The 54984-nt window shown below is 71.4% G+C and carries 41 protein-coding genes; 13 read left to right on the top strand and 28 right to left on the bottom strand.

The window, feature by feature from the left end:
- Window positions 1–158: 158 nt before the first annotated feature.
- On the top strand, window positions 159–533 hold the full coding sequence (locus tag ACZ5ON_RS29795) for a hypothetical protein (protein ID WP_465599205.1): 375 nt from the start codon (window positions 159–161) through the stop codon (window positions 531–533).
- Between the two features lie 109 nt (window positions 534–642).
- On the opposite strand, the gene ACZ5ON_RS29790 is transcribed toward ACZ5ON_RS29795, so the two are convergent.
- Both ACZ5ON_RS29790 and ACZ5ON_RS29785 read right to left on the bottom strand, forming a co-directional pair.
- Complete coding sequence (locus ACZ5ON_RS29790; RefSeq protein WP_465599203.1) at window positions 643–2205, bottom strand: MFS transporter; 1563 nt, start codon at window positions 2203–2205, stop codon at window positions 643–645.
- A gap of 453 nt (window positions 2206–2658) precedes the next feature.
- Entirely contained in the window at window positions 2659–2784 is a 126-nt protein-coding gene (locus ACZ5ON_RS29785) for a hypothetical protein (RefSeq protein ID WP_465599201.1), read from the bottom strand.
- A gap of 163 nt (window positions 2785–2947) precedes the next feature.
- On the opposite strand from ACZ5ON_RS29785, the gene ACZ5ON_RS29780 reads away from it, so the two are divergent.
- The 3 genes from ACZ5ON_RS29780 to ACZ5ON_RS29770 all read left to right on the top strand — a co-directional run bounded on the left by ACZ5ON_RS29780 (window position 2948) and on the right by ACZ5ON_RS29770 (window position 7085).
- Window positions 2948–3883, top strand: coding sequence for an oxidoreductase (locus ACZ5ON_RS29780; RefSeq protein ID WP_465599199.1), 936 nt, complete (start codon window positions 2948–2950; stop codon window positions 3881–3883).
- A gap of 138 nt (window positions 3884–4021) precedes the next feature.
- Window positions 4022–5392, top strand: coding sequence for an amidase (locus tag ACZ5ON_RS29775; RefSeq protein ID WP_465599197.1), 1371 nt, complete (start codon window positions 4022–4024; stop codon window positions 5390–5392).
- A gap of 220 nt (window positions 5393–5612) precedes the next feature.
- The gene (locus ACZ5ON_RS29770; protein ID WP_465599195.1) at window positions 5613–7085 is read left to right on the top strand and encodes a glutamate synthase subunit beta; all 1473 of its coding nucleotides are present in this window, start codon (window positions 5613–5615) and stop codon (window positions 7083–7085) included.
- A gap of 121 nt (window positions 7086–7206) precedes the next feature.
- Here the strand turns inward: ACZ5ON_RS29770 and ACZ5ON_RS29765 are convergent, their stop codons facing one another.
- Window positions 7207–8856, bottom strand: coding sequence for a phospholipase D-like domain-containing protein (locus tag ACZ5ON_RS29765; protein WP_465599193.1), 1650 nt, complete (start codon window positions 8854–8856; stop codon window positions 7207–7209).
- 942 nt (window positions 8857–9798) lie between these two features.
- Between ACZ5ON_RS29765 and ACZ5ON_RS29760 the strand changes: the two genes are divergently transcribed.
- Complete coding sequence (locus tag ACZ5ON_RS29760) at window positions 9799–10746, top strand: hypothetical protein (protein WP_465599191.1); 948 nt, start codon at window positions 9799–9801, stop codon at window positions 10744–10746.
- A gap of 122 nt (window positions 10747–10868) precedes the next feature.
- Window positions 10869–11420, top strand: a complete 552-nt coding sequence (locus tag ACZ5ON_RS29755) for a SigE family RNA polymerase sigma factor (protein ID WP_465599190.1) — start codon at window positions 10869–10871, stop codon at window positions 11418–11420.
- Window positions 11421–11763: 343 nt separating this feature from the next.
- Here ACZ5ON_RS29755 and ACZ5ON_RS29750 read toward each other — a convergent pair whose 3' ends face one another.
- Both ACZ5ON_RS29750 and ACZ5ON_RS29745 read right to left on the bottom strand, forming a co-directional pair.
- Complete coding sequence (locus tag ACZ5ON_RS29750; protein ID WP_465599187.1) at window positions 11764–12948, bottom strand: PP2C family protein-serine/threonine phosphatase; 1185 nt, start codon at window positions 12946–12948, stop codon at window positions 11764–11766.
- 69 nt (window positions 12949–13017) lie between these two features.
- Window positions 13018–13584 carry a GNAT family N-acetyltransferase gene (locus tag ACZ5ON_RS29745; RefSeq protein WP_465599255.1) on the bottom strand — a complete coding sequence of 189 codons (567 nt, stop codon included), beginning with the start codon at window positions 13582–13584 and terminating at the stop codon, window positions 13018–13020.
- Between the two features lie 526 nt (window positions 13585–14110).
- On the opposite strand from ACZ5ON_RS29745, the gene ACZ5ON_RS29740 reads away from it, so the two are divergent.
- Window positions 14111–14584: a GNAT family N-acetyltransferase gene (locus ACZ5ON_RS29740; RefSeq protein ID WP_465599186.1), complete on the top strand. Its 474-nt coding sequence runs from the start codon at window positions 14111–14113 to the stop codon at window positions 14582–14584.
- 13 nt (window positions 14585–14597) lie between these two features.
- Here the strand turns inward: ACZ5ON_RS29740 and lepB are convergent, their stop codons facing one another.
- The 5 genes from lepB to ACZ5ON_RS29715 all read right to left on the bottom strand — a co-directional run bounded on the left by lepB (window position 14598) and on the right by ACZ5ON_RS29715 (window position 19001).
- Window positions 14598–15476: a signal peptidase I gene (gene lepB / locus ACZ5ON_RS29735; RefSeq protein WP_465599185.1), complete on the bottom strand. Its 879-nt coding sequence runs from the start codon at window positions 15474–15476 to the stop codon at window positions 14598–14600.
- Between the two features lie 193 nt (window positions 15477–15669).
- Window positions 15670–16557 (bottom strand): ABC transporter permease, encoded by an 888-nt coding sequence (locus ACZ5ON_RS29730; protein ID WP_465599184.1) that lies wholly within the window; start codon window positions 16555–16557, stop codon window positions 15670–15672.
- Window positions 16517–17422: an ABC transporter ATP-binding protein gene (locus ACZ5ON_RS29725; RefSeq protein ID WP_465599183.1), complete on the bottom strand. Its 906-nt coding sequence runs from the start codon at window positions 17420–17422 to the stop codon at window positions 16517–16519. Before ACZ5ON_RS29725 ends, ACZ5ON_RS29730 begins: the two co-directional genes overlap by 41 nt.
- Window positions 17419–17997: a MarR family winged helix-turn-helix transcriptional regulator gene (locus tag ACZ5ON_RS29720; protein ID WP_465599181.1), complete on the bottom strand. Its 579-nt coding sequence runs from the start codon at window positions 17995–17997 to the stop codon at window positions 17419–17421. The genes ACZ5ON_RS29725 and ACZ5ON_RS29720 overlap by 4 nt, the downstream gene beginning before the upstream one ends.
- Before the next feature lie 182 nt (window positions 17998–18179).
- The gene (locus tag ACZ5ON_RS29715) at window positions 18180–19001 is read right to left on the bottom strand and encodes a TetR/AcrR family transcriptional regulator (protein ID WP_465599179.1); all 822 of its coding nucleotides are present in this window, start codon (window positions 18999–19001) and stop codon (window positions 18180–18182) included.
- 102 nt (window positions 19002–19103) lie between these two features.
- Here ACZ5ON_RS29715 and ACZ5ON_RS29710 point away from each other — a divergent pair, with 102 nt between their 5' ends.
- Window positions 19104–20024, top strand: a complete 921-nt coding sequence (locus ACZ5ON_RS29710; protein WP_465599177.1) for a siderophore-interacting protein — start codon at window positions 19104–19106, stop codon at window positions 20022–20024.
- 429 nt (window positions 20025–20453) lie between these two features.
- The gene (locus ACZ5ON_RS29705; protein ID WP_465599175.1) at window positions 20454–21935 is read left to right on the top strand and encodes a purine-cytosine permease family protein; all 1482 of its coding nucleotides are present in this window, start codon (window positions 20454–20456) and stop codon (window positions 21933–21935) included.
- Between the two features lie 426 nt (window positions 21936–22361).
- Here ACZ5ON_RS29705 and ACZ5ON_RS29700 read toward each other — a convergent pair whose 3' ends face one another.
- On the bottom strand, window positions 22362–23759 hold the full coding sequence (locus tag ACZ5ON_RS29700) for an amino acid permease (RefSeq protein WP_465599172.1): 1398 nt from the start codon (window positions 23757–23759) through the stop codon (window positions 22362–22364).
- 461 nt (window positions 23760–24220) lie between these two features.
- Here ACZ5ON_RS29700 and ACZ5ON_RS29695 point away from each other — a divergent pair, with 461 nt between their 5' ends.
- Window positions 24221–25627: a family 2B encapsulin nanocompartment shell protein gene (locus tag ACZ5ON_RS29695; RefSeq protein ID WP_465599170.1), complete on the top strand. Its 1407-nt coding sequence runs from the start codon at window positions 24221–24223 to the stop codon at window positions 25625–25627.
- Window positions 25614–27146 carry a SufS family cysteine desulfurase gene (locus ACZ5ON_RS29690; protein WP_465599168.1) on the top strand — a complete coding sequence of 511 codons (1533 nt, stop codon included), beginning with the start codon at window positions 25614–25616 and terminating at the stop codon, window positions 27144–27146. Before ACZ5ON_RS29695 ends, ACZ5ON_RS29690 begins: the two co-directional genes overlap by 14 nt.
- 42 nt (window positions 27147–27188) lie before the next feature.
- Here the strand turns inward: ACZ5ON_RS29690 and ACZ5ON_RS29685 are convergent, their stop codons facing one another.
- The 13 genes from ACZ5ON_RS29685 to ACZ5ON_RS29625 all read right to left on the bottom strand — a co-directional run bounded on the left by ACZ5ON_RS29685 (window position 27189) and on the right by ACZ5ON_RS29625 (window position 43794).
- Window positions 27189–28931: a hypothetical protein gene (locus ACZ5ON_RS29685; RefSeq protein ID WP_465599166.1), complete on the bottom strand. Its 1743-nt coding sequence runs from the start codon at window positions 28929–28931 to the stop codon at window positions 27189–27191.
- 176 nt (window positions 28932–29107) lie between these two features.
- Window positions 29108–30322: an FAD-dependent monooxygenase gene (locus ACZ5ON_RS29680; protein WP_465599164.1), complete on the bottom strand. Its 1215-nt coding sequence runs from the start codon at window positions 30320–30322 to the stop codon at window positions 29108–29110.
- Between the two features lie 47 nt (window positions 30323–30369).
- Complete coding sequence (locus ACZ5ON_RS29675) at window positions 30370–31716, bottom strand: M1 family metallopeptidase (protein WP_465599162.1); 1347 nt, start codon at window positions 31714–31716, stop codon at window positions 30370–30372.
- A gap of 81 nt (window positions 31717–31797) precedes the next feature.
- On the bottom strand, window positions 31798–32334 hold the full coding sequence (locus tag ACZ5ON_RS29670; RefSeq protein WP_465599160.1) for a nucleoside 2-deoxyribosyltransferase: 537 nt from the start codon (window positions 32332–32334) through the stop codon (window positions 31798–31800).
- Between the two features lie 88 nt (window positions 32335–32422).
- A complete protein-coding gene (locus ACZ5ON_RS29665; RefSeq protein WP_465599158.1) occupies window positions 32423–33040 on the bottom strand; it encodes a methyltransferase domain-containing protein in 618 nt (205 codons plus the stop codon).
- A gap of 52 nt (window positions 33041–33092) precedes the next feature.
- Entirely contained in the window at window positions 33093–35039 is a 1947-nt protein-coding gene (locus ACZ5ON_RS29660) for a hypothetical protein (protein ID WP_465599156.1), read from the bottom strand.
- A gap of 270 nt (window positions 35040–35309) precedes the next feature.
- Entirely contained in the window at window positions 35310–36542 is a 1233-nt protein-coding gene (locus ACZ5ON_RS29655; RefSeq protein ID WP_465599153.1) for an MFS transporter, read from the bottom strand.
- On the bottom strand, window positions 36539–37816 hold the full coding sequence (locus tag ACZ5ON_RS29650; protein WP_465599151.1) for an ATP-grasp domain-containing protein: 1278 nt from the start codon (window positions 37814–37816) through the stop codon (window positions 36539–36541). The genes ACZ5ON_RS29655 and ACZ5ON_RS29650 overlap by 4 nt, the downstream gene beginning before the upstream one ends.
- Window positions 37813–38991 carry a DegT/DnrJ/EryC1/StrS family aminotransferase gene (locus ACZ5ON_RS29645; RefSeq protein WP_465599149.1) on the bottom strand — a complete coding sequence of 393 codons (1179 nt, stop codon included), beginning with the start codon at window positions 38989–38991 and terminating at the stop codon, window positions 37813–37815. Before ACZ5ON_RS29645 ends, ACZ5ON_RS29650 begins: the two co-directional genes overlap by 4 nt.
- Window positions 38988–40154: an arginine 2,3-aminomutase gene (blsG, locus tag ACZ5ON_RS29640; RefSeq protein ID WP_465599147.1), complete on the bottom strand. Its 1167-nt coding sequence runs from the start codon at window positions 40152–40154 to the stop codon at window positions 38988–38990. The genes ACZ5ON_RS29645 and blsG overlap by 4 nt, the downstream gene beginning before the upstream one ends.
- 250 nt (window positions 40155–40404) lie before the next feature.
- Entirely contained in the window at window positions 40405–41499 is a 1095-nt protein-coding gene (gene blsF, locus ACZ5ON_RS29635) for a CGA synthase-related protein (protein ID WP_465599146.1), read from the bottom strand.
- Complete coding sequence (blsE, locus tag ACZ5ON_RS29630; protein WP_465599144.1) at window positions 41487–42476, bottom strand: cytosylglucuronate decarboxylase; 990 nt, start codon at window positions 42474–42476, stop codon at window positions 41487–41489. Before blsE ends, blsF begins: the two co-directional genes overlap by 13 nt.
- Before the next feature lie 52 nt (window positions 42477–42528).
- On the bottom strand, window positions 42529–43794 hold the full coding sequence (locus ACZ5ON_RS29625; RefSeq protein ID WP_465599142.1) for a hydroxymethylcytosylglucuronate/cytosylglucuronate synthase: 1266 nt from the start codon (window positions 43792–43794) through the stop codon (window positions 42529–42531).
- Window positions 43795–44013: 219 nt separating this feature from the next.
- Here ACZ5ON_RS29625 and ACZ5ON_RS29620 point away from each other — a divergent pair, with 219 nt between their 5' ends.
- The gene (locus ACZ5ON_RS29620; protein WP_465599140.1) at window positions 44014–45651 is read left to right on the top strand and encodes an ATP-binding cassette domain-containing protein; all 1638 of its coding nucleotides are present in this window, start codon (window positions 44014–44016) and stop codon (window positions 45649–45651) included.
- Between the two features lie 142 nt (window positions 45652–45793).
- Here ACZ5ON_RS29620 and ACZ5ON_RS29615 read toward each other — a convergent pair whose 3' ends face one another.
- The 4 genes from ACZ5ON_RS29615 to ACZ5ON_RS29600 all read right to left on the bottom strand — a co-directional run bounded on the left by ACZ5ON_RS29615 (window position 45794) and on the right by ACZ5ON_RS29600 (window position 52743).
- On the bottom strand, window positions 45794–46183 hold the full coding sequence (locus tag ACZ5ON_RS29615) for an aggregation-promoting factor C-terminal-like domain-containing protein (RefSeq protein ID WP_465599138.1): 390 nt from the start codon (window positions 46181–46183) through the stop codon (window positions 45794–45796).
- Window positions 46184–46872: 689 nt separating this feature from the next.
- Window positions 46873–48516, bottom strand: a complete 1644-nt coding sequence (locus ACZ5ON_RS29610; protein WP_465599136.1) for a CocE/NonD family hydrolase — start codon at window positions 48514–48516, stop codon at window positions 46873–46875.
- A gap of 144 nt (window positions 48517–48660) precedes the next feature.
- Window positions 48661–52212, bottom strand: coding sequence for a DNA polymerase III subunit alpha (dnaE, locus tag ACZ5ON_RS29605; protein WP_465599134.1), 3552 nt, complete (start codon window positions 52210–52212; stop codon window positions 48661–48663).
- Window positions 52213–52341: 129 nt separating this feature from the next.
- On the bottom strand, window positions 52342–52743 hold the full coding sequence (locus tag ACZ5ON_RS29600; protein WP_465599132.1) for a PPOX class F420-dependent oxidoreductase: 402 nt from the start codon (window positions 52741–52743) through the stop codon (window positions 52342–52344).
- 418 nt (window positions 52744–53161) lie between these two features.
- Here ACZ5ON_RS29600 and ACZ5ON_RS29595 point away from each other — a divergent pair.
- A partial coding sequence (locus ACZ5ON_RS29595; protein ID WP_465599130.1) for a type I polyketide synthase occupies window positions 53162–54984 on the top strand: 1823 nt, incomplete at its 3' end.

The following is a 54984-nucleotide window of genomic DNA, read 5'->3' as shown; positions in this document are numbered from 1 at the left end:
GGGGGAGTGGGCGTGCTACGAGGTTTGGCTCTCTCCTTCCCCCTCCCCCCCCCTCCCCCCCCCCCCCCCCCCCCCCCCCCCCCCCCCCCCCCCCCCCCCCCGCCACCTGCCCGGTCGGGCAGAGACCGTTCCATCACCCCCGAAGGGAAGACCAACCGATGGCCAACACCGAGAGCGCCCTCAAGGACGTCATGAGTTCCATCGAAGGCGCGATTGGCGTCGCGCTCGTGGACTACGGCAGTGGCATGGCGCTCGGCACGCTCGGCGGCGAGGGCACCCTCGATCTCAACGTCGCGGCGGCCGGCAATACCGACGTGGTCCGGGCCAAGGCCAGGACCATGGAGATGCTCAAGCTGAACGACACGATCGAGGACATCCTGATCACGCTCACCGGCCAGTACCACGTGATCCGGCCGCTCACCAGCCGGTCCGGCAAGGGTCTCTTCCTCTACCTCGCGCTGGACCGCCAGCGGGCCAACCTGGCGATGGCGCGGCACCAGCTCAAGCGCATCGAGGCCGAGCTGGAGGTCTGACCCGCCCCCGGGACCCCGTGTGGCCCGCGACCGGTGGGCGGCCTCACCGGTACGGGCCACACGGGCCGGCTCCCACACCCTCCGACGGGCGTCCGGGGCCGCCGTCGGGTCACCCACGCGGTCTCCCCGGGTCCCGGGGCGCGTCTCCCCGAGGGTGGGGGGCGCCCACCGCGCTCAGCGGCGTGGCCAGGGACTCCAGGCTGCGGCGCTCCGCGCGGACGCCGAGCGCGGCCTCCACCAGGCCCGCCAACACCATCAGGGCGGCACCGATGCAGAACGCCAGCGTGGTGTCCGCCGGAACGCCGCTGCTCACCAGGCCGTTGAAGAGCAGCGGCCCGCTGATCCCGCCGAGTGCCGTGCCGACCGCGTAGAAGAAGGCGATGCACAGCGCCCTGGTCTCCAGCGGGAAGATCTCGCTGACCGTCAGGTACGCGGCGCTCGCCCCGGCGGAGGCGAGGAAGAGCACGGCCGTCCAGCAGGCGGTCATGGTGACCGCGTCCAGCCAGCCGCGCTGGAACAGGTACGCGGTACCGAACAGCAGGACCCCGGACCCCAGGTACGTCCCGGCGATCATCGGCTTCCGGCCCACCGAGTCGAAGAGGTGGCCGAGCAGCACCGGGCCGAGGAAGTTGCCGATCGCGATGGCTGCGAAGTAGTAGCCGGTGTGGCCGGTGGCAACGGCGAAGAAGGTGGTCAGGATGACGGCGTAGCCGAAGGTGACCGAGTTGTAGAGGAAGGCCTGGCCGGCGAAGAGGGCGAGGCCGAGCACCGTCCGCCGCGGGTAGCGCCGCAGCACCGTCCGCGCCACCGTGAGGAAGCCGAGCGGTGGCCGCTGCCGGATCACGATGGTCTCCTCGGGCCCGCTCAGCGGCCTGCCGCTGTCGGCCCCGGACCTCCGCTCGGCCTCCGCGACGATCCGCTCCGCCTCCTCGGCCCGCCCGTGGATGAACAGCCAGCGCGGGCTCTCCGGGACGTGCCGCCGCACCAGCAGGAGGGCCAGCCCGAGCACGACACCGATCGCGAAGGAGAGCCGCCAACCCACGTCGGTGGCGAACAGTGCGGTGTCCAGCAGGACGATCGAGGCGAACGCGCCGAGCGCGGCGCCGATCCAGAAGCTTCCGTTGATGATCAGGTCGATCCGGCCGCGCAGCCGGGCCGGGATCAGTTCGTCGATCGCGGAGTTGATGGCCGCGTACTCCCCGCCGATGCCGAAGCCGGTGAAGAACCGGCACAGGAAGAAGAACCAGGCGGTCCAGGAGACGGCGGTGACGGCCGTGGCGGCGAGGTAGACCGACAGGGTGACCAGGAAGAGCTTCTTGCGCCCGAGCCGGTCGGCGAGCCAGCCGAAGCAGAGCGCCCCGCAGCAGGCGCCCGCCACGTACATCGCCGCCGCCCAGGTGGTGACCTGCGCGGAGCTGATGGCGAGTCCGCTGCCACGCTCGGACAGTCGCCCGGCCATGTTGCCCACGATCGTCACCTCGAGGCCGTCGAGGATCCAGACCGTGCCCAGGCCGATGACGATCCGCCAGTGCCAGCCCGACCAGGGCAGCCGGTCCAGCCGGGCCGGTACGTCGGTCCTGATGTCGCCCGCCGCCGACCCCGCCTCGCCCACCGCCCCCGGGCCGGCCGCGCCGCCGCGCCGCTGTCGGCCGACTCCGCCGGGATCCGCCATGGCCGCCTCCCTCGTCCCTCCGGTACCGCTTCGGGCGGCGGTGCGTGTACCCCGTTTCCGTCAGATCGCAACCGAAGGGCGGTGGACATCCTCCGGACGGGTGACAGCCCCATTGGACTGTCCGGGGCAAATGGCAGCCTGCGTCTTACGGGTGAGGTGCGCCTTGCTGTGTTTCGGGCGCGTCCCGCGTGGGAAGTCCGGCGAGAATCCGGCGCTGACCCGCAACGGTGAACGGGGCCGCGGGCGCGCACCGTGCGCAGACCGGAGCTTCGTACTGCGCTACGCCGACCTGGTGGAGAGCCCGCGCAACCCGGCGGCGATCACTGCGCCGGGGGCGTATCTGCGCGAGGTGGCTGCCCGGTCGGCGTGGCGGGCGGGGCCTCGGCCGCCCGACCTCCGCGCACCGCCGGGGGCAGGCGGGCCGGGTCGTCCGCCAGAGCGGTCGTCCGAGCGTCATCGGCAGCAGTCCGAGGCCGAGCAGCCCCGCGCACAGCTCCAGCGCACCGGCGGGGGGAGACGGTCGAGCAGCAGGCCCGCCAGGGCGTTGCCGAGCGGGAGGCCCAGCATCAGCACCGTCATGGTCGCGGCGATCACCCGGCCGCGGAGTTCGTCTGGAAGATCAGCACATCGAGTTCGAACAGCAGCTGGCCGTGCTGCGGGTTGACCAGCGGAACCATCGACGGTCAACGCCCTTGTGCCAGGCCCCGGTTGAGCCGCCGGGGTGCTGGCGTAGACTCCCGGCATGGCGAAGAGCGTGTGGGACGAGCGAGACATACCCGACCTCACCGGCAAGACCGCCGTGGTCACCGGCGGCAACAGCGGGATCGGGTACCACGAGGTACGTCAACTGGCCGCCAGGGGCTGCCGGGTACTGCTCGGCGCCCGCAACCCCGCCAAGGGCGAGGCGGCGCTCGCCGGCCTGAAGGCCGCGGTCCCGGACGGCCGGATCGAACTGCTCCAGATCGACCTGGCCGACTTCGACTCGGTACGGAGCGCGGCCGAGAAGGTCGTCGGCACCTTCGACGGCCTCGACCTGCTGATCAACAACGCCGGGGTGATGGCCGTCCCGACCCGGCAGACCACCGCCCAAGGCCTGGAACTCCAGATCGGCACCAACCACTTCGGGCACTTCGCGCTGACCGGGCAACTGCTGCCGCTGCTCACCGCGCGCCCCGGGAGCCGGGTGGTCACGGTCTGCAGCCTGGCGCACCGGATGGGCCGGCTCGACTTCGGCGACCTCCAGTGCGAGCACCGCTACCAGGCCTGGGCGGCGTACGGCGCGTCCAAGCTGGCCAACGCGGTCTTCGTGCTGGAGCTCCAGCGCCGGCTCGCCGCGGCCCGTCTCGCGGTCGGCAGCTTCGGCGCCCACCCCGGCTTCGCCGCCACCGAACTGGCCGACAAGGGCCCGAGCCTCGGCGGCGGCAACCTCCTTTCGGTCCCCACCTCCTGGGGCGCCCGCCTGGTGGGCCAGCCCGCCGGGCGCGGCGCACTCCCCGTGCTCCGCGCGGCCACCGACCCGTACGCGATCGGCGGCAGCTACTACGGGCCGCTCGGGCCCGGTGAGCTGCGCGGCGCCCCCGGGGTGGTCTCCTTCCGGCGCAGGGCGTACGACACCGGGCTCGGCCGGCGGCTCTGGGCGGAGTCCGAGCGGACCACGGGAGTAACCTTCGAGTTCTGACCGCCGGCCCTGCTCGCCCGTACCCGGGCGGGGCCGCGAACTCTTGTCCGGCCCGAAGGCGCTCGGTAGGTTACCGGCAGGTTGCCCCGGTACGTCCGGCGAGCGGGGTCGGGGCGCGGGCGAGCAGGGGAGCAGCAGGTGGCGGACTGGGTCGGTCGGACGGCTGTGGAGATCGCCGGGGCGGTCCGGCGGCGTGAGGTGACGCCTCGTCAGGTGGTGGCCGAGCACCTGGACCGGATCGAACGGGTGGACTCGCAGGTCGGGGCGTTCCGCAAGGTCCTCGCCGGGCCGGCCCTCGCCGCGGCCGACGCGCTCGCCGACCGTGCCGACCTGGGCTCGCTGCCGTTGGCGGGCGTCCCGGTCGCGATCAAGGACAATCTGCCGGTGGCCGGTGAGGCGACCCGGAACGGCTCGGCGGCGACCCCGGACGCACCGGCGGCCGCCGACCACGAGACCGTCCGCCGGCTGCGGGCCGCCGGAGCGGTGGTGATCGGCCTCACCAACGTGCCCGAACTGTGCGTCTTCGGCAGCACCGACAGCGTCTTCGGCACCACCCGCAGCCCCTGGGACCTCACCCGGACCTCCGGCGGTTCCTCCGGCGGCAGCGCCGCCGCGGTGGCCGCCGCGATGGTGCCGGTGGCACTCGGCAACGACGGGATGGGCTCGCTCCGCATCCCGGCCGCCAACTGCGGTGTCCTGGGTCTGAAGCCGGGCCACGGCCTGGTGCCGGTCGACCTCGGGCGCGACGGCTGGCTGGGCATGTCGGAGAACGGCCCGATCGCCACCTGCTCCGCCGACGCCCGGGTGGTGCTGGAGGTCCTCGCGGGCCGCGAGGACCTGCCCGGCGCGGGCGGTGCCGAGGAGCAGCCGTTGCGGATCGCCCTCTCGGTGCGGTGCCCCACCGCAGGGATCCCGGTCGCCCCGCAGCTGGCCGCCGCGGTGCGCGACACCGGCCGCCACCTCGCCGCGGCCGGGCACCGGGTGGCCCGCGCCGAGGCGCCCTATCCGTGGTGGCTGGGGGCCGCCTCGGTGGGCCGCTGGCTGGCCGGCACGGCCGCCGACGCACGGGGGCTGCACCCGCAGCTGCTCGCCCCGCGGACTCGCCGGCACGCGGCGCTCGGCCGGGCCGTCACCCGGGCCGGACTGGTCCGGCAGTCCCAACGCGCCGACTGGCAGCGGCGGCTGGAGGTCTTCTTCGCGGAGTACGACGTGCTGGTCACCCCGACCCTGGCGCAGCCGGCGCCGCGGGCGCACCGTTGGCACACCCGGGGCTGGCTCCCCAACATCGTCTCGAACGTCAGGTACGCGCCGTACAGCCACCCCTGGAACCTCGCCCGCTGGCCCGCGCTCGCGCTGCCCGCAGGACACCACGCCGGCTTCGCCGAGTCCCTTCCGCTGTCGGTCCAACTGGTGGCACCGCCCGGCGGCGAGGGGCGCCTGCTCGCACTCGCGGCGGAGCTGGAGCGGCGCCGGCCGTGGCGGCGTACGGTGCCGGGCCTGCCGCACTGAGCCGGGTACCGGTGCCCGGCGCCCTCGCGGCGACGGGTCGCCGGCGGCCGCAGGACCTACGCGACGGCTGCTGTCCGACGGCCCCGCGAAGGCCCCGGCTTTCCGTCGGGCTCGGACAGGCGTACGGTGACGAGACGGCGCCGTACGCGTCTCCGCGGTGGGTGGAGGGGTGCACGGCGGGCCGGCCCGGTGTCGTGGTGCAGGCGCTGGAGGCGGACCGATGGGCGATCCGAAGGCATTCCTCAACAATCCCCGTAGACTCCGGGAGCGGCGGGCGGTACCCGATAGGGTCCGGGACTGGGCGGAGGTCTACCGGGAACGGGCGCTGCTGCCGATCATCAGCGGGCAGGCGGCCCGCTGCATGGACTGCGGCATCCCCTTCTGCCACCACGCCTGTCCGCTCGGCAACCTGATCCCCGAGTGGAACACGCTGGTCTCGGCCGAGGACTGGCTGAGCGCGAGCGCCCGGCTGCACGCGACCAACAACTTCCCGGAGTTCACCGGGCGGCTCTGCCCGGCGCCCTGCGAGAGCGCCTGCGTGCTGGCCATCGACTCCGAGGCCGTCACGATCAAGAACATCGAGCTGGCGATCGTCGACCGGGCGTGGGAGTCCGGCTTCGAGCAGCCGCAGCCGCCGGAACGGCTGTCCGGCCGGACCGTCGCCGTCGTCGGGTCCGGACCCGCCGGACTGGCCGCCGCGCAGCAGCTGACCAGGGCCGGCCACACCACCACCGTCTACGAGCGGGCCGACCGGATCGGCGGACTGCTCCGCTACGGCATTCCGGACTTCAGGCTGGAGAAGCACCGCCTCGACCGCCGGATCGACCAGATGCGGACCGAGGGCACCCGATTCCGTACGGGGATCGCGGTCGGCTCCGAGCTGCGCGCCGACGAACTGCGGTCGCGCTACGACGCGCTGGTCCTCGCGGTGGGCGCCACCGTCTGCCGCGAACTGCCGGTGCCGGGACGGGAACTGGCGGGAATCCACCAGGCCATGGAGTACCTGCCGCAGGCCAACCGGGCGGTGGCCGGTGACGGCAGCCCGGCGGTCTCGGCCGAGGGCCGGCGGGTGGTGATCGTCGGCGGCGGGGACACCGCAGCCGACTGCCTGGGCACGGCGCTGCGCCAACACGCGGCCGGGGTATGCCAGTTGGACATCAACCCCTGTCCGCCCGAGCGGCGTGCCGAGGGTCAGCCGTGGCCGGTGCACCCGAAGGTGTACCGGGTCACCACCTCGCACGAGGAGGCGCGGGAGTTGGCCGGAGCGCGGGATCCGCGCCGGTTCGCCGCCACCACGGTGCGTTTCGAGGGGGACGGGCAGGGGCGGGTGCGCGCGGTCCGTCTGGCCGAGGCCGAGCTCGGGACCAGGCGTCCCCGGCTGGGCACCGAGCAGGCAATCGAGGCCGAACTGGTGCTGCTGGCACTCGGTTTCTCCGGTCCCGAACCCGGCAGCGGCCTGGTCGAGCAGCTCGGCCTCGGCCTCGACGGCGCCGGGAACTTCACCCGGGACGGCGGGTACGCGACCGGTGTGGACGGAGTGTTCGTCGCGGGCGATGCCGGTCGCGGGCAGTCGCTGATCGTCTGGGCGATCGCCGAGGGGCGTTCGGCGGCCGCCGCCGTCGACCGCTATCTGACCGGCTCCACCGAGCTGCCCGCGCCCGTCAGTCCGGCGGACCGCCCGCTCACCGCGTAGGTGCGCCCGGCTACCGCTGCCCGCCGCGTTCCGGCCGTCGCGGTACGGCGCCGGTGCACACCGCGCCGCCCGGACTGCCGGGGAACCGCGAGGTGCCGCGCGGTTCCCCGGACCGGTCGGGTCAGCCCTTGCAGAGGCCCTTCGTGTAGTCCACGGTGGCGGTGTCCTGGGAGTACCTCCACTCCGGGGCGAGCAGCCCGGCGTCCAGCTGGGCAGCGGCGGTCCGGTCCTCGACGATGTAGCCGAAGTCCTGCAGCCAGGCCGGGTACAGGTTCTTGGAGCCGATGTAGAAGGCGGAGCCGTCCACCGAGACCAGCTTGTGGTGCAGGGCGAAGGGCTTGCCGTCCGCCCAGGTGGCGGTCGGCGCGGCGCGGAACGAGGCCAGCTGGAGGTTCTGGCACATGGTGGTCCGCGCGGCCCCGGCGTCGCCGCCGTTCAGCTTGCCGAGCCGGGCCAGCAGGGTGTCGCTGATCTCCGACAGGGACTTGATCTGCGAGTAGCCGCCGCTGCCGACCGCACCGCGGTTGGCCGGGTCGCTGACCACGATGCGCACCTTGACCCCGTCAGCCAGCTTGGCGGCGAGGGTGTCGTAGAGGCGGACGTCGTAGCGGGGGAGCGGCGGGCAGGTGCCGTTCACGTCCTGCTGGGAGATCTCGATGTGGCCCTCGGCGCTGCCGATCAGCGCGCGCAGGGCGTTCTCCTCCGGGTTGACCGTCTCGTAGTCGCGGTCGCCGTTGGTGTTGTCGTGCAGGCTGACCGGGCCGCAGCTGGTGCCACCGGAGGGCTTCGCCGCGGGCTGGTAGGTGGAGAGCGGGTCCTTGTCGCGGATGCCGACGCCCAGGCCGCCGACCGCGATCACCGGGGTGCTGCCGGTGGCGGGCGCGGCCTCCGGATTCCGGTCCTGCTCCATGGTCGGCAGGCAGGCGGAGCCGTTGGTGGAGGCGAACCAGGCGGCCGAGAACACACCGGTGTTCCGGCAGGTCCAGCTCCAGAGGGTGTCCAGGTAGCGGCCGGCCGAGGTGGCGGCCGGTCCGGTGAGCGCGAGGTCGACGTCGGACACCGGGTGGGTGGTGTCGATGTAGTCGTCCTTCCAGCCGTTGATGCCACCGGTGACCACGCTGCGGCCGTCGACCACCAGCAGCTTGGAGTGGTTCCAGGAGAACGCGGTCTTGGCGGTGGTCATCGAGGCCACCGTCAGGGTGATGCTGGGTGCGGCGCTGCCCAGCTTGCGGACCAGCTCGTCACGGTAGGAGGTCGGCAGGACGTTGAGGTTGTACAGCGGCGCGGCACCGACCAGGATGCGTACCTGGAGCTTGTTCCCGGCCGCCGTCGAGGCCTTCAGCCCGGCGACGATGGCGTCCTGGAAGGCGCCGTTCGGGAACGGGGCGAGGCTGGAGATGTCGACGGTGCGGGTCGCCCCGGCGATGTTCTCGGTCATCTTCGCCAGCAGCGCCTGAGTCCCGGGCCGGTCGGCGCAGCTCGCGTCGCCCCAGCACCCGGGGGTCTGCAGCAGCCAGCCGCCCGGGTTCCCGGCCGGCGCGTCGAGCGCGTTGCCGCTGGTGCGCTGCCAGACGGAGCCTTCGAGGCCGGGAGAGACCTGACGCAGCGTCTTTTCGACGGCGTCCAGGTGCGGGGTCGCCGATCCGGCGGCGGCCGAGGGGGCGTCGTCCGCGAAGGCGGGAGCGGCGGCGGGTATCGCACCGAAGATGGCGGCGCCGGCGAGCACCGTCCCGGTGACTCGGCGCAGACGGCGGGGCTGATGGCGGAACAAGGTGTGTGTGGTCCTTCGGAAAACGGTTTGAGAGTTAACTGTGCATTTACTGTACGGTAAACTGATTTTTCGTCAGTACCCGCCGAATGGCGGGTTCATGTCACAGCGATTGAATCGCCCAACTCCGCCGATTCCCCCCAGGGGTTGACGGCGCTCCCCGTCGACCGGCGGGGGTGGTCGCGCTCGACCAGGTCCAGGTCATGCCCAATGGTGTTGCGGTGCAGGTCCGGTACGACCGGATGTGAGCGGCTCAGGGGTCAGCAGGCGCCGCCGGCTCTCGGCGCGCGCTTTGCGGACCACTGCGTCGGTGGGGGTGAGCGGACGCGCCGCCGCCGTCCGGTCTCCTGTGTCGGGTGCTGCCGCGCCCGAGGATGCTCGAAGTCCGGCTCTCGTACTGGCAGTTGCTGCGCTCCACGGTGACGCGGTGCGTCCGGGAGCGGCTGCCGCGGCAGCGTGCGCCGCTCGGCCCGCCGGCCCCCGCGCGGCTGCCGATCCCTTCACCCGGCACTTGCTGTGGGCCCTGGCGGCCGGTGCCATCCTGCTCGACCTCGCTTCGCCGTGCCGACGGTGCACGGCACCAGCCGGACCCGGATCCAGTGCATCCGCCCGGCGGCCGCGGGACTCCTGACCGGTGCTTGCACGGTCTGCTACTCGATCAGAGGTGGCCTCGGCGCAAGTGATCTCCACCACAGCCCATGCGGCGGCCGGCCGGCCGGCGGTCTGCGCGCCGGACGTGAGGATCGGCCTACTCGCGCTGCTCTACTGGGCCGTGCGTGTCCGATCGGAGCCGAAGTGGCATCCGGCCTGCGCAGGTACGGCAGCTGTCCGGCCCGGGGCCGGGAGGTCTGCCGCAGCCGCGGTGCGACCTGATCGCCTGCCCGACCCGTGGGTAAGGCCGGGGCCGGTAGCCGAGCGGGTCGGCCGATGCGACTGGGGAGTGAGATGGACGATTTCCGTGAGGTTCTGAGCGATGAGTTGTCGCTCGAACCGCTGCCGCCCGCGCTGGGCGGACTGGTCGAGGAGGCCGCCCGGGCCGGGCGGCGTGCCCGGCGGCTGCGGAGATGGGCGGCGGTGGCGGGATCGGTCACCGCGGTCGCCGTCGTCGCCACGCTGCTCGGACTGGTGGTGAACCTGGGACCGGCGGGCCGGGGAGCTCCGGTGGCGCTCGATCCGGCCGCCGGCACGACCGCCCCGGCGTCACCGCGGCCCTCCGTGGCCGCCACCGCCCCGGGGGGCACTCCGCCGTCCTCCGGAGCCCGGGGGAGTTCCGACCCCACGGGTGCGGCCGGCGGTGCGACCAAACCCTCGGCCGGCTCCGGTGAGGAGAAGGTCCCCGCCACGCCCGCCGGGCTGCTGGAGCAGTTGCTGCGGCTGCTGCCGCCCGGTCGGACCGGCAACTACGGGGGGAATCCCGGAACCGGCATCTACGCGGTGAATTCCGGAATCGGCAACTACGCGGGGAATCCCGGAATCGGCAACCACGCGGGGAATCCCAATGACGCGCCCATGGTGCAGACGTTCCTGACCACACAGTCGGGAACCGGGATCATCCGGGTGAGCGTCTACTACAATTCGCACCCGGTGGACTGCCGTGGTGCGGCGCAGTGCCTGACCAGCGCGGCCGGCCACACCGTGCGGGTCACACACATGGCGGGCAACTGCATACAGGACACGGTGGTCGAGGCGGACCACGGTGACGGTACCTCGGTGCAACTCGCCCTCGGGACCTGCCTGAACTTCAAGGACGACGGAAGCCGGCTCGGAGTGCAGGCCCTGACGGTCGACCAGGCCGTCGCCATCGCCGGGGATCCCGCCCTGGGCCTCCGGCTGGACCCGGCCGTGGTCAAGGCGGGCGCGGTCCGGTTCGTGAACCTGCCCGACATCCCGTAGTACCCGATCCAAGCACCTATCAGCAGCGACCGACCGGCCGCGCTGCGGTCCCGACGTCACCGGGGGCCGCCGCGCCGATATCGTTTCCGAGCCGGTAAGCCGGCCAGAACGGGGGACAGCTCATGCGTGGTGAGCCCGAGTTCATAGCTTTCGCCGAGGCCAACGTGGTGCGGCTGCGGCAGATCGCCTACCTGATGTGCCGTGACTGGCATCTGGCTCAGGACCTCACCCAGAGCACGCTCACCAAGATGTACGTCGCGTGGAACCGGATCGGCCGCAAGGGCCCGGAGGACCCGTTCCACTACGCCCGCAAGGTCCTGCTGAACACCCTCCTGGACCACCGCCGGCTGCGCAGCAGCAGCGAGATCGCAGTGGACCAGCTGCCGGACCGGACCGCCGAGAGCGACCCCACGGCCGTACGGCTGACGCTGCTGGACGCGCTCGGGCGGCTGGCCCCGCGCGACCGGGCGATCCTGCTGCTGCGCTACTGGGAGGACCACAGCGTGGAGACGACCGCCGAGATCCTCTCGGTCACCCCGTCCCTGGTGAAGTCGCGCAGCATGCGGGCGCTGGCCGTGCTGCGCGAGCAGCTCGGCAACGAACGCGAGCTGTTCTTCGAGGACTCCGGCCGCGTGAGCGATCTGCGGCTGTGGAGCGCGGCGGCCAGGGCATAGGGCCTGACCTGTGGAGCTGGTCAGTGCGACCTGTGGGTGTCGTCGGGGGCGAGTGCCTCCGCGGCCGTCACCGGGGTGAAGGGCCCCCGCGCGGCACCGCCGTCTCCGCTCGGTCCGGATCGCGCTGATCGCCGAGGGCCGTGCGACCTTCGCCGCCGCGAACGCCCCCCCACCGCGAGGCCCTGGCCGAGGTCTTCGACGACCGGCTGGACGACACGGACATCGCGGCACTGGAGACGGTCCGGGCGAAGCTGAAGCGGCCGTCCGTCTGCGCGTCCGGCACGACCCGGGATCCACCCTGTTCTAGCTCACCCCTTCGCGGGGTGGAGGAGCGATCCCGGAGCTACCCCTGCGGCAGCCGCCTGAGTGCCAGGATCGCGGTGTCGTCGCTGAGCCGTCCGCGCGTGTGCTCCAGCACCATCCGCTCGACCAGCTCCACCAGCTCGCCGACGGAGAGCTCATCCCGTACGCCCGCGGTCCCGGACAGCCGGGCGAGGACCGGCAGGAACACCCCCTGCCCGTCCCTGGCCTCGCTCACCCCGTCGGTGAACATCAGCAGACTGTCGGACTTGCCGAACGGCACCCGCACCGCCCGCGGGACCCCGCCGACCAGTCCGCCCAGACCCAGCGGCGGGTGGCAGCCCTCGGGGAGCACCCGTACGCCGTCGGGACCGATGACCAGCGGGCCCTCGTGGCCCAGGTTGACCAGCTCGATCCAGTCGGGAGTGAGACCGTCCCGCGGCGGGGGGAAGCCCACCAGAACCGCCGTGGCGAACCGCTCGTCGGGACGGCCCATGGCGGCCGAGTAGTCGTTGTTGCGGATCATCCGGCTCTCCAGGCGCTCGGCCACGGTCGCCAGCTGGGGCTCGTGGTAGCCCGCCTCCCGGAAGGTACCGACCAGCGCCGAGGCCGCCGAGACCGCGCCGACGCCCTTGCCCTGCACATCGCCCAGCAGCGCGCGGGCGCCGTAGGGGGTGGCCAGCACCTCGAAGAAGTCGCCCCCGACCCGGGCCTCGCTGTCCGCGGCGAGATAGGTGCCGGCCGCGTCGAGACCGCCGGTCCCGGGCGGGATCGGCCGCAGCACCACCTGGCGGGTGGCGTCCGCGGCGTTCTCCACCCGGAGCAGATGGTTCTGGGCGCGGATGCGCAGCCAGGACACCACTACGGCGACCAGGCCGCCGACGATGACCAGCGCGTGGTCGGTCGGGCCCATCTGGTCGGGGTGCGGCCAGGCGTTGTCGAGCCACGGGTAGCCGAACGCCGCCACCGCGGCGAACACCGCGGTGACCACCGGGCCGCACACGGCCGCCGCGATGCCCGGTACCAGCACGATCCAGGTGACGATCCGGAACTCCCCGGAGGAGTTCCAGTCACCGAGCGCTATGACCGCCAGCAGCACGGTGGGCAGCACCCAGGAGACATCGCGGCCCCGGAAACACATGACCGGCTTGACACTGCGCGGGGGCGTCAGCGCCCGCAGGCCCGACGCGCGACGCGGGATGTACCGGTCCTCGGCCGTGTTCATCATTCCTCGCGCTGCTCCTCTTCCCCTCCTTTATGGCATATCCACGCCCGGTTTGACCCGTTCCGAGCCGAGCTACCGGACCTGATCCAGATCGAGCTGCCAGCGGAGCTCGCCGTCATCGCGGCGGCCGGCCGGGCGAAGGCCCAGGGCGGTGGCGACGGCGGCCGAGGCGTGGTGGTCGGGGTGGATGTGCGCGACCACGGCGGTGAGCGGTACGGCCGGGGCGAACGGCTGTCCGGCGAGGCGGTCGAGCAGGGCACGGGCGGCCTCGGTGGCGTAGCCGCGCCCCTGCCACGGCGTGCCGATGACCCAGGCGAGCTCGGCGGTGGAGCCGCTGACGGTGGCCTGGACGGTGCCGACCAGCCGGTCCTCCTCGCGCAGCCGAAGCACCCAGTTCAGCCACAGCTCCCCGGGTTCGGGGGAGCCCGCGGTCATCCGCTGGTAGCGCGCGCGCAAGGCCTGCGGACCGTACGGCTCGCCGCCGATGAAGGTGTGCAGCCGAGGATCGCCCAGCACCTCGGCCATCTCCTCGGCGTGCTCCACCCGCAGCGGCAGCAGGTCCAGCCGTCCGGTCGGCGGGACGTCGAGCACGGACACCGGTGAACGCGCGGCCAGCGAGCGCGCCTCGACGTGGGCCATCCGCTCGGCGAACACCTCGCGGGCCTCGGGGGTGAGGGTGCGCAGCGCCACCAGGGCGGCGAGGACCACGTCGCAGATCTCGTGCTGCACGTCCTCCCAGGAGTGGGTCACGCCCTTGCGCGGATTCTGCCCGGTCGCGCCGATGACCGCCTGCCCGACCTCGCCGACCTCCTCGGAGAGCTTGAGGATGCGCAGCAGCCGTTCGTCCCCCGCCGAGAGCCGGCTCTCACCGTCGAGCCAGCCGACCAGGCGGTCGACGGCGTCCCAGGTACTGCTGTCCATGTCGGCTCCTTCACGGGCGAGTTCCGCCCCGACGTACGGTCTTCGCCGGCGGGCGCTCACCGGTCCGGTCGGGCACGGCCCGGCGGCTTCGGACGGTGGCCGGACGGCCCGGACCCGCCGAAGCCGGCCGCCCGTGCGGCCCCAACCCTGCCCGGAACCCGGCCGGGTGGTCCGGTGCCCGCCTAACTCCCGTGCCGGACAAATCGGTTGCCGCCCACTGCGGCGAGTGGTCAGACTACCCGGCGTGATCGAGGCACTGATACTGACTTCAGACGACTGGGAGCTCTGGCGGGAGCTCCGGCTCGCCTCGCTCGTCGAGGCGCCGGAGGCCTTCGTCGCCACGCTCGCGGACTGGCAGGGCGAGGGCGACCGGGAAGAGCGATGGCGCTCGCGGCTGGAGCTTCCCGGCTCGTACAACATCGTCGCCGTCCTGGACGGCACACCCGCGGGGATGGTCAGCGGCGTCCCGACCGGGCAGGACAACACCGCCGAGCTGATCACGATGTGGGTCAGCCCCGGGGCCCGGGGCCGGGGTGTCGGGGACTTCCTGATTCTTGAGGTCGAGCGCTGGGCGCGGCGGCAGGGCGCGACCGCCCTCCGGCTGTCGGTGGCACCGGGCAACACCCGTGCCGAGAACCTCTACCGCCGCAACGGCTTCCGGGGCAGCGGAGCGGGCCAGGAGCGGCAGCTGACCAAACCGCTCGCCACCGCCGGCTGAACGCGCCGTGCGACTACTCGCGCCCCTGCGGCGCGACGGCCGCGGTTGCTGCGGGTGAGGCCGTGAGCGCCGTGCGTCGGCGCCGCAGCCAGAACGTCAGCGGGACTGCCGAGGCCACGCCAAGCAGCGCGGGGGACTCGGCGGCGGGTGCGTCGGACGCCGATTGCGCCCGGAGCTGGGGCTGGTCGAAGGTGTCCGGCTCCGGCAAGGTGGCCCAGTGCGAGACCGGCCAGGCCACCACGAAGGCGCGTCCGATGACGTTCTCCTGCGGGACGAAGCCGTCGCCCGCGGTGGTGAGCTGGTGGAAGCGCGAGTCCTCGGAGTTGTTGCGGTGGTCGCCCATCACCCAGAGCTTGCCCTTGGGCACGGTGACCGTCCCGACCGGGTCGTTGTCGCAGGGGGTCGCGCCCGGGTAGAGGTAGGGCTCGTTCAATGCGACGCCGTTGACCGAGACGGGGGAGCCCGCGGTGCACCTGACGGTGTCCCCGCCGACCGCGATGACCCGCTTGATCAGGTCCTTCTCGTCGGCCGACGGCATCAGCCCGACCGTGCTCAGCGCCGTCTGCACGCCACTGGCGTGCGGCGTGGGCTCGTTGGCCAGCCAGTCGCCCGGATCCCGGAACACCACCACGTCGCCGCGCGAGGGCGTGGAGCCGAACCAGGGTGTCAGCTTGTCGACCAGGACCCGGTCACCCAGCCGCAGGGTGTTCTCCATCGAGCCGGACGGGATGTAGAAGGCCTGGACGAAGAACGTCTTGATGACGAAGGCCAGTACCAGCGCGATCGCGGCCATGACCGGAATCTCCACCCACATCGGACGCTTCGCACGCTCCTGGGCGCGCGCTGCCCGATTCCGTCCCCGCCTGTGGCCCATACCGTCCCCCGTGTCCATGCCTGTGCCCGCGAGGACACGCGGTGCGCCCCCACCCCCATTCAACGCACGATGGTTCCCGGAACCCGGCCGGGCCGGATCGGAACCCGCAGGCCGGGCGCGGGCGCCCGTCCTGGAACCGGCCTCGGCCGCCCGGTGCCGGTGGCCGCCGGTGTGCCGACCACGCGGTCCGAGCCGGTGGACCCGGCCCCGGTCAGCGTGCCAGCCTCCCCATCAGGGCGGATGCGGTACCGATGCCGACGAGCGCGGCGCAGGCCAGCACCGAGAAGTCGACGGCGAGGTGGGCGGGGGTGCCGAGCAGCAGGCCGCGCAGCGCGTCGACCTCGTAGCTGAGCGGATTGCCCTTGCTGATGGCCTGCAGCCAGCCCGGCATCAGCGAGACCGGGTAGAGCGCGTTGGAGGCGAAGAACAGCGGCATGGTGATGGCCTGACCGATGCCCATCAGACGGTCCCTGGTGAGCACGATCCCGGCGATCGACACCGACAGACAGGCGAAGAACGCCGAGCCCAGCACGACCGCCACGGCGACTCCGGCCAGGTGCAACGGGTTCCAGCTGAACGAGACGCCCAGCGCGGCGGCGATCAGCACCACCACGACCGCCTGGATCAGGGCCTTGACCCCGGCGGCGAAGGCCTTGCCGGCGACCAGCGCGGACCGCGGGGTCGGCGTGACCAGCAACTTGGTCAGCACCCCGGAGTCCCGCTCCCAGATGATCATGATCCCGTAGAAGATGGCGATGAACATCGCGGACTGCGCGATGATCCCGGGCGCCAGGTAGTCCACATACGGCACGTCGCCGGTCGGGATGGCCCGGATCCGGGTGAAGGTCTCCCCGAAGACCAGCAGCCAGAGCACCGGCTGCACGGCACGGGTGTAGAGCTCGGTCCGGTCGTGCCGCAGTTTCTGCAGCTCCACCAGGCACATGGCGACCAGTCGGCCGGCCACCATCCGCCAGCCCCGGCGGGGCCGTGGCGGAGCCAGCAGCAGGCTCTCCTGGAACGACGGGGTGCCGGCGGACCCGGACGTGCCCGGATCCTGGTCAGCCGACGCGGGACGCGGTGCGGCGGGTACGGCGGACATCTCGGAAGTCGCCTCCGTCCTCGGTGGATCCCCGGCCGTCGAGGCCGCTCCCGGCGTAGTACCGGAAGACGTCCTCCAGGGTCGGTGCTGTCGGTGGCCCGTCGGTGGCGGGCCCGGTGGACCGCCTCGTGTGGACGAGGCCGGCCCTGAGCTCCTCCGGGGAGCCGACGGCCCGGATCCGCCCCCGGTGCATCAGGGCGACCCGGTCGCAGTTCTGCTCCGCCTCGTCCATGTAGTGCGTGGTGACCAGGACCGTCATCCCGGTGGCCACCCTGACCCGGGTGATGTGCTCCCAGACACTGGTACGGGCGATCGGGTCGAGCCCGATCGTCGGTTCGTCCAGGATCAGCAGGCGCGGCGCGCTGACCAGGGCCTGCGCCAGTTCCAGTCGGCGCACCATGCCACCGGAGTACGTGCCCGCGAGCCGGTTGGCCGACTCGGTCAGCCCGACCGCCGCCAGCGCCGCGGCGACCCGGGCGGCGCGCTCACGGCGCGGTACGTCGAAGACCCGGGCGAAGAGCGCGACGTTCTCCCGGCCGGTCAGCCCGCTGTCGGCCGACAACTGCTGCGGCACGTAACCGAGCAGGCGCCGCACGGCCATCCGTTCCCGGGCGCAGTCGTGGCCGAACACCTCGACCATCCCCGGCGGCACCCGCAGCAGCGTGGTGATCACCCGGATCGCGGTGGTCTTGCCCGCGCCGTTGGGGCCGAGCAGTCCGAAGACCTCTCCGGGCCGGACCTCCAGATCCACCCCGTCCACGGCCCGCGTGCTGCCGAAGTGGTAGCGAAGTCCGGTGCAGCGCAGCGCTTCCGGCCCGGGGAGGTCCGGCGGCCGGTCGTGCCCGGCAGGCTCTGCCACCGTCATGTCGGGTCTCCCTCCTGCCCGCAGTGGGCCGGTTCGCCGTGCTCCCGTTCGCGGTGCTCCCGATCGCCGTACTCGGTACCGCACTGACCCCGGCCGCACGGGTCCCGACCGGACGACTCCGGTGCCGCGCACTCCTCCTGGCACAGGCTCTCGGTCAGCCTGCGCAGCGCGGGGAGCGCGGCCGCGAGTGCCGCCCGGTCCTCCTCGGACAGCGCGGCGAGACGCTCCCGCACCAGGTCGTTGCGCCGGGTGTCCCAGGCATGCAGCCGGTCCACGGCCGCCGGCGTGACGTACAGCAGCGCCGCCCGGCGGTCCAGCGGGTCGGGCTCGCGGCGCAGCAGCCCGGCCTGGACGAGCTGATTGACCAGCGTGGAGACCGAGTTGCCGGCCAGGAACAGCTCCCCGGCCGCGGCCGAGACCCGGAGGCCGGGCCGGGCGTCCACCAGGCGCATCAGTTCGACCTGAGCGCCCCGAAGCCGCGGCGTGCTCAGCCCGCTGCGGAGCCTTCGCCGCAACACCCGTTGGAAGCCGGCCAACTGCTCGGTGAGTTCGCCGGCGAGGTCCTTCGGCGCCATGTCCACGATTTTAGCTCTGAGTGCGAGCTAACGGCAGGGTGGCCGACCTGAGGCGTGACGCGAACTCCCGGACCGGCTCGGCAGATCGGGCTCAGCCCGTGGCCGATCCGGCGTGGGCATCCGGCGGTGGGGGATCCGGCGTGGGCATCCGGCGGTGGGGGATCCGGTGCGGGGGATCCAGCTCAGCCTGCGGCCGATCCGGCGCGGACGATGGCGGCCTCGACCCCGTCCAGCAGGATGGTGAGCCCGAAGTCGAAGGTCTCCCTGGCCTCCCGTTCCAGATAGGGGGTGCCGTCGTCGACGGGCTGGACCGCGCCCTCGGTCTCCAGCCGGACCACCGTCGGGAACCGCTCGGCGAAGTCGGGTGCGACCTCCAGCAGCATGGCCGAGCGGGTCGACCACCACTCCGCGTCGCCGACCCCGGTGGCGTTCGCGGCCTGGCGTGACTCGGCGATGGTCCGCGCGGTCGCCCGGACGAGGTGGAACAGCGATCCCACCAGGCGCCGCAGCACCCCGGCGGGCAGGCCGGTCGCGTACAGGATCCGGACCACGGCCTCCAGTACGCCGTACTCGTTCGGCCCGAGCACCGGCCGGGCCTGGGAGACCTGGAGCACCCACGGGTGGCGCAGATAGAACGCGCAGGCGTCACCGGCCCAGGCCGTCACCGCCGCACGCCAGCCCTGGTCGAGCCCGTACTCGCCGGTGAGCTCGCCGAGCACCCGGTCGTGCATCAGGTCCAGCAGCTCGTTCTTGTTCGCGACATGGGTGTACAGCGCCATCGCCGTGCACCCGAGCCGGTCGCCCACCGCGCGCATGGACAGCGCGGCCATCCCCTCGGCGTCGGCCAGTTCGATCGCCGCGTCCACGATCAGATCCACGCTCAGGCCGGCGCCCCGGCGCGGTTCGGCGGTGCGGCGCGGTTCGGCAGTGCGGCGCGGTTCGGCGGTGCGCCAGAGCAGTGCCATCGAGCGGCCGGCGTCTCCCCGCCCGGCGAAAACGACCAACGCTTGTCTCCTTACGGTGTAAAGTCCATTCCGCGCCTCGCGCTTTACGGCGTAAAGGCTAGCATTCGGCCGGGCTCAGCCCGACGACTTCTGGGGAGTGCCATGGAAGAGCAGCTCGTCTCGTTCCTCACGGTGGCCGCCGTCCGCCGCCTCTCGCCGCACATGGTGCGAATCACCTTCACCAGCAAGGCACTTGGTGACCTTGCGAGCTGGCCGGACCAGCAGCTGAAACTGATCTTCCCGCGGCCCGGGCAGTCCGTTCCGCGGCTTCCGGTGTCGGAGCCGGACGGTGACGCGATGGGCTGGTACCAGGCCTATCTGGCGATTCCCGAAGACGAGCGGCCGTGGCTGCGCAGCTACACCGTCCGCGCTCACCATCCGGACCGGAGCGCGATCGACATCGACTTCGTCCTGCACGGGGATCCGCACCTGGAGTCGCACCAGGAGCCGGGGCGGGAGTCGGACTGCCGCGGTGACGGTCTCGGTCCGGCGACGCGCTGGGCGCTCGCCGCGCGGCCCGGCGACGTGATCGGCCGGTACGGTCCGTCGGCCGACTACGCCCGGCCGCTCGGTGCGGCCGACTGGTACCTGCTGGCCGGGGACCAGACGGCACTGCCCGCGATCGCGACCCTGCTGGAGTCGCTGCCCGAGGGCGCCCGCGCGCTGGCCTGGATCGAGGTCGGTGAAGCGGCCGACGAGCAGCGCATCGACAGCCGCGCCGAGGTGAGCCTGCACTGGCTGCACCGGGACGGGGCCTTGCCCGGGCGGAGCGGGGCGCTGCTCGAAGCCGTCCGGGCGGCCGGGTTCCCCACCGGCTCCGCCTTCGCCTGGCTGGCCGGTGAGTCGTCCGAGGTCCGGGTCCTGCGCCGGCACCTGGTGGACGATCGGGGGCTGGACAAGCAGTCGATCGAGTTCACCGGCTATTGGCGGCTGAAGCTGACCCAGGACGACGCCCCGACCCCGGAGGACCTGGCCGAGGCGCGGGAGCGCCTGGCCCAGGCCGGAGGGGTCGGGGAGGGGTGAGAGTGCCGGAGGGGTCGGCGCTCAGGTCCCGATGGGCCCGGGTGCCATCCCGTCGGCCCCCTGAGCCGCACTCCGCTCCCGATCGAGCCACACGGCCCGGCGTGCCGCTGCAGGTGATGTGCCGGGCCGTGTGGTGTGCCGAGCCAACTGCGACAAGTTAAGTACTACTTAATATGCCGTGCAGGGTGTCGTGGTCATGCCGAACGACGGGAAGGGGTTTTCTGCTGCTTGTCCTACTATTGGACCTAATGTCCAGTTTGATTCGGCCAGTGCGAGAGTCTCGCACTGTCATGAATGGATCCAAAACCCGTCAACTAGTCAGATTCTGGTAAAAGTGCGGTAGTTGCGAGCCGTTGACGCGCGTAGACTCCCACCGTACCTGTCCGGCGTTGTGGCCGGACCCGATTACACCTACGGAGCCCCCCTCATATGGACACCCTGTCCACCGCCGACTCCGACGGCGCCATCGAGACCCGAGGTATCGAGCCTGTACCGGACGGTGAGCGGCACGGCCGCGTCCGTGAGCTCTTCCCGACCTGGGTCGCGGCCAACATCAGTGTGCTGCTGCTCACCATGGGTGCCGCTCTGGTGGTCTTCAACCAGCTGGACTTCTGGCAGGTCCTGATCGTCGCCGCCTGTGCCGCTGTCGCGTCGTTCGGCATGGTCGGACTGCTGTCGGTCTCCGGTAAGTGGGGTGGCGCGCCCGGCGCGATGCTCTCCCGTGCGACCTTCGGTGTGCGCGGGAACCTCTTCCCGGGCTCGATCCTGTGGGTGGCCCGTTTCGGCTGGGAGACGATCAACGCGGTCACCGGCGCCTACGCCGTGCTGACCGTCCTCGACCTGCTCTTCGGCATCAAGAGCAACACCGTGCTCATCGTGGTGACGCTGTTCCTCTTCGTTGCCAGCACCTTCCTGGTGAGTGGCATGGGCCGCAAGGCGCTGAACGTGTGCAACAAGTGGTCGACCTACCTGTTCGGCGTCTTCAGCCTCATGGTGCTCGGCTACCTGGTCGCCAACGTGCACTGGAACGAGGTCTTCGCCAAGCCGGCCGGCACCACCGCGATGATGGTCGCCGGTATCGGCACCATCGCGGCCGGCGGCATCAGCTGGGTGCCCACCGGCCCCGACTTCGCGCGCTACCTGCCGCACAAGGCCTCCGGTAAGAAGATCGTCGGCGTGACGGTCTCCGGCGCCGGCATCGTGGTGGTCCCGATGGTGCTGATGGGTGGCGTCATGGCGGTCTCCACCCCGGACCTGGCCAAGGCGCAGGACCCGGTCTCCTTCCTCGGCGACATCCTGCCGACCTGGCTCGCCGTGCCGTACCTGCTCACCGCGATCGTGGGCATGCTGCTGATCAACAGCCTGTCGATGTACTCGGCCGGCTTCACCGCGCAGACCATGGGCGTGAAGCTGCCGCGTGCCCTGGCGGTGAGCATCAACGCGGTGATCTCCCTGGTCGGCGGTCTGATGCTGATGCTGGTGGCGAGCAGCTTCCTCGGCTCCTTCATCACCTTCCTGGTCCTGCTCGCGGTCTCCTTCTCCGCCTGGATCGGCGTCTACTCGGTCGACATGCTGCGCCGCCGCTCGCGCAAGGTGCGCTACGACGCCGAGGGCCTGATGGACACCACCCCCAGCAGCCGCTACTGGTACTCGGGCGGCTTCTGCTGGCAGGCGATGGTCGCCTGGACCGTCGCGCTGATCGCGGGGCTCTGCTTCACCAAGTGCGACTGGTTCACCGGCCCGCTGGCCTCCACCCCGGTCGGTGAGTACGGCCTCAGCTGGGCCGCCACCATCGCCATCTCGGCGCTGCTCATGGCCGTCCTCCCGACTCCGCAGGAGAACACCCCGGCCCCGGCCGAGCCGGCAGCCGCCGAGGCCGCAGTCGATGAGCGCGAGAACGCGACCGTCTGACGGATCACGCCTCCCGCGAGAACGCAGAGGTCCCCCACACCGTGCACGCGGCGTGGGGGACCTCTCCGTTCTGTGGGTGACCCCGGCGGACGGTCTCGCCCCCCCCGGGGGCCGGTGCGCCGTCGGGCACCTCGCCGCAGTCAGGGCGGGCGGTCGTCCGGCCCGCACGCCGTCCGGTGGCGGGCCCGGTCAGCGCCGGGGTGGGCCCCGGGGCCGGGTGCCCCGACGCGAGCGCTTACCGGTCTGCGGGCGGACGATCCCGGTGGACCCGGCTCCCCGGGGTTGGGTGGTGCCGGTCGAATGTCTGGGACACCGGCCGATCGTGTGATGGTCCTGTGATCACCTCGATGTGTCGAGTGTGCCCGGCAACGCGGAGGGCGGCAGGGTGGGAACCCTGCCGCCCCGGGGGACGCTCCGGCGTTGGGCTTACGAGGACGCGACCTCGCGGGCCCGGCGGCCGGCCAGCCAGACGTAGACCAGGATGCCGGCGAAGAGGAACAGCACGCCCTGGTAGACGGCCGCGTAGCCGGCACCGGCGAGCAGCCACAGGGAGAAGGCGAAGGCGCCGAGGCCGAGGACGGCGTCCCTGGTGAGGCGGCCGGGGGCCACCTTGCCGCTCTCGCCGCGGACCAGCCAGTAGAGCTGGGCGGCGGTGGAGAGGAGGTAGGGGACGGTGGCGGTGAAGGTGGTGACCAGTACCAGGATGTTGAACGCGCCCTGGGAGCCGGTGGTGAAGTTGAGGATGGTCAGCAGCGAGGCCAGCGAGACGCTGATCAGGACGCCGAAGACCGGTACCCCGCGCCGCTTGGAGGCGAAGGCCGCCGGGAACAGTCCGTCCTGCGCGGCGGCGTACGGCGCCTGCGCGGCCAGCAGGGTCCAGCCGTTGAGCGCGCCGGTCATCGACACCAGCGCGGCGACCGCGATCACCGTGCCGCCCCAGGAACCGCCGAACATGTTGTCCACGGCGTCGGAGAACGGCGCGGTGGAGTGGACCAGCTTGTCGTGGGCGACCGTCCCGAACACGGCGAGGGTGCCGAGCAGGTAGACCAGCGCCGCGCCCGAGGTGCCGAGCACGCTGGCCCGGCCGACGTTGCGCTCCGGGTCGCGGACCTCGCCGGCGCTCATCGCGGCGGACTCCACGCCCAGGTAGCTGAAGAGCAGGATCGCGGCGGCGGCGGTCATGCCGCCGGCCCAGCTTTGCCCGGAGGCGTTGAAGGGGCCGAGCTTGGACGGGTCGAAGAAGCCCAGGCCGCCGATCGCGACCAGCGCGAGCGGGATGAACTTCAGCACGGTGGAGACCAGCTGGACCGTGCCGACGTACCGGGTGCCGGCCAGGTTGGCCAGCGCGGGCAGCCACTGGACGGTCAGTGCGGCGCCGATGGTGAGCCACTTGGAGTGCTGGATCGGCACCAGCACGTCGAGGTAGCCGACCGCGGCCACCGCGAGCGCGGCGTTGCTGACCCAGGTGGTGATCCAGTACGACCAGGCCGACAGGAAGCCGGCGAAGTCGCCGAATGCCTCGCGGGCGTAGACGTACGGCCCGCCGGTGCGCGGGTTCCGTCGGGCCAGCTGCCCGAAGACCAGGGCGAGCGCGATGGCCCCCACCGTCAGCACGGCGAACGAGACCAGGCTGACCGTGCCGTAGGGCGCGACAGCCGCGGGGATCATGAAGATCCCGCCGCCGATGATGTTGCCCATGACCAGGGCGGTGGCGGTCGGCAGACCGAAGCGTCCGGTTCTTCCGGTGGCCGGGGCGGGCGCCTGCGCGGGATCGGGCGTGCTCGGTGGGGCTGCCTGCCGTGGTACGGCCGGACTGGTCTGCATGAGGGTGGTGTGCCTTTCCTGGTCCTGCTCGCGCTCGGTGGAGCGGACATCAATGCTGGCGTAGCGGACACCCCTTACCAAATCGCCAGGAATTGTGTCGCAAGCCCGATATCCCACCGAAAAACTTGCGGTCACGGGCCCCCTCGGCCGGTACTCGTCCTGCGCCGCCCGGCGCCGCCCGACGCAGGACGATGCCGTGCACCGCAGGCGATCCCCAACGGGAGCTTTCGAACATCTCAGTACCACTTATGGCCCAATTCACGCTTTCGAGTGAGTTTCCGTGAGGCGATGCCTGATGCTGCGCACCGGAACAAAACCGGCGTAATCGAACAATCTCACGCCGTGGCAATCGCTGTGGCGACAATCTCTGATGACCGGAAGAAGAGCTGATCCCCTTCTGCCATATGCGTTCTGACGCGCAGTCAGTTCTTCGGACCAAGGGACAAGGACCAGGACCTGCCATGACCGCCGAGACCGTCCAGCAGAACCAGCAAAGCCTCAGTACCTCCGCCGCCAGGAACCTGGCCACCACCACCAAGACCGTGCCGCAGATGCTCGGGATCACCCCCCGCTACCTGCTGCGCGCGCTGCCCTGGGTGGACCTGGAGGCCGGCGTCTACCGGGTCAACCGCCGTCGGGGCTTCATCCTCGGCGACGGGCTGATCAGCACCTACGTGGACGGTGGCGGCGCGTCCCGGGTGATCGCCGAGGACCTGCGCGAGCTGTCCTTCCTGCGTGACCAGGAGAGCCCGCTGCTGACCGCGCTGGCCGGCGGCTTCGTCCAGCGCGAGGTCGCGCCCGGCGAGCTCATCGGCGCCTTGGGCGCCCCCGTCGAGGCGCTGCACATTATCGCGTTCGGCCGCGCCGAGAAGCGCGCCACCGGCCAGTACGGCGAGGACGCCCTGCTCGCCGTGCTCGGCGACGGCGACTTCTTCGACGCCGGCGCTTGGGTGCGCGGCGAGGCCGTGCCGTACCAGGTCAAGGCGGTCACGCCGTGTACCGTGCTCTCGCTCGACCGCCGGGTGCTCACCGAACTCGCCGACCGCGAGCCCGCGTTGCGCGCCGGACTGGACGCCTTCGCCGCCGACGGCCAGGGGCCCGCCGACCGTGAGCACCCGATCAGCCTGACCTCCGGCCACAACGGCGAGCCGCAGCTGCCCGACACCTTCGTGGACTACGAGGAGAACCCCCGCGAGTACGAGCTGAGCATCGCGCAGACCGTGCTCAAGGTGCACACCCGGGTATCCGACATCTACAACTCCTCGATCGACCAGGTCCAGGCCCAACTGCGGCTGACCACCGAGGCGTTGCGCGAGCGCCAGGAGTGGGAGATGCTCAACAACCCCGAGTACGGGCTGCTCCACAACATCGTGCCCAGCCAGCGGGTGCACACCCGCACCGGCGCGCCCACCCCGGACGACATGGACGAACTGCTCGCCCGGGTCTGGAAGCAGCCCGCGTTCTTCCTGGCCCACCCGAGGGCGATCGCCGCGTTCGGGCGCGAGTGCACCCGGCGCGGAGTGCCGCCGCAGATCGTCGAGCTGTTCGGCAGCCCGTTCATGACCTGGCGCGGCGTGCCGCTGCTGCCTTCCGACAAGCTCGACCTCAAGGGCTCGGACTCGGCGCCCGGGACCACCAGCATCCTGCTGATGCGGGTCGGCGAGGCCCAGCAGGGCGTGGTCGGACTGCGCCCGGCGAAGGTGCCGGACGAGGTGGAGCCGGGCCTGTCGGTGCGTGCGATGGGCGTCGACCGCCAGGCCATCACCTCCTACCTGGCGACCTGCTACTTCTCCACCGCCGCGCTGGTGGACGACGCCATCGCGGTGCTCCAGAACGTCGAGGTGTCGAACTACTATGACTACTCCTGACGGACTGCCGCCCGGTACCGGTCCTGCCGCACCTGCCGCACCTGCCGCACCCGCCGCACCCGCCGCCGCCCCGGTCGCCGCCCCGGTCGCCGCCCCGGTCGCAGGCGGGCCGGCCCGGGCGGCCGCACCGGCGACCGGGGCGCCCGGAAGGTTTCCGGTACCGGGGATGCCGTCGGTGCCGGACCCGTTGCCCGCCGCGCTCGCCCACGCGGCCGGCGGCGCCCGCTACTGGTTGCCGCAACAACCGCGCCGGGCACCGGCGGTGACACCGCCCGTCGCCCCGCCCACCGCGCCGCCGAGCGGCTTCGACGTCGAGGCCGTCCGGCGGGACTTCCCGCAGCTGCACCGCGAGGTGAACGGCCGGCGCCTGGTCTGGCTGGACAACGGCGCCACCACGCTCAAGCCCCGCCAGGTCGCCGAGGCCGTCGCCGAGCACTACTCAACGGGCACCTCCAACGTCCACCGCGGTGCGCACAGCCTGGCCAGGCAGGCCACCCAGGTGTACGAGGAGGGCCGCGAGGAGGCGGCCAAGCTGCTCGGCACCCAGGACACCGACGAGATCGTCTTCGTCCGGGGCACCACCGAGGCGGTCAACCTGGTGGCGCAGACCTGGGGCCGGGCCAACCTCGGGGTGGGGGACGAGATCCTGGTCTCGGCGGCCGAGCACCACTCCAACCTGGTGCCCTGGCAGCAGATCGCGGCCGAACGCCGGGTCCGGGTCCGGCCGATCCCGCTGCTGCCCGACGGGCAGTTGGACCAGGACGCTTACCGGGACCTGCTCGGTTCGCGGACCAGGCTGGTCGCGCTGACCCATGCCTCCAACGTGCTGGGGACCGTCCCGCCGGTGGCCGAAATGACCGCGCTGGCCCACCGGTACGGCGCCAGGGTGCTGGTGGACGGCGCGCAGGCGGTGAGCCACTTCCCGGTGGACGTCGCCGCGCTGGACGCCGACTTCTACGCCTTCTCCGGACACAAGGTCTTCGGCCCGACCGGGATCGGCGTGCTCTACGGCAAGCGCGAGCTGCTGGAGGCCATGCCCCCGTGGCAGGGCGGCGGCAACATGATCGATTCGGTGAGCTTCGAGGAGACCACGTACGCGCCGATCCCGCACCGGCTGGAGGCCGGCACCGGCCACATCGCCGGGGTCGCCGGACTGCGGGCGGCCCTCAGGTACCTCGCCGGACTCGACCGGCAGGCCGCCACCGCGTACGAGGAGCAGCTCACCGCATACGCGATGGGCGCGCTGGCCACCGTCCCCGGGCTGCACTTGATCGGCAGCGCACCGGGCAGGATCGGGGTGCTGACCTTCGTGCTCGCCGGGACGGACCCGACCGCGCTGGCCGGGGCGCTCGACCAGCAGGGCATCGCGGTGCGCGCCGGGCACCACTGTGCGCAACCGGCGCTGGCCTCCTTCGGTCTGCAGAGCGCGGCCCGGGCCTCGCTCGCCCTGTACAACACTGCGCAGGAGGTGGACACCCTGGTCGCCGCGCTCCAGGAGATCCAGGCGCAGGCGCGGTAGCGGCACGACGGGCGGGCGCCGGCAACTGCGCCCGCCCGTCCGCTACTGCGCGGGCGCCGACTGGAGCCGGTTCGCCAGGGCCGAGGAGAACGAGGAGACGCACGCGGCGAGTTGGGAGGTGCTCATCTTCGCCGGATCCCCGCCGCAGTCGGTGGCCGACGGCGGCGCCGAGGGGGCGGTGGTGGCCGAGGGCGAAGGCGAAGGCGAAGGGGACGGAGTGCCACCGGGGGAGGGCTGGGAGCCCGGCGGACTCTGCTTGAGGTAGACCAGGTTGGGCGTGGTCCGACCGTCACCCGAGACGTCGATGTAGTCCTGGGTCTGCCCGTTGATGTCGACGAACCCGCGCCACATGCCCTGCCCGAACGGGATGATCTCCTGAAGGTTTCCGCCAGCTCCGGTGGTCACCGTGACACCGGTCTGCTGGGTGATCCAGGCGACCATCCGGCTTGAGAGCTCGGTCAGGTTGACGGGCCTGCTGGTGTCGCCCTGCACGTACACCTGGAGCTCGTTGAGATCGGCGTCCACCTCGTCGGCGCGCACCACCGCGAAGGCGATGATCGCCTCCGAGGAGCTGTTCCTCGGCACCAGCGGGGTCACGTAGTAGTAGTGCCCGTCGGTGGTCGAACGCAGCAGGTACTCGCCGGGGTTGGTGGCGTTGGTGTCGGTGGAGGTGTGGGCGAAACCGAAGCCGTCGCGGTTCTTCGCGCCCCGGCCGGCCAGCCACTGGACCGCGCTGATCTGCTCCTTGACGACCGATCCCGGGTAGACCGTGCCCGGCAGCTCACCGGGGTGCACCGTGCTCCGGTGCTCGATCACCGGCTTGCCGCTCGGCGAGCCGGTCAGCACCAGCACACCGTCCGGACGCTGCACTGTCCGCTTGTGCCAGGCGATCTGCCGGGTCACCGCGATGACGATGACCGGCTCGGCGGTGGCGAGGTCGGTCCCGTCGCAGTAGCCCCAGACGTCCTGGTCCTCGTAGAGGAGTTCGGGGAACCGCTCGGCCAGCAGGTTGCGCAGGCTGTTCGCCCGGTTGCCGCTGAAGGCCCGGTCGAAGGAGTGGTCGCCCTTGAACTCGCAGGCGCTGTTGCTGTTGGAGGTGCCGTCCCAGACGGCCACGCCCTCGGTGGGCTGGGAACCCGAGCCGTCCAGCACGCCCGTCCACACGCCGTGGCCCTGGCCCTTGCCCGGCAGGTAGTGGATGCTGTGGTCCATCAGGCTGACACCCGAGGCGAGGGCGGAGCCGGTCTTCAGCGCCGTCGCGGCCGCGGCGTAGGAGGCGGTGCGCGGCTCGAAGCCGAAGTTCGGCATGGGCCGCACCTTGATGCAGGCCGGGACGTCGGCGGCGCCGAGGTAGTCGCAGCGGTCGCCGTCGCCCTTGTGCGCGTCCCTGGTGAGCGGACGGGCGGAGGCCGGTGCGTCGGACGCCGAGGTCGGGATGTCCAGCACCGTGGCCCGAGCGTAGTAGCGACCCAGGTCCTTGTCGTTGTCCCAGAACGCCATCACCGTGCACCCGGCCGATGCCAGCACGGCCAGCGACGTGGCGCCGACCAGCAGGTAGTCGACCCACCGCGGCAGCACGGTCGCCACCACCACGTTGACCGCCATGACCAGGGTGCCGACCAGGCCGATCGCCGCCCAGATCCAGAACAGCGCCGTCGCGTGCACCGGAGTGCCGTGCGGGAGGAACTGCGCCTGGAGGAACAGCCGGTAGCTCTGGTCCTGCTGTCCGAAGCCGCCGAAGACGAAGTGCTTGACCACCCATATCAGCAGTGCGAGGGCCGGCATCCACAGCCACCACAGGGCGAGAAGGCCCAGTCTCCCCCAGAGTAACCTGCGTCGAGTCGTACCGGCCATGGGCCCCCCTGTCGGTGCTGTCGTACGTCAGCCCCGAGTCTGCCGCCAAACGGTCGAATTTGTCCGCGATTTGTTGAAGCATCAGCGAGGCGCAACCCGGCACCGGTTCAGCGGCTGCGCAGCGCCTGCCCGCCGAACCCGTTGCCACCGCCGGCGGCCTGCCACCACCGCTCGACCGCGTGCTGGTCCATCGCCGCCCAGTCGGGCGTCTCCTGGACCTGGGCGCGTCCCAGGCTCCGGCCGAGTTCGACCGTGGACCGCCCGACGGGCGCCCGCTCGGCGTCGTAGGAGTGCAGCGCCTCGGCCCAGCTGCCGGCCGAATCCAGGGCGCGCTCCAGCGCGGCGGCGTCCTGCAGTGCTTTGATCGCGCCGCTGCCGGTGGGCGGACGGGCGATCGAGGCGGCGTCACCCACCACGGCGAGCCGGCCGCGTGCGTAGTGCGGCGTGGCCATGTCGTACATCGGCTGCACGAAGCGCGTACCGGCGGGGGTGAGATGGATGACCTCCTGCCAGTAGGGCGGGAAGTACTCCTCCACCAGGCCGAGCTGGTGCTCGGACAGCTCGCTGGTCATGGCCCTGGGGTGCACGTTCGTCGGGTCGCCGAACCGCAGGCCGTCGGCGGCCGGCGGACTGGTGTAGAAGACCCAGTTGACGTCGGTGCCGTGGCCGCCCGGGCCGGGGATGCGATAGACGATCATGTGTCCGCCAGGGAACACCACCGTCGAGGCGTCGTGCACCGGGAACGCCTCGGGCGGGGAGGGCAGCCGGTCCGCGGGCAGCGTGCCGCGCCAGGCCACGAAACCCCCGTACTGCGCCTGGGCGTCCGGGAACATCGCGGCCCGCACCACGGACCGGTACCCGTCCGCCCCGACGACCAGGTCGAAGTGCTGCTCGCCGCCGTCCGCCAGGTGCACCACCGCGCCCTCGGTGCCGGAGACGACCCGGGTCACCGTGGCGCCGGTGCGGTAGTCGACGCTCTCGGGGATCCGGTTGCGCAACTCCTGCCAGAGAGAACCCCAGTTGTACGAGCGGAACGGGAACGGCAGCACTCCGATCTGCCGCCCGGCCCGCACCGTGCCCTCGCGCACCACCCAGGGCCGCCGGACCAGTTGGACCCAGGGCATCCCGGCGTCCAGATAACCGGCCGCCTCCAGCTCCGCGTACCGGTCGTTGTGCAGTGCCAGGCCGACGCCCCGGTCCTGAAGCCGGCCGACGGCCCGCTCGAACACCACCACCTCGTCCGCACCCGTGCGTGCCGCGGCCAGCGCGGCGGCGCAGCCCGCGATGCTTCCGCCCACTACGGCCACCCGTCCTCCGCGCACAGCCGCCTCCTTCCCTCGCCGAACGAGTATGACGGTGCGTCGGACGTTCAGCCGTCGATTCGGTGCAGTTTCCAGAACTCGGTCAGGTCGGTGCCGGTGGCGGCCTGCGCGGCGGCCTTGAACTCGGCCGTGGTCGACACGCCGTACCAGTGGCTCCGCGCGTAGGTGCGCAGGAGTTCGGCCATCGTGGTGTCGCCGATCAGCCGGCGCAGGTCGTGCAGGGCACACTTGCCGTAGTCGTAGACGACCGTCCCGTACCGGGTGGGGTGGGTGTCCCAGTAGCGCATCGAGTTGGTCAGCCGCTCGGCCGCGGACTCCCAGGACACCCCGCTCCAGCAGCCCTCGCCCAGCTTGCCGAGGGCCAGGTCGGTGGCGTAGTCGCTGAACGACTCGTCCAGCCAGGGGGCGTGGTACTGGTCGTCGCCGACGATGCCGTACCACCACTGGTGCGCGAGCTCGTGGACCAGCGCCGTGGTGCTGACCCGGTCGAGCACGAACCCCGGGTACTCCATCCCGCTGAACCAGAAGTCGTCGTCCAGCACGGCGGCCAGTCGGCCGTACGGGTAGGCGCCGAACCGCCGGGCGTGGGCGTCGACCGCCGAGGTCGCCAGGGCCAGCATCGACCGGGCGTCCGCGGAGCTGACGCTCGCCGTCGAGTAGACGTCGATCCGCACCCCGGCCGGGGAAGTGGCGGAGATCCTGGCGAACGGGCCCGCCGCCCAGGCGAAGTCACGGACCCGCTCCGCCACTGCTCTGGTGACGGTCCGTCCGGCGGACCCGGGAACGTCGACCGAGTGGCCGGTGGCGGGCACCAGCAGCCGAGAGGGGTGGTCGAGGGTGACGGTGAAGTCCGCGGTCTGAGTGTAGAAGGACTCGCCGTTGTCGGTGTACGGATCCAGGTGCGGGCCGGTGGCGTCCCGGATCGCCAGCACCGGCAGCGCGTTTCCGAGGAAGCTGTACGGGCCGTCGTGACCGAACCGATCGGTGCCGTCCGGGACTTCGACGCCCAGACCGAAGGCGATCACCCCGCTCGCACCCCGGCCGAGCGGCGCGGGCAGTGTGACCCTCAGCGCGGTGCAGCCCACCGACAGCGCGTCCGGGGTGCCGCCGGTGAGGCCGGTCACCGTGACGGGCTGTGCCGCGCAGCCGCCGTGCGCGTTGTCCCACAGCCGGAGGTAGACCTCGCGCAGCGGCTCGGCGGAGGCGTTGGTGAAGCGCACGGACTCATGGCCGTGCCAGCGCGTCCCGGTGCCGTCACTGCTCAGCTCGACCGTGTAGGCGGGGGTCGCGGGCGTGCGGGTCGGGTCGGAGTGCGGATCGGGCGTCCGGGCGGGTGTCGCGGCTGCCGTGAGCAGTACGGCGAGGGAGGCCAACAGGGCCAGGGTGCTCCGCATGTGATCCTCTCGGTCCGGGCACGCGATCGAACGGCCGGGCCGGGCCGCCCGGCGGACGGCCCGGACCCGGGCGACGCGAAGTCACCCCCTGCGGCCGGCCTCCCGATGGCGGGCCACCACCCGGCGCACCGCCCCGTCCACGGCGGGCAGCGCCGCGGCGATGTCCGTGTACAGCACGTACTCCACGGTCGCCACCGTGTGCAGGCCCTGGACCAGGAAGGTGTACTCCCGGCCCCGCTCCAGCAGCAGCACGATCGGTTTGTCGAAGGCGCTCGCCCAGCCCACCTCGACATGGGTGCCGGGTGAGGGCGGAGAGCCCGGCAAGGCGACGAAGACCTCGGCCTTGCGGATCTCCTCCTGATCCAGCCCGGTGCACTGCTCCGGACTCATCAACTCGGCACCCCACGCCTCCCGGCGGTGGGCGTTGTGGACGGAGATCCCCTGCGCCTCGAAGTGCTTGATCAGCAGGTCGAACGGGGCCCGGGCCTCGTCCGGCATCTCCCCGGTGGCCGGGTCGAGCAACTGGATGAAGGGACCGGCCAGGAACAGCGAACGGACGGCCGGTGCGTCCGGGTCGGCCGGCAGGCCGGCGGTCGGTGCGGTGGTCTCGGTGGTCATGCGGGTACCTCCGGAACGAGGCCGGCCTGCGGCGTCGGGTGGGGGCCGACCGGCGGGGCGGTCGAGGACTGGCGGAGCGGGGCCGCGGTCAGCACTTGCGGAAACACTGGATGTACGCGTCGCCGCTGGTGCCGTACGTGTACTCGGTGGTGTCGTACGCCGTGTACGGGTGGCGCTCGACCCGGATGGACGTGAAGTGCGGCAGGTACTGCCAGCGCAGTTCGGGCTTGGTGCTGAAGAACGGGATGAACACCCCGCCGGGACGCAGCACCCGGACCACCTCCGGCATGGTCCTGGCCCACAGGTCGGCGTTGGTCCAGACCTCCATGTCCAGCGCCGGGTCGAAGAACATCCCGTCGATGCTCTCCGAGGGCAGGGCGAGGACGCGCTGGAAGAAGTCGCCGCGTTCGATGGTGAGATTGTCGGGCAGCTTCGGGTGCCGGGCCCGGAACAGGTCCTCGACCTCCCCGAACAGCTCCAGGACCGTGTGGCTGCGGGTGGCGGGGTTGTTCGCGATGCGCAGTGCGGAGAGCCCGAGGCCGAGGCCGACCTCGTAGAAGTCGTGGCCGTACTCGCACAGCATGTCGGCGCTGGCCCACATCAGGTCCCGCTCCCAGGCCTGCATGGCCTGTTCACCGCCGATGCTCAGTGTCACCTCGCCATCGCGCTCGATCAGTTCGATCTCGGGCTTGGGCTGCGTTTCCATGGCAGACGTCCTTCGTTCCGTCAGTTGGGGGATCGCGGGGGCTGCTGACCGGTCAGGTGCGGCGAGGCAGGACTCCGAAGTGGCGCCGGGCCGTGGAGACGGCGAGGTCCTGCACGGCGAAGACCGTGAAGTAGTAGGCCTGCGGGGCCGTGGTGGGGGCGAACCGCAGGCGGAAGGCGACGTCCTCCGGCTGCCCGGCGGCCCGCACCCTGACGGTGGCCGGTTCCACCGTGGTGTCCTCGCGCAGATAGGTCGGGACGAACAGGCCGAGCCGGACCGGCCCCGGGCGCGCGGCGGTGAGCGCGGCACGCACCTCCAGCACCCCGCCCTGCTCCACCTCGTCCGCGGCGTGGGCCAGCAGCGCGGGTGCCTCGGGGAGCCGGAAGGTGACATCGCCGCAGCGCATGCAGACCGCGCAGGTGGTGTCCAGGATGTGCGGGAGCAGCCCGCGCCGGGTGAACTCCTGGGCCGGGCGGCCGCAGTGGCAGGTCACCTCGCGCACCTGTGGGTCGAGCGAGCTGCGGTCCCCGAAGTGCGCCGGGTAGTTCATGATCTCGTTCTCGGGGTTCGCCGCCACCTGCTCGGCGATCACATGGTCGAGCGACTGCAGATCGGCGGTGAGAGAGGAGCGGATCTCGTCCGGCGACTGGTCGGCGAGGTGGGTGGGCCGGGCCACCCACAGGTCCACCTTGCGGGCCAGCTTGGTCAGGCGGGGGCGGAGTGGATGGTTGTGCGGCAGCAGCTCGGAGGTGAGCAGGGCGGTCAAGCGGCGTCCCACCGTGATGACCAGAGGGTCGGGGCGATGGTCGGAGGGATGGGGGATCTGCCGTGCGGAGGTGTGCTGTTCGGAGGTGTGCTGTTCGAGGGGGTGATTCTCCGAGGCGTGCTCTTCCGAGGTGCGCTCCTCCGGGGTTTGCTGCTCCAGGGCTTGCCGAGGTGCGTCGGGCAGGCCGAAGCGCATGAACGCCGGGTAGGGGTGCGAGCCGGCCAGGCTGGCGTTGAGGACGTCCACCGAGTCCGCGCCGGTGAGCGCGGCACGCATCCAGGCGACGTTCTCCGGACGGTCGGAGTCATGCACCGAGACGGCGGAGACGACGGTACGGGCCGGGCCGTCAAGGGCGTTGAGCAGCAACTGGTACTTGGGGTCGTACAGCGCCAGGTCGGCGAGCGGACCGCTGTTGCACGCGCTGAGCACCAGCTCCACCGCCTCCACCCGATTGAGCGGCACCAGCTTGTCCTCGGGCTTGTAGCAGGGCAGCCCGTACGCGCACCGGGGGCCGAGCAGCCCCGGCCTGGCGGGGACGGCCGGGTTCAGACCGCAGATGGTGAACTCGCCCAGGTTGACGCTGTCGTCCTTCCCGTGGCCCTGGAAGGCCACCCGGCGCCACCGGGTGCCCAGGATCTCGGCCTGGATGTCCGCGCGCTCGAAGTCGCGGTCGTCGAAGACCCGCACACCGGGCAGGTGCGGCGGCCGGTCGGTGTCGGTGAACAGGCCCACTGCGTCGATGCCGGTCGCGGGCCGCGCGTACTGCTTGGCGATGTTCCAGGCGAGCGAGGCGGCGTCGCGGCCGCTCAGCAAGGTCAGCCGGTGCCGTCGGCTGCGGTAGGTCGCCAGCAGCAGGGCGCGCACCGGGTCGAGGTTGAGACGGTCGTAGCAGCCGAGCAGCAGGAGTTCTCCGGGATGCCGGCGGTGGAAGGCGGTGAGGTCGGCCAGCTGCTCCTCGTCCACCCACTCGCGGGCTAGTGGGCGGGCCAACTCGGCCACGCCTTCGGGGAGTTGCTCCACGCCGAGGACGACGCCGAGGTCGACCGGCCGCGGTGGCCGTACGGCGGTGTACACACGCGACGCCAGCTCCACGCTCCGTACCAGGTCGGCGCGGCCCTCGACCGGTACCGGTACCGACACCGCCGCCGGGTCGTCGGCGTCCAGGAACTCCTTGACCGCGGAGGGCAGTTGGCCGAAGAGGACCGGGCGGAAGAGCGGGGCGGCTGCGTTCATCAAGGATTACCTCGCGGGCAGGAAGGGCGGAGAGGGGGCGGGCCGGGCAGGGCATCAACGGGGTGCGCGGGCGGCGCGGGCCAGTGGGCGCCGTCGGGGCACGAGGTGCTCGGGCCACCGGGGACACCCGGTCGGGCACGCGGCGTCGGGGGCCCGGGCCCGGTGGGCGGGGGCCCGAGGAAAGCCCTGACCGCTGGGGACGGTTGGCGGGCCATCCCCGGGGGCTGTCGGGAGCGTTGACCGGTAATCCTCTGAGGTGCTTGGGAGCGTTCATGCCGGGCACTCCGCGGGGACGGTGGCGCGGCGGGACAGCAGCCCTCGGCAGGCGAAGGCCAGGCCGGCTCCGGCCAGGGCGAGGATGAAGGCGGTGGCGAAGACCCCGCGCGGGCCGATGCGGTCCATCAGCAGTCCGCCGGCCTGCTGGCCGACCGCGTCGCCCAGGACGGTGGCAAGGGAAGCCCAGGTGAACGCCTCTGCCAGGGAGCGGCTGTCCGCGACCGTGCTGACCAGCGTCAGCTCGCTCGCGGACACCAGCGCGATCGGTGCGCCGCCGATGGCCAGGGCGAGGGCGAGCACTGGTTCGGAGGTGGCCGCCGGCGCCAGCCCCGTCCCGAGGGCGTAGGCGAGCACCAGGCGCGGGAAGCGGACGTGCGCTGCGACCTGGGACTGCGAACGCCCCAGCCACAGCGCACCCAGCGCACTGCCGACGCCCCAGCACGCGTACACCGCACCGGTGGACCCCGGTGACCCGTGAGCGGCGACGAAGGCCGGGACGGCGAGTGTCATCAGGCCGATGGGGACGGCACAGGTGGCCATGATGCCGGTGAGTGCCAGCATCGCCGAGTCCCGCAGTGGGCCGAGAAGTCGGCGCGGCCCGGCTGCCCCGGCGTCCGCCCGCTCCGGCTCCGTGCCCGCCGGAAGGTGGACGAAGGCGAGCCCCAGGGCTCCCGCGCCGCCGACCACAGCGACGGTGGTCAGGGCCAGCCCGGCGGAGCCGGAGAGCATCAGGCCGGCGAGTGCCAGCGGGGCGCCGATCACCAGGACCTCGGTGAGCAGCGCCTCCCAGAGGTAGGCGGTGTCCCGGTCCTCCTCCTTCAGCGGAAGCCGGGCCCACAGCGACCGCATGCAGGCGTTCGCGGGCGGGAGCGCCACTCCGGCGAGTGCCGCCACCACGGGCTGCGCCCAACCGCCCGGCCGGGTGGCCCACACCAGCACGGCGAGCATCGACGGGTAGAGGACACCGGTGGCGGCCAGCACCGTCCGGCGTCCGCTGCGGTCCAGCCGCCGGGCGATCAGCGGGCCGCCGACCGCCATGCCGGCGGTGTACAGCGCGGCGACCAGGCCCGCTTGAGCGTAGCTGCCGCCCTGCTCGCGGACCACCAGCACCATGGCCAGCGACATCAGGTACACCGGCAGCCTGGAGACGACGCTCCACCAGGCGACGGCGCCGACACGGCGCTGAGTCAGCAGGGTGCGGAAGCGGTGGGGCAGGCCGTTCGTCACCGGTCCGGGCCCCGTCCCGCGGCCGGGCCCGGACCGGTGGCCGGGCTCACGGAGGTGACGGGTGCCAACTCGATGGCGAAGGTGTCGAGAACCTCGCGCATCCGTGTCTCCACCTCGCCGATCGACGCTCCCACGACATGGACGTACCCCGACGCGTTGTGCGAGGCCCGTCGGGCCGACACCGAATCGCCGACACCGACCTTGAGAACGGCGTCCACGACCCCGGGGACACGCAGCAGTTCCTCCGTAGGGGTGATGCGATGAACCGTCCCCGAGCCGGGAAGCGGCAGCAACAGGTCGCCCGCGCACCGGCGTTCGCGGTAGTGGAGATCGGGGCGCAGGCCGCGGTACACGTCCAGGGTGGCACCGAAGACGTCGAAGCCGTACGCGTGCCCGTGGTTGGCGGGGATCTCGCAGCCCGCCAACCGGACACCGATCTCGCCCGCGTACACCTCGCCGTCGACCAGGAAGAACTCCATGTGTGCGTAGCCGTGGTCGATCTCCATGCCGGTGACGATGCGCTGGAGCATGGCGCGCAGGTCGACCGGCGGGGCCTCGTCGGTGCCGACACTGATGTTGGCGTTCATCGCGCCGTCGACGATGTCCAGCGGACGGCAGGGCATCGCGCTCGGCCAGGCGGCCAGCACCTCGCCCCGGTGGATGACCGTGCAGACCTCCCACTCGGTGCCGCCGAGGAACTGCTCCACCATCCAGTCCCGCGCGCCGAGGTCGATCCCGGCCAGGTCCTCCCGCCCGGTGAGCCGGTAGGTGTCCACGCAGGCGAAGGAGTCCACCGGCTTGAGCACCACGGGCCAGCCGTGCTCCTCGGCGAACCACTCGACCTCCTGGACGCGGCGTACCCGCGTGAACTCGGCGGTTTTCAGGCCGAGTTCACGGAACCGGAACTTCATCTCGGCCTTGTCCCGCACCCAGGAGACCTGACGCTCGGTCAGGTGCGGCAGGCCGACCAGTGCGGCGAACCGCTGGGCGACGGCCTGGCGCGGCTCGGACGGGTTGCAGAACCGGGTCGGCCGGACCGGAAGCCCGGCGGCCCAGGCCTGGTACCGCGCGGCCTCCTCGGCCAGCGGCACCCCTTCGCGCACCCAGAAGGCCGGGAGGTGTGCCGTCCGGTGCAGGTGGTCCTCCGGCAAGTCCTGGCGGAACTCGGCGAACCGCAGCAGTACCAGGTCGTCCGGGAGGGTGTGGGCCGCATACCTGGTGAACGACGAGGGGCGGTCGTCCACCATCAGCAGCGCGGGACCGTCGGAGCTCATACCGCCTCCAGGACCCGCCGGACGGCCTTGGCCGCCAGGACCTGCTCCGGCTCGGAGAGTTCGGGCGAGAGCGGCACGCACAGGGTGCGCTCCAGCTGGTCGCGGGTGCGGGCGAAACCGTCGCGGCTGAGCGCCAGCGGCCCCTCGGGGGCGTGGTTCCACGGGAAGCCGTCGGCGTAGAGCGAGCGCCGGCCGGTGAGCACCGGGTGCTCGGACAGCAGGTACTTGCCGAGCGTCCAGTTGGCGATCCCCTCGGCGGTGAGCGCGGTGACGGCGGCGTCCCGCAACTCGCGGCTCTCGCAGCGGAACCGCAGGCTGAGCTTCACGTCGCCCTCGGCTCTCGGCCGTACCTCCAGGTCAGGGCGGCCGGGGGTCTCCGTCACGGCGATGGCGTACATCCGCTCCAGCCCGGCGAGCAACTCGTCGAGACGGCGGAACTGCTGGCACTGGACGGCCGCCACCTGCTCGCTGGTGACGAAGTTCTCGCCGTAGTGGGCGTCCGGGTTCCAGGTCGGGTAGCGGCCGGGGACGCGGGCCGAGCCGTGGTCGTGGTAGCAGCGCATGGTCGCCCAGGCGTCATCGTCGCCCGTGACGAGCAGCCCGCCCTCGCCCGAGGTGAGCACCTTGTTGTGGTGGAAGCTGAACGTCCCAGCGTAGCCCCCCGTCCCGACGTGCCGGCCGTCCGCGAACCGCGCGCCGAGCGACTGGGCGCAGTCCTCGATGAGATACGGCACACCCTTGGGTAGCGGGGCGACCGTGCCCTCCATGTGGGCCGTGATGACCCGCTGGGCGCCGGACGGCAGCAGGCTGGCGTCCAGCGAGAGCGAGTCGTCCGCGTCCACCAGGACCGGGATCAGGCCGCAGGAGAGCACCGCGCCGGCCACCGCGACGAAGGTGACCGCCGGGATGTAGACCAGGTCGCCGATGGACGGCCGGGTGGAGATCAGCGCCAGACGCAGCGCCTCGGTGCAGTTGTGGACTGCCAGGGTGTGCGCGGCGCCCAGCCGCTCGCACACCTGGCGCTCCAACCGGGAGGCCATGCTCTCGGTCTCCGTCTGGTAGCGGAACAGTACCTGATGGTCGATCACCTCTTTCAGTTCCGTCATGTCGGACCACGCGAGGTAGTTGGCGCCGTAGGGGAGGAAACGCTGGCCGAGTCGGTTGTCAAGGGTCATCTGGCGTCGGACTCCGTGATCGGGTGCACCGCGCCGTCGACGGCCATCTGCTGGCCCCGGTAGTTGCGGAGCAGCAGGCCGTCGGGGGTGGGGGTGAAGTACGGCTGGGCGATGGGGATTTTGCCGATCTTCGTGGTGAGTACGTACTGCGGCACCCCGAACCCGGTGATGTGGCCCTGCAGGCCCTCCATGATCTCCCAGCCCTTCTCCACGGAGGTCATGAAGTGCGAGACACCGGTGACGTTGTCGCAGTGGTAGAGGTAGTAGGGCCGCACCCGGATCCGCAGCAGCTCGGTCATCAGGGTGCGCATGGTGGCGACGTCGTCGTTGATGCCGCGCAGCAGCACGGTCTGGTTGCCGACCGGGATCCCGTGCCGCAGTAGGCGGTCCACCGCGGCGGTGGCCTCCTCGGTGATCTCCTTGGGGTGATTGAAGTGGGTGTTCAGCCAGACCGGGTGGTACCGGGAGAGCATCGCGCACAGCTCGTCGGTGATCCGCTGCGGCAGCAGCACGGGGAACCGGGTGCCGATCCGGATGATCTCCACACTGGGGATCGCCCGCAGACCGCTGATGATCTCCTCCAGCTTGCCGTCCTGGTAGGAGAGCGGGTCCCCGCCGGTGAGCAGTACGTCGCGGATCTCGGGGTGCTCGGCGATGTAGCGCAGGTCCTCGTCGAACGAACCGCCCTCGTCGTCACGGAAGTAGGTGCCGTTGACATCCGTGGTGTGGAACTTCCTGGTGCAGTGCCGGCAGTAGACCGGGCACGCCTCGGTGACCAGCATGATCACCCGGTCCGGGTACTTGTGCACCACGCGGTTGGTCTTGCGGTAGAAGGTGTCGCCGACCGGATCGACCTCGGCACCGGAGAACTCGACCAGCTCGCCGGTTGCCGGGACGGCCTGTTGGCGGACCGGGCAGAGCGGATCGTCCGGATCCATCAGCGACGCGTAGTACGGGGTGATGCTCCAGCGGTACCTGCCCGCCACCCCGGCGATCGCCTTCTCCTCGTCCGGGCTGACGTTGATCCACTGTCGGGCCTTCTCGACGTTGGTGATCCGTCGGCGCATGTGCCAGCGCCAGTCGTTCCACTGCGCTTCCGGGACACGGGGTCGGATGAACGTGGGGCCTGCGGTAGTCCCGGTTTCGCGGGGTGTGCCGGACATGGCGGCTCCAGGGTCGACAGGTCTTCGATTTGCTCGAGACGGGTAACCAGCGCACGGCCAGGCCGTGGTGTGGGGATGGCTCCCGACGGGTTCACGGTGGGGAGGAGGTCGAGGCGAGGTCGAGGCGAGGGCGGGCAACGGGTGGAGGAGCGTGCTTCACCGGGCGGGTTCACGGGGCGGGCTCGACAGGGAGCGCTGGGTCGGCAGGTGGGCGGAGTACCGGGCGGATGGGGCCACCGGGCGAGCCGGCTCACAGCGGGGCGAGGGAGAGCTGACGGAGGGTGCGGGCGACCCGCTGCGCACCGCGCAGGTCGTCCAGGGACGGATCGAGGGCGCTCCACTGGGCCGCGGCGCCGTCTTCGGGGGGCACCCACAGGGACGGGTCACCGGGGTCGGTGGCCAGCGGCACCGGGACCAGCTCTGTCACCCGCGCGGCCAAGTCCCGCTGGGCGGCTCCAAGCGGTGGTAGGAACGCCAGCGGCGCACGGCGGGCCTGGGCCAGTACGAGTGCGCCCAACGTCGGCGCTGCCAGGAAGACTTCGGCAGTGGCGTGCAACGCGTCCACGTCCACCTCGGCGGCGCGATGCACCTGTACGGCGGCGAGTCCGGGCTCGCGGGCGGACCTGGAGGCGGTGCCGGGACCGGAGTTGGAACCGTGGTCGGGACCGGGGCAGGGGCAGAGGCCAGGATCGGGGTCGGGGTCGGGATACCGGAGGGTTTCGCTGAGGCCGTCCAGAGCGGCGTGAAGCGGTGCGAGCCGGGTGTCGCAGACCACTTCGCAGTGTCCGTTGCGGCGCACCGCCTCGTGGACCAGGGCCCGCAGCGGCCCGGCGGCGAAGGCGTCGAACTCCTCCTCCGGTACGTCCCACGCGGAGAGCAGCAGCAGGGCTCCTGCGCGGTGCCGGTTCCTGGTCAGCCGAGTGGGCGCGAGTGCCCCCGTGGGCCGCGCCCCGCCTGTGGGGCCGAGCAGCCAGCCGGGCCGGTGCTGTCGGTGGAGTGCCCGCTCGGCCGGCCCGGCCGGCGCCGGGCCGGCATGGCCGGAACTCAGGTGCACGACCGGGATGCCCAGCTCCAGCAGTCGGCCGGTGGCCGCCTCGTCGTCGCAGACCAGTGCCACCTCGGGTAGCGGCTGATCGGGCAGCGCGGGATCGGTTGGCGGTGGCTCGGGCAGTGCCGGTGCGAGCGGTGCGTCCCCGGGAGGCAGGAGGACCGGACGGAGCCCGCTGAGGTGGGCGGCGACGCGGCGCAGGGCGAGCAGTGAGTCCAGCTGCTCCTCACGGGAGGCCAGCAGGACCCGGCGGCCCGGTGTCACCAGCTCGCCGCGGCCGACGGTCAGTACTGCCACGGTGTCACCGCCCCGAGGCGGGCGACGTCGTCGCTGTACCCGGCGGCCGTGGTTGAACACCCGCTGCACACCTCGGGCCCCCGCCGGCGGAAGAAGTCGGCATGCGCCCGGAAGACCGGTGTGTCCAGCAGGATCGCGCCGCCCTCGCGGACGGGGGCGCCACCGGGGCCGTCGTCGTTCTCCCGGTGCGGGATGCAGCTGCACGCGTACATCCGGCCGTGCTTGCCGTCGATGTAGATGACGTCGTCCGCGACGTGACACAGCGGGAGCGAGGCGCGTGGGGTGATGGACGCGGTGAAGTAGCGCTCCTGCTCCTCGGCGGTGTCCCCGTAGAACCGCTTGCCCATCGGGACCAGCAGGGCGCTCGGGTCGGCGTCGTAGATCGGGTCGCACACCGCGCGGACCTGGTCGTGGTCGGGGTAGTGGATGGGGCGGTCCAGCTTGAGCGCGGACAGCTCCCACTGACGCACCCCGGCCTTGGTCAACACCCGCTGCAGCAGCGGCATTTCGGCGAAGTTGTGCGGGCCGACCACCGTGTTGACCCGGGGCAGGATCCCGAGCGCGGCGGCGGCGCGAAGCCCGCGCAGCCCGGCGTCGAACATGCCGGGGGAGCGCCGGTAGGTGTCGTGGGTCGCGGCCGAGGCGCCGTCCAGGCTGACGATCACCTGAGCGAGCCCGGCCTCGGCGAGACGCTGCACCATCTTTGGCAGCAGCGAGCCATTGGTGATCAGGGACATCTTCATCCCCGCCGCCGTGCCCGCGCGGACTAGCTCCACCACATCCGGGTGCATCAGCGGTTCCCCGCCGGTGAACCGGACATAAGCCACCCCGGCCTCCTTGGCCTTCGGCAGCAATTCGGCGAAATCCTCGCGGGAGAAGCGGAATGTGTCGCGGGAGAGCGCGAAATCACACATGAAGCAGTCGGCGTTGCAGGCTTCCAGGATTCTGATGAAGAGATAGCGGTGACGCTCACGCACGGTGGAGGACATATCCGGGCCGTTCATGGGAAGGGGCGGGACGAGCCGGGCGTCAGGAGGGCGGGGAGGTGTCTCGCAGGGTGGCGAGCAGGGCGTCGGCGACCTGGGCCGCGCCGCCCGTGCCGACCGCGGTGGTGAGCGCGCCCCAGTCGACGCCCTCGGCGGTGGAGTGGCGCAGTGCGCCGAGCACGGCGCGGCTCAGCGCCCTGCTGGTGCCCCGGCCGTCGGCTTCCTGTGCCGCCGCGTCGATTCCGCCGTAGATCAACTCCAGGGCGCGGTCCTCGCCGTGCGACCGCAGCGACAGCGCCTCCTCCTCGACGAGGACGTCCTTGGGCCAGACCGCCCGGACCTCGGCGCCGACCGCCTGGCTGTGGAAGCGGCCGTTGAAGATCTGGCTGAGGTTCTGCGGCGGCAGGCAGACGGTGGGCACGCCCAGGCTGCCCGCCTCCAGCAGTGTGGTCAGCCCCGGGGAGGTGAGCAGGAGGTCACAGTGGGCGAGCCGGTCGAGGAACTCGCCGTGGTTGAGGGCACCCGTGGTCGTCCGCGGCGGCGCGACCGCGGCGTCGACCAGGCGCCCGGCGAAGTCGGCCGGGAGGTTGCCCGCCACGTGGACCTCGTGGACTCCGTGGGCGGCGAGTGCCTCGAGTACGGCGGGGACGACCAGGCGGGGGTAGTTGGTCCAGTCGGCGAGCCGGGGCGCCCGCAGGCCGCCCAGGCTGACCAGGGCGCTGCGGTAGTGCCGGGGGGTGCTCGGGGGAGGGCAGAGCACGGCCCTCGGCGGCGTGCCGATGACCGCGTCGACCCAGTGCAGCGCTCGGACGGAGGCCAGCACGTCGAAGCACTCGGGTGGCAGCTCGACGCACTTCTGGGCGCAGTAGACGGTGGCGTCCAGCGGCAGGGCGGAGCGGTCCCCGGCCGACCACATGAAGGGCAGGCTGTCCACGAACACGGTGGGCACACCGGCGGCCTGCAGCGCCTTGGCGGCGGAGCCGTCCAGCACGACGAGCGCGGCCCGCACTCGCTCCGAGCGCACGATCTCCGCCAGGGCGTCGGGAGCGCCGTCGGCCGACAGGTCGTACCAGCGGTCGACGGGGTGCTCGGCGAGCAGTGGGCGGCCGAGGGCCGAGCCCAGGCCGATGAATCTCAGCGGCGGTGCGGAGTGATCCGGCGGCCCTGGACGACCCGGTGGTGCGGGGCGGCCGTGCAGCGCGGAGCGGCTTTGCAGCGCGGAGAGGACCGCGCTGATTTTTCCCGAGCTGCCCCAGCCGAATTCCGCCCCGGCGATGGCGACGGTTTGCGAAGCTGAATCAGTGTGCATCGGATCTACCTCGGCTTCCTGGACGGGCCGCCTTCGATCGGGCACAACCTTTGCGTATTGGGCCGACCGGCGCAAGGGCTTCATCCGGATTTCCAGCCCGGGGGTGAATATTCGGAACTGACATATCCACATCCGATCTGATCGATGGTTTGTGTGAAAAGTTTGGACGTGGCTCAAATCGAGTGAGCCCGGGTTGCCCGGCCGGTAGGCTTCCGGGCCATGGGCTACCTCGAAGCCAGCGGCCTCGGCCACACCCTCGCCGACGGGCGTGAGCTGTTCAGCGACGTGTCGTTCCGCGTCCCGGCGGGGGAGACCGTCGCCCTGATCGGCGACAACGGCGCGGGCAAGACCACGCTGTTGCGGATGCTCTCCGGTGAACTCCCCGTCCAGCTGGGCTCGGTGCGCAGACACGGGGCCGTCGCGGTGATGCCCCAGTTCATCGGCAGCCTCCGCGACGACCGCACGGTACGGGACCTGCTGCTCGCCGTCGCACCCCCGGCGCAGCAGGCGGCCGCGGCCGCCGTGGACGCGCTGGAGCTGGAACTGATGGAGACCGACGACGAGGCCGTCCAACTCCGTTACGCACAGGCGCTGTCCGACTGGGCCGAAACCGGCGGCTACGCGGCGGAGGTGCTCTGGGACACCGTCACGGTCGCGGCGCTCGGCCTGCCCTTCCGGCTCGCGCAGTACCGCGAGGTCGGCACGCTCTCCGGGGGCGAGCAGAAGCGCCTGGTCCTGGAGGCCCTGATGCGCGGCCCGGCCGGGCTGCTGCTGCTGGACGAGCCGGACAACTACCTCGACGTCCCCGGGAAGCGTTGGCTGGAGGAGCAGCTGGCCCGCACCAGGCAGGGAGTGCTGCTGATCACCCACGACCGCGAGGTGCTGAGCCGGACGGCGACCCAGGTGATCACTCTGGAGGGCGGCACGACCTGGACGCACGGCGGCGGGTTCCGCACCTGGCACGAGGCGCGCGAGGCCAGGTGGAAGCGGGCGGCGGAGCTGCGGCAGCGCTGGACGGAGAAGCACGAGCAGCTGAAGGAACTCGTGCGTACGCTGCGCCAGCAGTCCGCGATCAGCGACGAGATGGCCTCCCGCTACCATGCCGCGCAGACCCGGCTGGCGAAGTTCGAGGAGGCCGGCCCGCCGGCCGCGCCCCCGCGGGTGCAGCGAGTCGCACCCGCCCTGCGCGGCGGCCGTACCGGAGTGCGGGCGATCACCTGCCGGAGCCTCGAACTCACCGGTCTGATGCGCCCGTTCGATCTCGAGGTCTTCTTCGGCGACCGGGTGTGCGTGCTCGGTTCCAACGGTTCGGGCAAGAGCCACTTTCTGCGCCTGCTGGATGAGTCCGGCGGTGAGGCCGCGCCGACCGTGGAGCACTCCGGTGAGTGCCGCCTCGGCGCACGGGTGCGGCCGGGCCTGTTCGCCCAGACGCATCGGCACCCGGAGTGGCACGGCCGCACCCCGGTCGACATCCTCGGCCGTGGTGAGGGCGACCGGGAGGGGCTCGGCCTGGAGAACGCGATGGCCGCCCTGAGCCGCTATGGACTCGCCGGGGCCGGCCGGCAGAACTTCGAGACGCTCTCCGGCGGTCAGCAGGCCCGCTTCCAGATCCTGCTGCTGGAGCTCGCCGGATCGACCCTGCTACTGCTGGACGAGCCGACCGACAACCTCGACCTCATCTCGGCCGAGGCGCTGGAACAGGCGCTGGACACCTTCACCGGGACGGTGGTGGCCGTCACCCATGACCGGTGGTTCTCCAGGGTGTTCAGCCGGTACCTGGTGTTCCGGGCGGACGGCCGGGTGGTGGAGACCGGCGAGCCGGTCTGGGACGAGGGCCGGGTCAGCTGCGCCCGGTGACCGCTGGTGCGCCCGGTGGCCGCCGCGAAGATCCCGAGAGGCTGGGGCTGCGGGTGCATCGACCAACCCGAAAACCCCGAAGGGCCCGGTGCGGGTGCACCGGGCCCTTTCGGGTGAAGCTGCTGGGAGCCTGTGGGTCGGCTTAGTACCAGTGGTGGGCGGCCCACCAGGACCAGGCGGCGTTCGGGCTGCCGTAGCGCTCGCACATGTACTTGTAGGCCCACTTGATCTGGGTGGTCGGGTTGGTCTTCCAGTCCGCGCCCTCGGAGGCCATCTTGGTGGCCGGCAGGGCCTGGCCCAGACCGTACGAGCCGCTGCTGGGGTTGGTCGCGGTGACGCTCCAGCCGCTCTCGTGCGAAATGATGTTGTCGAAGGAGGCCAGCTGGTTGGCCGGGACGATGCTGGCGGCGATCTGCTGTGGGGTGGCGGCGGAGGCGGCTGTGGGGACGACCACGGCGCCGACGGTGGCGACGCAGGCGGCACCGGCGAACAGAGCAGCGGACTTGCGCAGGCGAGCGGTGAAAGTAGACAAGAAAGGCTCCTGAGGTAGGGGGCAGGGGCTTCACGCCAAGGCAGGATGCGCGGCCGGACGAATGGCTCGTGCGTCAGGCGTGATGTCGGTGCGCGCCCTATTCGGGAGAAGCGCCGACTTGTCTGACATGGGTGGAGGGGACCACCGGTGTGTCGTTGCGACTGAAGCCATTGTTAGCGGGCCCCGAGGCGGGCTCCAAGGGGTCAAAATCGCTAAACCTACGAGGCCTGATCGTAGTCACAGGGCCCGAGGGTGCCGTCGGCCCGCCCTCGCGTACCCCCTCGCTCCGGAGCGAAACCTCGCGCACGAACTTTTTCTCGAGTGCCTTAAACATGCTTCTGACCTGCGCGGATGCCAGTCGCAGGGGAGGGGGCTCCAAGGGGGTGGTCGGGGGAGGGGGGCATGCCGTTCGGGTGACTCACGGCCCCCTGGGCGCGAACCACTATCGAAGGCAGTAGGTACTTGTTGTGATGTGCTCACCATCACAGTGGCATCTGCACTATTTGCCCGATTTGGGAGGTTTGGCGACGTTGCGAAGGCCTGGTGGCCTCAGATAAAGGGGCCCGCGGCCCGTGGGAATGGAGCGACCCGGGTCACAGCATGGAGTGACCCGGGTCACAGGAATTCGAGTGACCCGGATCGCATTCCGAATGGAAATGTGACCCAGGTCACTCAATTGGGATGGATGGTCAGCGCAGCGGCAGTACCAGCTCCGCGGGGTCGGCGGCGCTGGAGTCGAAGGAGACACTGCTCCCCAGTGGGGTGTGACCGCCGTACAGCGGGTCCTTGGTGTCAACAACCAGCGCCAACCGGTGTCCGGCGGGCAGGTCGTAGGCGGTGGCGAAGAGCTGTACGTCGAGGGGGAAGGCCCGGCCGGGCTGCTGGCCGGACCAGCTCTGCGGGGCGTGCGAGATCAGCTTCCCGATCCCGAGGGCGTCCACGTCGTAGAGGTAGGCGAACACCGTGCCCTCCGGTGCGGACGCGGTGACCGTGGTGTGCAGCCGGGCGGCGCCCCGGATGCGCTGGACCTCCGAGTAGGGCTCGGACTGCCAGACGGCGCCGGCCGAGCGGGGGAGTAGGGGGAGGGCGACGGTCGGCGGCAGACCGATGGCCTGGTCGAGGCCGCCGGACAGCCCGGGGACGCCGCCGTCCGCACCCGAGTCGGTGCCGCCGGCGACGGAGGTGTGCCAGTCGCTGCCGACCGGTCCGTCGAGTGCTCCGGTGCCGAGCCGGTTCGGGGCGCCGAGCCGCAGTCGGTCGGTCCGGGTGCTGGTCGCCTCCCAGTTCGGGTAGCTCTCGTGGGTGCCGGTCGGCCGGACCTCCAGTTCCACCGACTGCCCCTGGCCGCCGTCGCCCTTGAGGTGCTGGTCGAGCCAGCCGCGCGCGCTCGCCCAGGTGGGGTTGGACAGCCCCAGCAGGCCGCTCAGTTCCTGGGTGGCGTGGTCGCCGGGGCGCAGTTCGAGCCGCTTGGGCCCGGTCAGCCGCTGGTAGAAGGAGGTGATCTGGCTGGGGTTGAAGAAGCTGTCGCTCCACGCGTTGGCCAGGAAGACCGCCGTGCCGTTGGCGTTGATCCGGTCCAGGTAGGTGGCGGGGGACCTGGTCTTCGCCCACTGCACGACCTCGGGTATGTCGCGGTCGGCGAAGAGGTCGTCCATGGCCCGGGCGAACTCCGGGCTCTTGCGGCCGGTCAGCGCCTGGAGTGCGGCGAGCTTGTGGGCGGCGCCGAGGTGCCGGGTCTGTCCGCTGTAGAGCGAGTCGGCCAGGTCACCCCAGCCGCTCAGCGAGGCCACCGCCTTGATCCTGGGATCGAAGGCGGCACCCATCAGGGTCAGGCCGCCGCCCAGCGAGAGCCCCACCATGCCGATGCGCTGCGGGTCGGCCGGGGTGTGGGCGAGGGCCCAGTCGATCACCGAGGAGATGTCGGCCACGTCGGTCGGGCCGGCGACGTCGATTTTGCCGCCGGAGAGCCAGAAGCCGCGGACGGTGTAGGTGACGGCGACGTACCCCGCGGCGGCGAGCTGCCTGCCCTGGGCGACGTACTCCAGGTCGTTCTGTCCCCAGCTGGCCGGCTGTACGACCACCGGATAGCGGCCCTGAGGGTCGGCGCCGGGCGTGCCGGGGGCGGGAGTGAAGACGTCGGCCTTGAGGACCACACCGTCCTTCATCGGGATGTCCACCAGCCGGAACGGCTTGGCGCCGTCGACGGCTGCCACCGGTCCGGCGAGCGGGGCCGCCGATGCGGGAGCGGCGCTGAGCGCACCGCCGAGGGCAAGTGCCGTGACCAGCACGGCACTTGCCGCTCGGTGTCCGCCGGGGTGGTGGGATCGCGTCATGGGTGCTCCATCAGGATCTGACGGTGCCTCGGCGGCATCCGTCGGTCAGCTGATCCGGAGCGTATGGGCTGATCACCGGCCCTGACGAGATGATGATCAGCCAAACTTACTGGCGAGTAATCTTCGGTCGCGCCAGCCTTCCCGTCACACCAGCCCGACCCAGGAGTGGGTGCCGAGCAGGGTCTTGATGTCCGAGGCGAGGCCGTTGTCCGGGTTCACCTGGAAGCCGAGCTCGTACAGGGTGTTCTTGTCCCAGTTGGTCGTCAGCAGGCGAACCGGGGTGTCGCCCGGGTGTGCCTGCAGCGAACGCTTGAGTTCGGCCACCAGTTCCGGGTTGATCTTCCCGGCCGGCAGGGTGATCTGCACCGGTGGCTTGCGGCCGAGTTCGGCGGAGGAGACGTCCACGGTGGTCATCTCCGCGCCGAAGATGCTGAGCGCGCCGTCGCGCTCGTTGAGCCGGCCCTTGACCGAGACCACGTTGTCCTCGACCATCTGGTCGGCCATCAGGTTGTAGGTGGCCGGGAAGAACAGCACCTCGACCGAGCCGTCGCGGTCGGCCAGCGTGATGATGGCCCAGGCGTTGCCCGCCTTGTTGATCCGGCGGTCCACGGCGGTGATCAGGCCGGAGAGTTTGACCTCACCCTCGGTCCGGCCCGAGCCGAGCAGTTCGACGATCGAGACGTCGCGGTTGCGGGAGAGCAGGTGCTCGGCCCCGTCCAGCGGGTGGCCGGAGACGTAGAGGCCGAGCATCTCCCTTTCCAGGCTGAGCAGTTGCTTTCGCGGCCACTCCCGGTCGGTGAGTTCGAAGTCCAGTCCGATGGTCGGGGTGTCGTCGCCGCCGAGCGCGCCGAACAGGTCGTCCTGGCCGATCGCCTGCTGCTTCTTCACTCCGGTGACGGCGTCGATCGCGCTCTCGTGCACGGTGCTCAGCGACAGCCGGGTGTGGCTGAGCGAGTCGAACGCTCCGGCCTTGATCAGCGAGTCCACGGTGCGCTTGTTGCAGGCGACCAGCTCGACCTTGTCCAGGAAGTCGGGGAAGGAGGTGTACTTGCCCTTCTCCTCGCGGGTCTTGATCATCGACTCGATCACCGGCACACCGACGTTCCGGACGGCCTTCAGGCCGAAGCGGACGTCACTGCCGACGGCGGTGAAGTCGACCACGGACTCGTTCACGTCCGGGGAGAGGATCTTGATGCCCATAGACCGGCACTCGGCCAGGTAGACGGCCATCTTGTCCTTGTCGTCGGCGACCGAGGTGAGCAGTGCGGCCATGTACTCGGCCGGGTAGTTGGCCTTGAGGTAGGCGGTCTGGTAGGAGACCAGGCCGTACGCGGCGGAGTGCGATTTGTTGAACGCGTAGCCGGCGAACGGGACCAGCACGTCCCAGACCGCCTGGATCGCCTCGTCCGAGTAGCCGCGCTCCTTGCAGCCCGCGTGGAACGGCACGAACTCCTTCTCCAGGACCTCCTTCTTCTTCTTGCCCATCGCGCGGCGGAGCAGGTCTGCCTGGCCGAGGCTGTAGCCGGCCAGCACCTGGGCGGCTCGCTGCACCTGCTCCTGGTAGACGATCAGGCCGTAGGTGGGGCCGAGGACTTCCTTGAGCGGCTCCTCCAGCTCCGGGTGGATGGGCAGGATCTCCTGCTGGCCGTTCTTGCGCAGCGCGTAGTTGGTGTGCGAGTTCATGCCCATCGGGCCGGGCCGGTACAGCGCCGAGACGGCGGAGATGTCGGCGAACTCGGTGGGCTTCATCAGCCGCAGCAAGGCGCGCATCGGACCGCCGTCGAGCTGGAAGACGCCGAGGGTATCGCCGCGGGCCAGCATCTGGTAGGTGGTCGGGTCGTCGATCGGGATCTTCTCGATGTCGACCTCGACGCCGCGGTTGGCCTTGATGATCTGCAGGCAGTGATCGATGATGCCCAGGTTCCGCAGACCCAGGAAGTCCATCTTGATCAGGCCCATGGCTTCGCACGACGGGTAGTCGAAGCCGGTGATGATCACGCCGTCCTTGTCCCGCATGTGCAGCGGGATCAGGTCGAGCAGCGGGGTCGAGGAGAGGATGACCGCGGCCGCGTGCACACCCGTGCCGCGGATCAGGCCCTCGATGCCCATGCCGGTGTCGATGATCTTCTTGACGTCCGGCTCGTTCTGGTACATGGCCCGGATCTCGGTGCCCTCGTTGTACCGCGGGTGCGACTCGTTGAAGAGGTCGGCGAGCGGGACGCCCTTGCCCATCACGTCCGGCGGCATCGCCTTGGTGATCCGGTCACCCATCGAGAAGGGGTAGCCGAGGATGCGGTTGGCGTCCTTCACGGCGGCCTTGGCCTTGATGGTGCCGAAGGTGTTCACCTGGGCGGTGTAGGCGGCGCCGTACTTCTCGGTGACGTAGCGCACCATCTGGTCGCGCTGGCGGTCGTCGAAGTCGATGTCGACGTCCGGGGGGTTGATGCGCTCGGGGTTGAGGAAGCGCTCGAAGAGGAGGTCGTGCTCCAGCGGGTCCAGCTGGGTGATGCCGGTCAGGTAGGCGACCATCGAGCCGGCCGCCGAACCACGGCCGGGGCCGACCGGGATTCCGTTCTTCCGGCCGTACTCGCAGATGTCTGCGACCACGAGGAAGTAGGCGTCGAACCCCATCGGGGTGATGACGCCCATCTCCAGCTCGACCCGGTCCAGCACCTCCTGGCTCGGGCTGTCGCCGTAGCGGTGCTTGAGGCCGGCCTCGATCTTCTTGCGCAGGAACGAGGCCTGACTCTCGCCCTCGGGGACGTCGAACTGCGGCATCCGGTCGACGTAGTCGAAGACCTCCTTGTACGACTGGACCCGCTCGGCGATCACCAGGGTGTTGTCGCAGGCCTCGGGCAGGTCGCGGAACAGCTCGCGCATCTCCGCGGCGGTCTTGACGTAGTAGCCGGTGCCCTGGAACTTGAACCGGTTCGGGTCGTCCTTGTTCTTGCCCACACCGACGCAGAGCAGGCTGTCGTGCGCGTCCGCCTGGTCGGCGGTCACGTAGTGGGAGTCATTGGTGGCCAGCAGCGGGATGTTCAGGTGCTTGGCCAGCCGCAGCAGATCCTCCCGGACCTCGCGCTCGATGGACAGGTCGTGGTCCATCAGCTCCAGGAAGTAGTTCTCCTTGCCGAAGATGTCCTGGTAGGCGGCGGCGGCCTTGACCGCCTCGTCGTACTGGCCGAGCCGCAGCCGGGTCTGCACCTCGCCCGAGGGGCAGCCGGTGGTGGCGATGATCCCGGTGGCGTTCGCGGCGATCAGCTCGCGGTCCATCCGGGGCTTCATGTAGTAGCCCTCCATCGACGCGAGCGAGGAGAGCTTGAACAGGTTCCGCAGACCGGTCGAGTTCTCGGCCCACATGGTCATGTGGGTGTACCGGCCACCGCCGGAGACGTCCTTGCCGCCCTCGCCGTCGGAGCTGGCCGGGCGCTGGCCGCCCGGGGACCAGAAGGTCTGCTTCTTCTCGAAGCGCGATCCCGGCGCGACGTACGCCTCGATCCCGATGATCGGCTTCACTCCGGTCTTGGCGGCGGCGTGGAAGAACTCGTAGGCGCCGAACATGTTGCCGTGGTCGCTCATCGCGATGGCCGGCATGCCCTGCCGCTCCGCCTCCGCGAAGAGCTTGCCGTTCTTCGCCGCCCCGTCCAGCATCGAGTACTCGGTGTGGACGTGCAGGTGGGCGAACGTGTCAGACACTGCGGTTGGGCTCCTCGCGGATCGGGCCGGACAAGAACTGCTCAACCCTAGCGGGCTTCGCGAGCCGGCCCGGCCCGATCATGTGCGGAGAAGTGTTCTTGACGCGGTTTCTACGTGCGGACGCGCTCGCTATGCCAGAGTGATGCGGATGCCGACGGTGCCGTCGTTGCCGCGGCGCAGCCGGCTTCCCAGCAGGGTCAGCACGCCGAGCAGGCCGTACTTCTGGCGGAGCAGGGTGCGGTAGGCCGCGGTGCGCTCGGGGGTGCAGACCTCGGCCGTGGCCGGGACCTGCTCGCCGGTCGGATTGCCGCGGACGTCGCACGGGCCGACCAGGACGTCGGCGCGGTTGCGGATGCGGCGCACCTTCCAGGAGTCGGCCACCGTCCAGATGCCGAGCGCGTCGCCGTCCCGGACCACCCAGACCGGGGTGGGCACGCCCGTGCCGTCCTTCCGGAAGGTGGTGACCAGCAGATAGCTTCCGGCGGCGAGGCGGACCAGTCGTTCGAGCCGCTCCTGGGGCGTGTCGTTCATGCGCGGAGTTTAGACCGGCCGGCTGTGTCGCCGCAGTGGCGGGGAAACCGCGCGAGGGCAGGCTGTGCGGTCGCGGGTTTATCCGAGAACCGCCCGGGAAACCCTCGCCGGAACCGGGAAGGAACACCCCGGGGGAATTCCGGTACGGTGGAATTCACGTTGTTCGCGGGCTGATTTCCGAGCCGAAATCAGAGGGACCGGACGACAGGGCCCTAGGGGGCGAATAGGGGTTGTGGGGGTGTTGGAGCCGCTCTTAGCGTGACGCGGGGAGAGCAGCGTCTGCCGGCATTTTTACGGCTGTCATTACGGCGGTCACCGGTGGGGCGCCGCCCACGGCACACCGCCGCCCGGTCGGAAAAACCTCCTGCACGGGCGGCACCCCGCTCGCAGCTGCAAAGCCGTAAAGAGGGCACATCAAATGGCGAATGAAGAGACACTCCGCGGCTACCTCAAGCGGGTGACAGCCGATCTGCACCAGACCCGGCTGAGGCTGCGCGAGGTGGAGGCCAAGGACCAGGAACCGATCGCTATTGTCGGAATGAGCTGCCGCTTCCCGGGCGGCGTCAGCTCGCCCGAGGAGCTGTGGCAGCTGGTCGTCTCCGGCGGGGACGCGATGTCCGAGTTCCCGGCCGACCGCGGCTGGGACGTCGAGGCCCTGTACCACCCGGACCCGGACCACCCGGGCACCTCGTACACCCGTGAGGGCGGCTTCGTCCACGACCTCGCGCACTTCGACCCGGCCGTCTTCGGCATCAGCCCGCGCGAGGCCCTGGCGATGGACCCGCAGCAGCGCCTGCTGCTGGAGGCCTCCTGGGAGGCGTTCGAACGGGCTGGCATCGACCCGCTCTCGCTGCACGGCAGCCGTACCGGCGTCTTCGCCGGCACCAGCGGCCAGGACTACCTGGCCGTCCTGCTGAGCTCCACGGACGACGTCGAGGGCTACCTGGGCACCGGCAACGCGGCCAGCGTCGCCTCCGGCCGGATCGCCTACAGCCTGGGCCTGGAGGGTCCGGCGGTCACCGTGGACACCGCCTGCTCCTCGTCGTTGGTCGCACTGCACCTGGCGGTGCAGGCGCTGCGGAACGGCGAGTGCTCGCTGGCCCTGGCCGGCGGTGTCACCGCCATGAACACTCCCGGCACCTTCGTCGACTTCAGCCGGCAGCGTGGACTCGCGGCCAACGGCCGCTGCAAGTCCTTCGCCGACGCCGCCGACGGCACCGGCTGGAGCGAGGGCGTCGGCATGGTGCTGGTCGAGCGGCTGTCGGACGCCCGGCGCAACGGGCATCCGGTGCTGGCGATCGTGCGCGGAAGCGCCGTCAACCAGGACGGTGCCTCGAACGGTCTGACCGCTCCCAACGGGCCCTCGCAGCAGCGGGTCATCCTCCAGGCACTGGCCAGTGCCCGGCTCACCCCCGACCAGGTCGACGCGGTCGAGGCGCACGGTACGGGCACCCGGCTGGGTGACCCGATCGAGGCGCAGGCGCTGCTGGCCACCTACGGCCAGGACCGGCCCGAGGGCCGTCCGCTCTGGCTGGGCTCGCTGAAGTCCAACATCGGGCACACCCAGGCCGCTGCCGGTGTCGCCGGCGTCATCAAGACGGTCATGGCGATCCGGCACGGCGTGCTGCCGAAGACCCTGCACGTGGACCAGCCGACGCGGAACGTGGACTGGTCGGCGGGCGCGGTCGAGCTGCTGACCGAGCCCCGCCCGTGGCCGGAGACCGGCCGTCCGCGCCGGGTCGGCATCTCGTCGTTCGGTATGAGCGGCACCAACGCGCACACCATCATCGAGCAGGCGCCGGAGGAGGCCGACACCGCGGCGGAGGGCGAGCAGGGCCCCGCCGATGCCGTGCTGCCGTGGGCGCTGTCCGGAAAGGGCGAGGCGGCCCTGCGCGGGCAGGCGGCGAGGCTGCTGTCCTGGCTGGAGGCCGCACCCGAGTTCGCGACGGGCGACGTGGGCTACTCACTGACGGTGGGCCGCGCGGCGCTGGAGCGCCGTGCCGTCGTGGTCGCCGAGGACCGTGCCGAGTTCCTGCGCGCGCTGGGTGCGCTGGCCGCCGGTGAGGCCGCGGCGAACGTGGTGCAGGGCTCGGTGGTCGAGGGACGGCTGGCGTTCCTGTTCACGGGGCAGGGGAGTCAGCGGGCAGGTATGGGCCGCGAGTTGTACGAGGCGTTCCCGGTGTTCGCCTCCGTCCTGGACACCGTCTGCGCGGAGCTGGACGGGTACTTGGACCGTCCGCT

This window comes from Kitasatospora sp. NPDC032150 (assembly GCF_055579945.1).
This window is presented reverse-complemented; position numbering and strand designations above follow the sequence as displayed.

What these genes read in the sequence shown, in the direction of transcription:
- ACZ5ON_RS29795 (WP_465599205.1), top strand. Translation starts at nt 159, where the DNA reads ATGGCCAACACCGAGAGCGCCCTCAAGGACGTCATGAGTTCCATCGAA.
- ACZ5ON_RS29790 (WP_465599203.1), bottom strand. Translation starts at nt 2,205, where the DNA reads ATGGCGGATCCCGGCGGAGTCGGCCGACAGCGGCGCGGCGGCGCGGCC.
- ACZ5ON_RS29785 (WP_465599201.1), bottom strand. Translation starts at nt 2,784, where the DNA reads ATGACGGTGCTGATGCTGGGCCTCCCGCTCGGCAACGCCCTGGCGGGC.
- ACZ5ON_RS29780 (WP_465599199.1), top strand. Translation starts at nt 2,948, where the DNA reads ATGGCGAAGAGCGTGTGGGACGAGCGAGACATACCCGACCTCACCGGC.
- ACZ5ON_RS29770 (WP_465599195.1), top strand. Translation starts at nt 5,613, where the DNA reads ATGGGCGATCCGAAGGCATTCCTCAACAATCCCCGTAGACTCCGGGAG.
- ACZ5ON_RS29760 (WP_465599191.1), top strand. Translation starts at nt 9,799, where the DNA reads ATGGACGATTTCCGTGAGGTTCTGAGCGATGAGTTGTCGCTCGAACCG.
- ACZ5ON_RS29755 (WP_465599190.1), top strand. Translation starts at nt 10,869, where the DNA reads ATGCGTGGTGAGCCCGAGTTCATAGCTTTCGCCGAGGCCAACGTGGTG.
- ACZ5ON_RS29750 (WP_465599187.1), bottom strand. Translation starts at nt 12,948, where the DNA reads ATGATGAACACGGCCGAGGACCGGTACATCCCGCGTCGCGCGTCGGGC.
- ACZ5ON_RS29745 (WP_465599255.1), bottom strand. Translation starts at nt 13,584, where the DNA reads ATGGCCCACGTCGAGGCGCGCTCGCTGGCCGCGCGTTCACCGGTGTCC.
- lepB (WP_465599185.1), bottom strand. Translation starts at nt 15,476, where the DNA reads ATGGACACGGGGGACGGTATGGGCCACAGGCGGGGACGGAATCGGGCA.
- ACZ5ON_RS29730 (WP_465599184.1), bottom strand. Translation starts at nt 16,557, where the DNA reads ATGTCCGCCGTACCCGCCGCACCGCGTCCCGCGTCGGCTGACCAGGAT.
- ACZ5ON_RS29725 (WP_465599183.1), bottom strand. Translation starts at nt 17,422, where the DNA reads ATGACGGTGGCAGAGCCTGCCGGGCACGACCGGCCGCCGGACCTCCCC.
- ACZ5ON_RS29720 (WP_465599181.1), bottom strand. Translation starts at nt 17,997, where the DNA reads ATGGCGCCGAAGGACCTCGCCGGCGAACTCACCGAGCAGTTGGCCGGC.
- ACZ5ON_RS29710 (WP_465599177.1), top strand. Translation starts at nt 19,104, where the DNA reads ATGGAAGAGCAGCTCGTCTCGTTCCTCACGGTGGCCGCCGTCCGCCGC.
- ACZ5ON_RS29705 (WP_465599175.1), top strand. Translation starts at nt 20,454, where the DNA reads ATGGACACCCTGTCCACCGCCGACTCCGACGGCGCCATCGAGACCCGA.
- ACZ5ON_RS29700 (WP_465599172.1), bottom strand. Translation starts at nt 23,759, where the DNA reads ATGCAGACCAGTCCGGCCGTACCACGGCAGGCAGCCCCACCGAGCACG.
- ACZ5ON_RS29695 (WP_465599170.1), top strand. Translation starts at nt 24,221, where the DNA reads ATGACCGCCGAGACCGTCCAGCAGAACCAGCAAAGCCTCAGTACCTCC.
- ACZ5ON_RS29690 (WP_465599168.1), top strand. Translation starts at nt 25,614, where the DNA reads ATGACTACTCCTGACGGACTGCCGCCCGGTACCGGTCCTGCCGCACCT.
- ACZ5ON_RS29685 (WP_465599166.1), bottom strand. Translation starts at nt 28,931, where the DNA reads ATGCCGGCCCTCGCACTGCTGATATGGGTGGTCAAGCACTTCGTCTTC.
- ACZ5ON_RS29675 (WP_465599162.1), bottom strand. Translation starts at nt 31,716, where the DNA reads ATGCGGAGCACCCTGGCCCTGTTGGCCTCCCTCGCCGTACTGCTCACG.
- ACZ5ON_RS29670 (WP_465599160.1), bottom strand. Translation starts at nt 32,334, where the DNA reads ATGACCACCGAGACCACCGCACCGACCGCCGGCCTGCCGGCCGACCCG.
- ACZ5ON_RS29665 (WP_465599158.1), bottom strand. Translation starts at nt 33,040, where the DNA reads ATGGAAACGCAGCCCAAGCCCGAGATCGAACTGATCGAGCGCGATGGC.
- ACZ5ON_RS29660 (WP_465599156.1), bottom strand. Translation starts at nt 35,039, where the DNA reads ATGAACGCAGCCGCCCCGCTCTTCCGCCCGGTCCTCTTCGGCCAACTG.
- ACZ5ON_RS29650 (WP_465599151.1), bottom strand. Translation starts at nt 37,816, where the DNA reads ATGAGCTCCGACGGTCCCGCGCTGCTGATGGTGGACGACCGCCCCTCG.
- ACZ5ON_RS29645 (WP_465599149.1), bottom strand. Translation starts at nt 38,991, where the DNA reads ATGACCCTTGACAACCGACTCGGCCAGCGTTTCCTCCCCTACGGCGCC.
- blsG (WP_465599147.1), bottom strand. Translation starts at nt 40,154, where the DNA reads ATGTCCGGCACACCCCGCGAAACCGGGACTACCGCAGGCCCCACGTTC.
- ACZ5ON_RS29625 (WP_465599142.1), bottom strand. Translation starts at nt 43,794, where the DNA reads ATGCACACTGATTCAGCTTCGCAAACCGTCGCCATCGCCGGGGCGGAA.
- ACZ5ON_RS29620 (WP_465599140.1), top strand. Translation starts at nt 44,014, where the DNA reads ATGGGCTACCTCGAAGCCAGCGGCCTCGGCCACACCCTCGCCGACGGG.
- ACZ5ON_RS29610 (WP_465599136.1), bottom strand. Translation starts at nt 48,516, where the DNA reads ATGACGCGATCCCACCACCCCGGCGGACACCGAGCGGCAAGTGCCGTG.
- ACZ5ON_RS29600 (WP_465599132.1), bottom strand. Translation starts at nt 52,743, where the DNA reads ATGAACGACACGCCCCAGGAGCGGCTCGAACGACTGGTCCGCCTCGCC.